Origin of the sequence: Paenibacillus sp. UNC496MF (assembly GCF_900113915.1) — a bacterium.
GTDB classification, from domain to species: domain Bacteria; phylum Bacillota; class Bacilli; order Paenibacillales; family Paenibacillaceae; genus Paenibacillus_Z; species Paenibacillus_Z artemisiicola.
In genome coordinates this window covers 285,284-342,954 of sequence record NZ_FORE01000008.1, presented here as the reverse complement: position 1 = coordinate 342,954, position 57,671 = coordinate 285,284, and the positions used below count along the sequence as shown (strand labels likewise).

Below are 57,671 nucleotides of genomic sequence, written 5' to 3'. Positions count from 1 at the left end.
GTCCCGCAGCCGCGAGCCGTCGGCCGACAAGCCGTCGTTGCGAAGCGTCCCTTCGTGCCAGAAACCGAGCCGCTGCGGAATGGCCTGGCTCTTCTCGTTCAGCGCGTCGCAGCGGATCTCGACCCGCCGCGCCAGCAGCTCCGTGAACGCGAACACCGTGATGCCCTGCACCGCCTCGGTCATGTAGCCTTTGCCGCCGTGCCGGGTGTCGATCCAATACCCGATTTCGAATTTTCGCACGTTCCAGTCCGGGTTGTGAAGGCCCGAGGAGCCGATGAACTGCCCCGTCGATTTCTCGAACAGCAAGAGCCGCATGTCCTCGCGCCGGATGAATTGGGCGTACGCCTCGCGCAGATTGGCCTCGGTCCGTTCCTCGTCCGGTTCCTCCTGGGCAAACGGAAGCCAGGCGCGCAGCTCCTTCATGGACGCTTTCATCGCCTCGACAACCGCGCGTCCGTCGCCCGGGCGCGGCACCCGCAGCAGCAGCCGCTCCGTCTCGAACTGCGACGGAATATCGAGCAGCAGTGGATTCATCGCGCATTCTCCTTTCCGCCCGCAGGCGCTCGATCACGGGATTTTCATCCCTTCATACTAGCACATTCCAGCGCCTCGAGCACGAGGTCGCCGAACCGGCGGATATCCGCCAGGTAATCGTAGCCGGGCGGATTCGGCTTGAAGCCGTTCAGCATGCGGACCGCCGCGGCGCCGTGCAACGGAAGGACGAGCACCGCGCACCCGTAGACGCCGAGCGACTGGAACGCGCCGGCCGGCAGCGAAGGTCCGAGCTCGGTATTGTTGTAGCTCCAGCCCGTTCCGGGCGGAAACTCCCGGCCGGCTTCGCCCCCGCGCCGCAGGCCGTGCGTATGCGTGAGCAGATGCCGCAGCGTGATGCCTGCAAGCGGCACCTCGCCGGCGTCCTCGAGATAATCCGCGGCCGCGTCGTCGAGGCTCGCGATCCGCCCTTCTTCGATGGCGAGGCTGACGGCGAAGCCGAGATACGTTTTGCGGACGGACGCGAGATGAAATTGCGAGACCGCGTCGATCGGCCGGCTTCCCGGCTCCGCGCCGTGCCGGCCGCCGTACGCCTCGTGGACGACGTCGTCTCCCCGGACGACGCACAGGGCGGAACCGGTCGAGAGCCGCTCGCGCGCTTCCGCCATGTAGGCGTCCAAGCGTCGGAACGCGCCGGCCGGCGATCGTTGGGCGTCATGCCGCATCGTCTTGCTCCTTTCGCGCGGATGGCGCAACCCATTCGACGCTAGCTGCGTCGGTATAGGCAAGCAACGCATTACGAGCCTTTAATGAAGAGGTGATTCGGCATGAATACGGTACGCATCCCGCTCCGCCTCGCGGCGGCGGCCTTCGGCATCCTTCTGCTCGGCCAGCCGTCCGGCACCGTCAGCCGCGAACGGCAGCCGGCAAGCGGCGTCCCCTGCGCCGTGCAGGCAAAGCTGCTCGCGATGACGGAAGCGGCCGCCCGTTGTGCCGAAGAGGCCGACGACGTCCGCCAGGCCGCTTGGAAGCGGCTCTCCGATTCCGCGCGGCGAACGGTGGACGGCGATTGGAGAACGGCGCCGGTCGCGCTCGTGGATTGGAACGACGTGCCCCGCTGGCAGACGGCCGCGGCGATGACGGCGCAAAGTGAGTCCCGACCGGCGTACCGCGTGACGCTGCGCACGACTCAAGACGGGCTGCTCGGTCCGATCGTGCTGTATTTCGATCAAGCGACGCTGGCGTATCTCGGCGCCGACGTGCGAGAGTAAAAGCCCCGGGCAGGCGGCGGCTTAGGCGACCCGTCATCATTGCGCAACGGTCGGCCTGGGTTGGCAAGCGCGACCGCCGTTCGTTCGCGGCGAATCACGGCTGAATAGGCGGATTCCTTTGCTCGCAACCCGAACACGTGCCGCACGCTGCGCTGTCCGCCGCCGGCTACTCCGCGCCTTTGCGGTACTCGTAGTTCTCCTTGCACAGCTGGAGCAGCGCGTGCTTCAGCCCCCGCTTCGGCTGCGTAATCTGCAGCGGCGGTGCCTGCCCTTCTCCCGGACGCCGCAGCGCGCGGCGCACCGCGGCGGGATCGGCCACGCGGTTGACGATCAGCTCGTCCGGCTTGGTCTCCGCCCGGTACCGCTGGACGAGAAACCGGTCGCAGGCCGTTTCCGCGTAGCCGCGTTCCAGCTCGTGCAGCTGGAAATCCCGCAGCATGCCCTGCTGCACCTTCGCGATCATGACGCCTTCGCTGCCGAAATAGAGCACTTCCTGATTGACGTTCGTTTCCCGGTCGACGATCTGCCGCTCCGGCGTCTTCTCCAGATTGCGGATGTGCTCCAGCATGTTCTGCGCCTTCTCGAACTTGAGCTGCTCCGCGTACTCCGCCATCTGAGCGTACATGCGGGCGAGCAAGGCGTCCTTGCTCCCGCCGAACAGCAGCTCGGTCACCTGCTTCACGTCCTTCGCGTACTCCGCCTCGGAGATATGCCCTTCGCAAATCCCGCTGCAGCGCCCGATATGGTACAGCAGGCAGGCGCGCTTCGGCAGCGTCGCGCACGAACGCAGCTTATAGTGGTCGGTCAAAAACTCCAGCAGCTCGTTGCGAAACCTCGCGCTGGCGAACGGACCGAACCGCTTCGGCTCGGCTTGCGCGGGCTGGCGTTCCGCTTCGGCGGGCTTGTCCCGTTTGCCGGCCGGCGTGCCGGATGCTGCGCCGGTGCCCCGTTTGCCGGACGCGCGGGTACGGCCCGCGGGCTTGCCCGGGGACGCTTGCTCCGCCTTCTCGTTCGGCGGCGCTCCGGCGCCTCCCGCGGCGTTCCCGGCCGGCGGCGCGGCGTCCGCGCCCGCGGCGGCCGTTCCGGCGCCGTCACCGGCTGCTTGCCCCGGCTCCCGTCGGTCGCGAAAATGCACCGCCAGCCGCGGGATCCGCTCCCCGGTCAGCTCCAAATAAGCATAGCCGCTGTTGTCCCGCTTCAAGGCGCGGTTGTACGGCGGCTTATGGATTTTGATCAAATTGTTTTCCAGCAGCAGGCTTTCCGTCTCGTTGTTGACGAGAATGATCTCGATGCTCGCGATTTGCGCCGCGAGCTCCCGCAGCCGCTTGCTCGCGTGACGGGTCGTGAAGTACGACCGCAGCCGGCTTCTCAGCTTCTTGGACTTGCCGACGTACAGCAGGCGGCCCGATGCGTCGCGCATCAGGTAGCAGCCCGGCTTCTCCGGGTAGTCGCCGGCCTTGAACGCGAACGGCGCCGAAGGCTCCATCTGTCCGTGCCCCTTTCCCCTTGCCGCCGGTCCACGCCGCGCGGCTCCAAACGTGTGTTCTCTGCTTCCATTGTACCTTCGCGGGGAATATTTGAAAAGCGCGGCTGCGAGTTTCATAGGAAAAAATTGGTTTTAGCTGTGGTATACTGGTACAAAAATGAAAGGAGTCGATCGAAATGACCGTAAAACTCGATATGATCGGCATCGTGGTCGAGGATATGGGAAAGGCGCTGGGTTTTTACCGCGCGCTGGGTTTCGAAATCCCCGAAACGGCGGACCGCGAGCCGCACGTGGAAATCGCGCAGAAAGGCGTGCGGATTGCCTTCGACACGGTCGAGGTCGCGCGGGGCGTCTACGGCAGCTGGGAGCGGCCGTCGGGCCACCGGATCGAGCTGGCGTTCCGCTGCGCGGACGCTTCGTCGGTGGACGCGCTCTACCGCGGCATCGTCGAGCGGGGCTATGAAGGCCGCCGCGAGCCGTGGGACGCCTTCTGGGGCCAGCGCTACGCGATCGTCGCCGACTCCGACGGCAATTTGATCAGCCTGTTCGCCTGAGGATCGCCGGGCGCGCTGGCTGGCGGCTCGTCGAGGAAGCAGCTATGGCGGGGGAGGGGCTGGATTGTCCGATGGCGCGGATGGACAGGCCAGCTTCTACGTAGATTGCTTAATCACCTTCTTAGGTGCGAACCGCGCAGATTTATGGCGATGTAGGGTACCCGGTCACCCTCTTAGGTACGAAACGGCCAGATTCGAGGCTAGGTAGGTTGCTAGATTGCCTACTTTGCCGCGGACCGCGCGGATTTATGGCGATGCCCGAACTTAAGCCGCCAGCCGAAAAAGCCGGGCATCGCAATCCGCGACGCCCGGCTCTTCCCTTTCCCCCGCGCCCTCAGCGCTGCGCGCCGCGCTGGCCGGCCGTCCGCTTCCGGGACGGCTGCGGCGCCGTCCGCGGAAACAGGCCCAGCCGCTTCAAGTACGTCTCAAAGCGCGCCGCGTACCTCGCGAACGTGTCCTTCGTCTCCAGCGCGATCGCCTCGCCGTGCTTCACCGTGCCCATCGCCTCGTGGCGCCGATAGGCGCAGAGCGGCTCCGGCACCAGCAGGAACGGCACGCCCGCGAGCAGGACGCGGAACCAATAGTCGAGGTCGTGCGTGTAGCGGCGCGACTCGTCGAAGGGACCGATGCGGCCGAACAGCTCTTTGGTCATGACGACCGTGCAGCCGTTCACGGGGTTGGAGGTCCGGAACGCCCGGTAAAACTGCCCCTGCTCGAGGCCAGGCGGAATGACGTCGAACTCGGTCATTTTGCCGCGGCCGTCGAGGACGTCGAACCCGGTGTGGCTGATCTGAAAGCCCGTGCGCTCCATCGCCTCGACCTGCCGTTTGATTTTGTCCGGGTAAAACCGGTCGTCGGAGCTGAGCCACGCCACGTACTTGCCGCTTGCGAGGCGGAAGCCGGCGTTCAGCGCGCTCGCCGTGCCGCCGTTCGCCTTGCCGACGTAATGCACGCGGCCCTCGTACCGCCGTAGCTGCTCCTGATGCTTCGTCGAGCCGTCGTCGACGACGATGATCTCGGTCTCGCCGTACGTCTGCGCGAGCGCGCTCTCGATCGCCTCCGCCAAATACGGATCGTTATAAAACGGAATGACGATCGTTACGAGCGGCTTGCCGGCATTCGATCCCATCTTCGTTCCCTCCTTCAAACTGTCTCCCGTACGCGAACGAGCGCGCGGCCGGCGGCTTTAGCTCCGCGACCGCGCGTCCTCCAGCGCGTCCCGCAGCGACGTCCGCAGCGCGTGCCGCGGCGCCCAGCCGAGCGCCGCGACCGCCGCCGGATCCGCCGGCGCGGGCGACGCGGCGTCCGAATCGCCGAATTCCCAGGGGAGCGGCGCCCGCGCCAGCTCCCCGAAGACGCCCGCGATTTCGCCGAGCGTCCGCATGGCGCCGGACGCCACGGCATACGCGCGGCCGCTCTCGCCGGCGCGAAGCAGCGTCTCGTACGCGGCGACGGCGTCGCGCACGTCGAGCAGGTCGCGGCGCTCGGTCCGCGAAGAGAAGCGGAACGGCGCCGGCGCCGGCCCGCCGTCCGCCGCCGCGCGCTCCGCGGCCGCCGCGTAGCGCGCGAGCAGGCCGCACAGGCCGCCCGAGCGTCCGGGGCCGATCAGGTTCGACGGCTCCGCCACGAGCACCTCCAAGCCGAACAGCGACGCCCAGCTCCGCGCGACGAGCACCTGCATCGTCTTGCTCAAGGCATACGGATGCTGCGGCTTTTCCCCGTCTCCCTCGACGCCGGGAACGGCCGTCGGGAAGCGCAGCAAGGAGCCCGCCACCAGGACGCGGCACGGCTTGCCGCGCCGCCGCACGCCTTCGAGCAGATGCACCGTGCCCATCACGTTGCTCTGCAGCACCGCGGCGGGATCGCTCCAAGAAGCGCCGACCGCGTTGGCCCCCGCCAGATGGAGCACGTAATCCGGCTCCGCGTCCGCCACGAGCGCCTCCGTCTCGGCGCGCGAGGCAAGGTCGCTGGCGAGCACGGCTTCGGCGGCGCCGAGCCAAGCCCGCTCCGGCGCCCCCGCTTCCGGCAGCCGGCGCACCGCGGCGACGACGCGCCAGCCGAGCGCGGCGAAATGGCGGCACGCATGCTCCCCGCAAAACCCGCCCGCGCCCGTCACGAGCAGGCGCGGCCCGCTCATGCGCGTTTCATCCACTGCGACAGCTCGTCGAGCATCGGGATGTACCCCGTCGTCCGGTATTTCCAATCCTTTCGCGTCGCGACGAGCGTCCGGTCGATCCGGATCGCGTCGTCGGAGACGATCCGGACGTCCTCCTTCTCGAACGCCGCCTGGAACAGCAGCAGCAGCGTCAGCTTATTGACCGACTCGCTCGCCGTCAAGTGCACGAGGCCTCCTATCTCGGGATGTTCCAACGCGTACGCGACCGCCTTCGCCAGCTCCAGCGTCGTCACGCCGTTCCAGAATACGTTCGCGTACCCTTTCACCGTCCCGCTCTGCGCCAGGAACCATTTCAGCAGACCGATGCCCTGCGTCCGGATCTCCGGCCCGATGATCGACGTGCGGATCGTCAGATGCCGGCCGTACGTCATCTCGCCGAGCGCCTTCGAGCGCGCGTACACCGACGTGCCGTCCGGGTGGTCGCTCTCCGTGTACGCCCCCCGCTCGCCGCTGAACACGCAGTCCGAGCTGATATGCACGACGCGCGCGCCGATGTCGTCCGCCGCGTAGCGCAGCCAGTGCGGCAGCAGGCCGTTCACGAGGTAGGCCCGGACCGGATGCGCCTCCGCATCCTGGTTCAGCACGCCCGCCGCGTTGACGATGACGTCCGGACGGACCGCCCGGACGAGGGCGGCCGTCGCTTCCGCGTCGGACGCGTCGAGCGCGAGGCCGCCTTGGCCGTCCGCCTGCCGCGTCGTATAGACGACCTCGTGCTCCGGGTGCGTTTCCCGGAAATAGCGGATCATCAAGTGACCCGCCATTCCGTTCCCTCCGATGATCAGCAGCTTCATGACAGGAACCCGCCTCTGACGAGCATGGCGCGGATTTCGTCCTTCGACATCAGCGATTCGCTGGAGCAGTAGCTGTCGAAGTCCACTTTCGCGTGCGCGCCGTAATGCTGGCGCAGCCCCGGAATGTCGATCGTCGGCAGGATGACGAGGTATTCGTCGTCGTAAGCGACGGTCGTCGTGCTCTCGTGCTCCGTCAGCAGGATTTCGTGGATTTTTTCGCCCGGGCGGGTGCCGGTCTCGATCATCTCCGCATCGATGCCCATGTCCTCCATCAGCACCGCGGCCAGGTCGACGATGCGGCAGGTCGGCATCGTCATGACGAAGATTTCCCCGCCGACGCTTTCTTGCGACGCCTTGAACAGCAGCGTGATGGCGTCCTGCAGCGTCAGGAAGAAGCGCGTCATCCGCATGTCGGTGATGCGCACCTGCCGCTTCGCGCGGATCTGGTTCGTGAACAGATGGACGACGCTGCCGTTCGTGCCGAGAACGTTGCCGCCGCGCACGCAGACGAAGGTCGTATCGGAATTCAGCAGGTTGGCGTACACGATGAGCTTCTCGCCGATCGCTTTCGTCATGCCGTAGAAATTGGACGGGTTCGCCGCCTTATCCGTCGAGATGTAGATGACGCGCTTGACGTTGTTCGCGATGGCGGCCTCGATGACGTTTTGGGTGCCGATCACGTTCGTCTTGAGCGCTTCGTACGGCTGATCCTCGCACACCGGCACATGCTTCAGCGCCGCCAGATGGAACACGTAATCCACCCGCTCGCACGCCCGCATGAGCGCTTCCTTGTCGCGGATGTCCCCGATGCAGAAGCTGAGGCGCGGATCTTCGAACGAACGGCTCATGGCCACCTGGCTGGATTCGTTGCGGGAGAACACGACGATTTGTTTGGGCTGCTGAGGCAGCAGCTGGCGAATCAATTCGTACCCCCAGGACCCCGTTCCCCCGGTGACCAGAATGCGCTGATTAGTAAACATGCCATTTCCCTCCAAGCAGAAATTTAACCACTTTATCCGATACGCCGCCGGCCAAGTATCCCTCCGGACAGTCCCACTTCGCGGGCAGCGCCGTCATGACCGCCGCCGCTTCCTCGATCCGCTGCGGCTGCAGGCCGCAGACGACGTTGCTGCCGCAGTCGACCGTCTCCGGCCGTTCCGTCGTCGTCCGGATCGTCACCGTCGGCACGCCGAAGAGGCAGCATTCCTCCTGGACCGTGCCGCTGTCCGTGATGGCGAGCAGCGCGTGCCGCTCCAGCCGGACGAAATCGAAAAATCCCATCGGCTCGTAAAACTCCACCCGTTCCTCCATCTCGACTTGCACCGTGCCGGCGTCGATCCGGGACCGCGTCCGCGGATGGACGCTGCAGATCACGCGCTTGCCGAAGCGCCGCGCCACGCGGTTCAACCCTTCCAGGATGCCGGCCAGCCGCTCCGGCGCGTCCACGTTCTCCGCGCGGTGCGCGGTGACGAGCACGTACTCGCCGGGGGCGAGGCCCATCCGTTCCAGCACGTCGCTCGCGTCGATCCGCGGCTTGTAATGTTCGATGACCTCGTGAATGGGGTTGCCCGTCTGCACGATCCGGTTGCTCGGGAAGCCTTCCCGCAGCAGATTGCCCTTGCTGTACGGCGTATACGGCATGTTGATCGACGAGATCGCGTCGATGACGCGGCGGTTCTTCTCCTCGGGCACCGCGAGATCGTAGCAGCGGTTGCCGGCTTCCATGTGCACGACCGGAATGCCCATCCGTTCGGCCACGATCGCGCACAGCGCGCTGTTCGTATCGCCGAGCAGCAGCACCACGTCCGGCTCGTGCGCCGTCAGTACCCGCTCCGTCTCCGCGAACATGACGGACAGCTGGCCGCCGAGCGTCTGCTTCGCGTCCGTGAGCAGCACATCCGGCTGCCGCAGCCCCAGCTCGCGGAAGAACACGTCCGAGAGGGAAGGCGAGAAGTTCTGCCCCGTATGGACGAGCACGTGCTTTTCGGCGAGCGCATCCAGCTTTTGAATGATGAGGCTGAGGCGGATGATCTCCGGCCGCGTGCCCAAAATCGTTACGACGCGCAAAATGTTTCCTCCTTCGGTGTAATGTGCGTGCCGCTTTCCGCCTACGAGGCGCGGCGCCGCTTCTTCCGGCCGCCGGCCGGCTTGCCGCGGCGCGCCTTCCCCGCCCGGCGGCCGCGACGGAGCTTGCTCCCGCGGCGTCCGCGCTGCCCGCGGCGGGTCCGCCGATGCTTGCGCGACCGCCGCGCCGTCCGCGGCGCATCGCCGATCGGCTCGCCGACCGGCAGGCCGGCGAGGAAGGCGTCCGGCACGAGCCGCACGTCCTCGGGCCGGTAGCCGACGGCGGCGAACGCCGCCATCGTCCGGAACGGCCGCAGCAGGCCGGCGCGCTCGAGCAGGTAGATCGCCGGCCCGCTGCCCTTCACGGTGCGCGGGAGCCGCGGCGCCTGCGGCTTCAGGACGTCGAGGAACCGGCGCAGCCGCTCCCGGTACGCGGCGATGCCGTATACCGCCTGCGCCTCGCGCGCGTTCTGCGCGCCGACCGCCTGCAGCAGCGCTTCGTCGGCGAGCAGCGACGACACGCGGCCCGCCAGGCCGTCGTAATCGCCCGTCGGCGCGACGTAAGCGGCGTTGCCCGTCGCCTGGCCGATCTCGGCAAGGCCGCCGGACCCGTAGACGACGACCGGCTTGCCGCACGCCATTCCCTCGAGCGCGGTCATCCCGAAGCCCTCGGCCATCAGGCTCGGCACGACGAGGAGATCCATGGCGGGATACACCGTCGCCACCTGCTCCTCGAACCGGATCCACCGGAACCGCTCCAGCACGCCGGCATCCCGCGCGATGCCGAGGCATCGCTCGAAGTACGGCGCGTCGACGGGGTTGCCGACGATCAGGTACCGGGCGTGCGGATGGACGGCGGCGGTCCGGACGGCCATCTGCATGAAATGCTCGAGCCCCTTGCCCTCGAAGATGGACGAGGAGATGTAGCCGATCACGCGCTCGTGCTCCGCGAAGCCGAATTGCCGCCGGCGGTTGGCCCGATGCCGGGTCCAGCTTTCCGGCTGCAGCTCCGCCTGGTGCCAGGAGGGCGGAATGAGCGTCGTCTTCGGCAGCAGCCCCGGCGTGCGCAGCGGCGCGAGCGTCGTCTCGGAGATGCCGAGCACGAAGTCGGCGTGCGCCTCGATCAGCGCGGCCGAAGCCGCCGTATGCGGCGTCTCGCAGATCGCTTCCATCGCCGACCAGACGACCGGGATGCCGAGCGCCTTGCCGGCGATGGCCGGCAGCGGATGGACGCAGGTGTTGACGAGGACGACCTGCGGCTGCTCCCGGAGCAGCAGCCGGATCAGCTCGCCCCAGGCCGGCTCCCGCAGCTTCGCGGCGAGCTCCTCGTGCAGGTGCGGGAGCGCCAGGTAGAGCGGGACGACGAGCGGAATGTCCTGCACGATGACCGGCACGCCGAGCTTGCGGGCATGGCCGGCGATGACGCCTTCGGTCGGCACGACGAGCGTGCAGGCGTAAGCCGGCAGGAGCTCGCGGATCATGAACAACAACAGCTTCTCGGCACCCGTCACGTACTGCGGACTGCAAATGTGCGAGAACAACAGCATCTTCGGCTTCGTTTGCTTCAAACGGCCGCCTCGCCCGATGGCGCTGGCCACGGGCAGGCGTTCACCTCCGTCCCGGATCGCTCTACTCTTCGAACCTAGTTTTTATATAGTATTTGGAAGGCGATTGAAGCGGCACGACACTTGAACCGCCAGCAAACGTACAAAATGGCGCCCCGCCGTCCGGGCGTCGGTCCCGGACGGCCGTTTATCCCGGAAACAGCAGCCCGAGCAGCTGCTCGATCCGCTTGCCGTACGTGTGGTCCCGCATCGTGCGGAGCATGCCGCGCATGGCGATCAGCTGCCGCTCCTCCTCGTGGTTCAGGTAATAGTCGATCTTCTCTATCATTTCCTGCGGCGATTCGTAGGTGACGATGTCGTAGCCCGGCGTGTAGAAGGAGACGAGGTCGCTGCGGACGTCCGTCAGCTGCAGCGTGCCGCAGCCGGCGATTTCGAACGTGCGCGGGTTCGGCGAGACCGCCCCGATGCCGCCGGTGTTGTTGTTGAACGTCTCGTCGAAGGGGGAGCGGTGCATGTTGATGACGATCTTGGCGCCGTTGTAATTGCCCGCCGTCTCCAGCGGTCCCATCCAACGGCCGAGCTCGATCTTGGGGGCGATGAGGCGAAATTCCTTGAGCCGCTCCCACCAGATGCCGGAAATATGCGTATCCCGGGACGCGAGATACCGGGTGACCTGGTCGAAGATCGCGACCCGCCCCCAATAAGCCGAACCGATGAAGCAGACCTCGTGGCGCTGGGCGCGCTCCGGGTTGCGCGGCCGGAAGGACGCGGGGTCCATCCCGAGCGGCAAATAATGCACGTTCGGGCAGCCGAGCTGCCGGTAATAGTCGACGCAGACCAGCTCCAGCGTGAAGACGACGTCGTAGTGCGGGGCCAGCCGGGACGTAATGTCCGTGTAGTACGGGTCGTCCGTGAACCAGATCGCCGTGCGGATGCCGGCTTCCCGCATGCGGTCCACCTGCGCGACGTCGAATTCCAAGCCGTCGAGCACGATGACGACGTCCGGCCGGATGCGCAGGGCCAGCTCGGCGACGGGCTGCTTCGTGTCCGTAATCGTCAGCTGCGTCACTTGGCCCCGGAACGCGTCGGCGATCGCCACGTCGAGGGGCGAATACGGGAAGCCCTTCCCCGTCGCGACGAACAGGACGTGCGCCTGCTTCAGCAGCGGCGGCGGCTGGACGATGCCCTGCAGCGCGGCCTCGCAGCGCCCGAACCAATGCCCGTGCTCCCAGCCCGACCGGAAGCCGGCGACGGCGCCCGGGTGCTTGGCGCGCCCCGCCCGCGCGCCTCTGCGGCGTCTTCGTTTGACGGCGGTCATTCCGCTTCGCTTGCCTTTCCGCGCGGCGATCCGCGGCGCGCCCGCTACCATCCCAGCACCTCCGCGATCTGCTGCAGCCGGCGGACGTACGTATGGTCGGCGAGCGTGCGCCGCAGACCCCGGAGCGCGATGGCGCGCCGTTCGTCCTCGTGCGTCAAGTAATGGTCCAGCTTCGCAATCAGTTCCTCCGCGCTTCCGAACGTCTCGAGCTCGGCGCCGGGGCTGTAATACTGCGGCAGGTCTTCCCGCGTATCGGTCAGCTGCAGCGTGCCGCACGCGGAGATCTCGTACGTGCGGGGATTGATGGAACGGCCCGGCAAGTCGAGGACGTTCTTGTTGTCCTTGCCCGCCTCGGTTGTCCGATGCAGGTTGATGACGATGCGCGCGCCGTTGTAGTACTTGATCGATTCTTCGACCGGCAGCCAGCCGGGCCGGATGAACCGTTTGAGCTCCTTGTAGCTGCGCAGCCGGTCCCATAGGCCGCCGGCGATGAATACTTTGCGCGTCTTGAGGTACGGCGCGATGGCGTCGAACATCTCCACCCGGTTCCAGAACGCCTGGCCGATGAAGCAAATATCGCTGCGGTACTTCGCCTCCGCCTTCATCGGCTTGAACCGGGCCTGGTCGACGGCGAGCGGCATGTAATGCACGTTCGCGCAGCCCCGTTCCCGGTATATCGGGATCGTGCTCAGCTCGTGCGTCAGCACGGCGTCGTAGCGCGGGGCGATGTACATCGTGTCCGCCGTGACGTACGGGTCGTCGGCAAACCAAATAGCCGTCCGTATGCCGAGCGAACGGACGGCATCCACCTGCTCCAAATGATCCGGCGGGAATACGTGCAGCCCGTTCAGCACGAGCATCCAATCCGGCCGGACGAGCGACGCGTGCTCCGCCATTCTCGCGGCTTCCGCCACGTACACCTCGCGCACGGTCCGGCGCAGCGCCTCGATCACGCCTTGGTCGATCGCCTCGAAGCCCTGCGGCACGTACAGCACGGCGCAGTCCCGTTTCGGCGGCGCGGCCGGCTGCAGATGCCGGACCAAATACTCGCAGGCGCCGTCCCGCAAACCGTCCGCGTAGCCCGATGCGTTGCCCGCCCGGGACGCCCGGGCGGTTCCATGTTCCTTCGTTTGCACAGTCCCCACCCCTGGATGTTCATTCTTCTGTGCAATATATGCGAATGACGGGCAAGGCTCATGGTCACTTGTCCGCGCGCGCGTCAAAATTGGCTGATGACCCCCAAGGCGAACGTACTTCGGCGCTCGCGGCGCCTTCGTTCGGAAACCGCAAAAAAGGAAGTATAAATCTGGCAGCGCCGTCACATATTAAAAGAGGCCCAAGGCACGAACGAAGGAGGTCTTGATCATTCATTTCTCGAAAAAGCAAGCGGAACCGATCCCCGAGGAGGATACGTCCATCTGGACCTGCACCAACGACAATTGCTCCTGCTGGATGCGGAGCGATTTTTCGTTCGGGGAACATCCCAGCTGCCCGATCTGCCATTCCAGCATGACGAGCGAAATCAAAAGCCTGCCGGTCTTGACGAACGGAACGAAACGCGGCTTCCAATAAGACAGGCTGTGGGTTGTTCGAAGGTTTTTTGGTGAACATGCATTGCCTGCGGGCGGGTTTTCACCGAAGGACGTTGAAAATCCTTGGAAGAGAATAAAAAACCAGCGAGCCCCGTCTTGGCTAGGACGGGGGCTTCCTGGTTTTTTTGTTGACAGGACCTCCAATGGCAAGCCTCCGGCTCGATCCATGCAGGACACACGCTCTGCCCGCTCGCCCCTTTTTCCATGCCGACGGCTCTTGGCGACCCGACGAGGGCCGGACAACGAAAATGGCCTATTGACATAAGTTACCATTGGTTATATTATAACCGTAGGTTAGTAACCGATGGTTATAATAATGGAACGGGGGACTTCATTCATGAGCTTTATCGTGTTCGTGCTGCTGTTTACGGTTGTTTGCGGGCTGCTGGACGCCCGGGTCGGGGGAACGGCGAGAGGTCGTTCGCGCACGGGAGGGATGCGCTGATGTTCGCTGGACATTTCGGGCTTGCGGCTGCCGTGAAAGCCGCGGATAAACGGACGCCGATGTGGGCGCTCATGCTGGGCACTCAGCTGCTGGACGTCGCGTTCGTGCCGCTGCTGCTGAGCGGGCGGGAAACGATCGATACCGTCGTCGAAGGCGGCGGTTACGGCGGCAGTCTCATTCATGCCGACTATACCCATTCGCTTGCCGGCGCCTTGCTCATCGCGGCGCTAGCGGCCTGGCTCTGCGGCCGATTCCTCGGCCGGCGCTCCGGCATCGTCGTCGGGCTCGTCGTGTTCAGCCATTGGCTGCTCGACCTCCTCGTCCATCGCCCCGACCTGCCGATATTGCCGGGCAACCTCGGCGGCTTGCCGCTGCTCGGCCTCGGGCTTTGGACGCATCCCGCGGCGAGCGCCGCGCTCGAAGGCGCGTTGATCGCCGGCGGTTTCCTGCTCTACTTCCGCTCCGCGCTCGCCCGTTCCAAGTCGGCCGGAACCGGATCGGGAAGGGCGCGGCCCTACTGGTCGTCGGCCGTTCTGGGCCTGCTGCTGCTCGGCTCGCTGTTGTCCGATATGCTCGGCTAAGGCGGAACCCGCTGACGGGGTTTGGGAGTCTCTTAAGAGAGTGGCTTGCGGGAGCCGGTTTGGGGAACCGCCTGACCCGCTATGCGCCTCTCTGCAGCTCCGTCCCGCCGACTTGACTTCGCGGACGGATTGAACCATAATGTACCGAACTTGGTTAGCGAACGAGGTGCGTCATGATTCGATACGTATTCGCGCTCCTGTGGGGCTTGTTTCTGTTCGTCTGCACGTGCACGTACAGCTTCCAGCGCATGATCAAACACCGGACCGTCAGCTTTCATCTGAACAAGCATCCGGACTGGCATCAGCTGTTCCAGCTGCCGCTCGCCGACATTCACAGCTTCCAAATGAAATGGTACCTGTTCCAGAAGCTCGGCCATTTTACCGGCTTCGGCATACTCGCGGCGATCCTGACCGGCTTCGGCCGCAGCCGGTTCGGCCTTGTCCTGGCCTTCGGCTACGCCGTCCTGACCGAGGTGCTGCAGCTGTTCTTCGGCCGCGACGGCCGGCTCTTCGACGTGCTGATCGACGGCGCGGGCATCGTGCTGGCCTGGGCGCTGCTCGCCCAGCCGAACCGTCCGGCTGCCAAGCCCGGCGGCCGAAGAAGCCTGCAGAAGTAAACCGCCGCGGCGTCTGCCGCGTGCGCCGTGACGGCGGTTTGCCGCGCGCCGCTTGTCGCGTCTCGCGCGTGCGAGCGGCTTGTCCTCCCCCGCATCGCAAAAGCGCCCGCGGGCACGTTCCGTGCCGCGGGCGCTTTTCGATTTCAACCGTTCTGCTGCTCGTAGGCAATCTGGTGGCCGTCCTCGAAGCCCTTGGCGAACCCGAGGTTGTACCCCTGATTGTAAGCGGCGTCGAAGGCCGCGTTATAACGCCGGGTCGCCTGACGGCGCCTGCGCGCCGCCGGCGTGCCCTTACCTTTGCCTTTGCCTGCGGCCGAGCCCGCGCGGGACTTGGTCCGGTTGCCTTTCTGCCGCGGCGCCGCGCTGCTCGCGCGTTTCTTCCCCGCCGCTGTGCGCCGTTTCGTTCTGACGGCTGGTGCGACCACTTCGGTTTCCTCCTTTGCGCTTCGGCGGTTCCCCGGCTCCTCCCGGCAGCGCCGCGCCGCGGGTCAGCCAGGGCTTCGCCGCGCTCCTGCCGGACGCCGGCCGCGCCGGACGGCGCTCCATGGCGCGCACCATCTCCGAGAGCGTCCGCTGCATCGCGGCGAGCGACTTCAAATTGCGCCGGATGGACATGGCCATCGCCGGGTCGTGCCGGGCCATGTCGCCGACGCTTTCCAAGATGCGGGCGACGGCCGTCTGGCTGCGGGACAGCGCGCCGATCAGCGCGATGCGCGCCTCGCGCTCCAGGCGGTCCCGGTCCACTATTCTTTGTCCCCCATATCGAAGGAGCCGCCGCCGAGCATGCCTTCGAACCCGCCTTCCGCGTCGACCTCGTGGCGCAGCGCGGCCTTCAGCACGTTCGTCATGCCCATGTTCAGCTTCGTCAGGCCGTCGATCACTTCGACCAGCTGCTCGTGGATCTGAAGCGCGGCCTTCAAATGCTCCTGCTGGTCGCCGAACGCGTCCGGCGTGACGTGGTTGATCATCCAGGAGCGCACTTTCTCGGCTTCCAGCGCCTTCGCCTCCAAGATCATCGCCACGTTCAACTGCGCCTTGGCGGAGGCGTCCAGCATTTTGGCGTATGCCGATTCCCGACTCATGAACGTTCGCTCCCCTTCCCCCGCCTTATTCTTCGTCCTCGACCGCAAACTCCTTCATGACCGCGCTCAAGGTCGCCGCAAGCGACTCCTGCAGCTCGGCGATGCTGTTCAAATAAGCGACGACGCTGCCCGTCACCGCTCTGGAATTTTCCATTAATTCGTCGAAGCCCCCGAATCCGGGATGCTGGTCGGGAAGCGCGTGCACGAGCTGCGCCATTCTGACGGCGACATGCCGTTTGCCTTCCAGGATGCGCGAGATTTGTTCGTGGGAATGGGACATATGCTCGATCATTTCCGTTAACGTATGCTGCATGACTCCGTCCTCCTTGCCTCTTCGCATGCCGCGCCGCTCGGCGCGCTGCCGCTTCGGTCACTACCAGCATATGCGCGGCCTCCGCCGCGCGGTACAGCGGGACGCGCAGGGAACGCGAACGGGGGCGCGCAGGCGGCCCCTGCGGCCTTGCCCGCTTGCCCCGCGCGCTTACAGCCGCTCGGCAACCCGGGCCGGCACGATGACGGGCAGCCCTTCGCCGAGCAAGGCCCGCTGCTCTGGAGAGAGCGCCTCGCCGCGGCGCAGCTGCAGACCCCAGGCTTCCGCCGCCCGCGCGGTCGGCAGCCGGCGCCGCAAGCCGTTCTCGGCCAGATAGAGCGCGCCGCCGTCTTCCCAGACCGGCGGCAGCGCGAGCCAGGCCGCGTCCGCCGCGTCCGCGGCGATCGGCTCGCCGAGCGGCCAGCGGCGCACGTCGATCTGCGAGAGGCGGACGACGGGCATGCCCGTCTCGCCGGCGATCGGCCGGCGCAGCCCGCCTTCGATCCAGTAGCGGGTCGCCGTCGCGCCGCGCACCGCGACGCCCTGCGGATAGAACGCCGTCTCGCCCTGGGCCGGCCGGTCCGCTTCCGGCAGCCGGGACGCTTGGATCAGCTCGTGGGGATTGGCCCATTTCGCCGTATAGACGTCCCGGTTATGGTCGTTCACTTCCTGAAACTTCTCGCCGAGGGCCTTCATGCTGACGCTGCCGAAATGATGGATGAACGTGTCCCGCGCCGCCAGCAGCCGGTAGCCCTGCAGCCGCACCCGGATATTGTAATCGTCGTCCTCGAAATTCCCGATCTCGAACCCTTCGTCCAAATACCCCGTCCGCTCGAACAGCTCGCGCCGGAACAGCAGGCAGAAGCCCGTCAGCCTGTCGGTCGGCTGCCACTTCGCGGGATCGGCGACGTTGTATCGGCGCGCGAACGCGGCGATGCCGCGCTCGTCCGTATAGGGCACCTCGATGCGCTGGTCGCCGCTGATGTAATTGGTGACGGGGCCGACCATGCCGACGGCGGGGTCGCTGTTCAGGCAGGCGAGCAGATTATCCAGCCACCGCTCCGTGACGATCGTGTCGTTGTTGAGCAGCAGCAGGTTCGATCCCCGCGCCATCATCAGGCCGACGTTGACCGCGCCGGCGAAGCCACGGTTGCGCTCCAGCACCCGGCAGCGCACGGCGCCGCCGGCTCCGGCGGACTGCAGGTAGGCGCCCGTGCCGTCCGAGGACGCGTTGTCGACGACGATGATCTCGTACGGAACGGACGTGTGCACTTTGATGCTCGCGAGGCATTTCTTTAAGTAATCCAGCTGGTTATAGCTCGGAATGATGATGCTCGTGCCGTCGAACACCGTCCCGAAGGTTTCGATTCCGGCCCGGACGCCTTCGGAATAGCCCGCGTTCGCGCCGGCGTCGAATCGGCTCCCCGGCCGGGCCGTCCGCCGTCCGGTCCGCTTGCGGGGCAGGCCCTTGCGGACGCGGCGCTGGCGCGCTTGCGCTTGTTTTTTCATGGCGTACCTCTCTTTCGTCGTTGCCGCGTTACAGCGCGTATTTGCCCTTGGCGATGCCGTCCGCCATGTGCCCGAAGTCCAGCGCGGCGCGGCCCAGCTCCCCGGCGATCCGGGTGCACAGCATGACCGCCGCGATGCCCGCGGAGACGAGCGCGAGGTCGAAGTCGAATCCGCGGATCTCCTGCAGCACGCGCTCGACGTCGCCGACCCCGTTCACGGGGCTGACCGCGCCGGTGACCGCATAACCCCGCTGATTCAGCGCATGGCCGAGCGCCGGGGCCAAATTGCCGACGACGAGCAGCCGTTTGCCCGCCAGCAGCCGTCCCAGCAGCCCCGTCTGATGCAGGCTGTAATTGACGGCCGAATGCGTCATGCGCAGGCTCTCCGGCGGGATCTGATGGGCGCGCAGCACCGGATGGAGCAGCGGCTGAAAATGCTTCCGGCGCGATAGCGGCACGCCGACGATATGGGCTTGCCGAATCGCGGCGGCCAGTTCGTCCCGGGCTCGCAGATCCGGCGGATGCACCCCGGCGTACGGCAGAAAACCGCCTTCCCGCCGGATGGTCTCCACGTCGTGCACGGCGTCCTGCGCGAGCGTCAGCAGCTCGCCGTCGCCCAGCCGCACGACCGCGCACGGACGGCGCTCGCGGATCGCGGCTTCCATCTCTTCGTAGACTTCGCTCACGTCGAGCAGCGGGAGGCAGCGGTGCGCGATTTGCTCCGCTCCGAGCGCGATGACGTCGCGCAGGCTGATCTCGGGCAGCAGCCGCTGGATCGGCGTCGCCTGCTCCAGCAGCAGCTCGCCGCCTTCGTACAGCCCCACGTCGTAGCCTGCCATGTAGGCGCTCTCATTGTACGGTTCGCGCGCCGGTCCCCCGTTCGCCAGCAGCTCCGCTTCTCCCGGCCGGACCGGGCGTCCGGACGAACGCCCGGTCCGGCCGCGTCCGCGCCCGCGGCGCTTCCCGGACGCGCCCCTGCGCGTTCTTGTCCGCTTCTTGCCGGCCGACCGGCGAGCCTTGGACCCGCCCGCGCCGGTAGCGGAGGCGGCTTTCGCGCTTCTCCCCGCGGCGGCGGAGCGCTTCGCCGCCGGCTTGGCGGCGTCCGCGGCCCCGGCCGCCTGCGGCGCTTCCGGCGCGCCGGCCTCCGGCGTCCCGGGGGCGGCGGCGGTTACGACGCGCCTTGCGTCTCCCGCGCGCTTCATGGCGCATCCCCCATGAGCTTTTGCGACGCCTCGAGCAGCGAGCCGAACGTTCCCGCGTCCGTCCACCAGCCGCTCAGGTGCCGGTAGTCCAGCTTTCCTTTGGCCGCGTAGGCGTTGTTCACGTCCGTGATTTCCAGCTCGCCGCGCTGCGAAGGCATCTGCTGCTTGATGAGGTCGAAGACGGTTCCGTCGTACATGTAAATGCCCGTCACGCAGCTGTCCGTCCGCGGCGCCGCCGGCTTCTCGTCGATGTGCGCGATGCGGCCCGCCTCGTCGAAGACGGGAACGCCGTAGCGTTCGGGATCCGGCACCCGCTTCAGCAGGACCATCGCCCCGTCCGCCTGCGCCCGGAACGCGTCGAGATGCGGCTTCAGCGGCTCCTCGAACAGATTGTCGCCCAGCAGCACGACGAATTTGCCGTCCTCGCCGACGAACGGCCGCGCCAGCTCCAGCGCCTGCGCGATGCCGCCCGCTTCTTCTTGGACCCGGTAGGTGAGCGACACGCCGTACTCCCTGCCGCCGCCGAGGAACGAAGCGAAATCCCCAAGGGCGTCCGGGCCGGTCACGAGCAAAATGTCCGTAATGCCCGCGGCCCGCAGACTGTTCAGGCCGTAGCAAATCATCGGCATCCTGCCCACCGGCAGCATATGCTTGTTCAGCAGCTTCGTCAGCGGCCGAAGCCGCGTCCCCGTCCCGCCGGCCAAGATTACAGCTTTCAAATGAACGACCTCCTAACGGTTACATGAAATTCGCAGGATCGACCTGCCATTTTGCGATGAATTGGGACCGGTTGCGCTCGACGAGCCGCTGCAGCTCCAGGGCGTCGTTCCGCTTGAAGCTCGCGCTGCCCTGATGGTGGACGAACACGTCCCGGCACATCAGCAGGCCGAAGCCGTGCATCCGGGCGCGGAAGCAGTAATCGTCGTCCTCGTAATGGCCGGGCGAGAACCGCTCGTCGAGCTCCCCGATCCGGTCGTAGAGCGCGCGGCGGAACAGCATGCAGAAGCCGACCAGACGGAGAATCGGCTCCCGCGCGTTCGCTTCGCGGACCCGCGCTTCCGCGGCGGCGCGGTGAAAATCCGCCGGCGACTCGAACGGGTATCCGACCTGCTGCCGGCCGCTCGCGTAATTCGTCACGGGCCCGACGATGCCGACGTCCTCGCGGCTGTTCAGCGCCTGCAGCAGCCCGTGCAGCCAGCCGAACGAAACGGTCACGTCGTTGTTCAGCAGCAGGAAATAATCGCCGCCCGCGGCGCGCATGCCGAGATTGCACGCGACCGGAAAGCCGGCGTTCCGCGCCAGCGACACGCAGGTCAGCCCTTCGCCGGCGCACCAGCGCGCCGTACCGTCCGCGGAGCCGTTGTCGACGACGACGATCTCGTACGGCGTCTGCGCGGGCTCCGTGTACAGCCGAATGGACGCGACCGCCGTCTTGACCAGCTCCAGCGCGTTGTAGGTCGGAATGATGATGCTCGTCATGCCGGACGCGGCGTTCATCCCGTTCATGGCAATCTCCCTCCCGCCGCGGACCGGCGCCGCGCAAGATCGGGCAGCGACAGGCGCGCGCCCTTCGCGCGCATGGCGGCCCGCAGCGCCTCGATGTGATCGCCCGCCGCCAGCTTCGCTTTCGCCGCGGCGCCGGCCGGATCCGCGCCGGCGCCCGGTTTCGGCGCGGCGACCGGGCGGCAGCGGATGCGCAGCCCCAGCTCGATCGCCGCGCGCTGCGCCATCGGCGGCACCGCGAGCTGCGGCAGGCCGACGCGCTCCAGGCCGGCCCGCGACCAGACATGCGGCAGCACGGCGACGGAATTGGCGTTCAGCTCGGGATGGCCGAGCGACCAGTTCACGAACGCCCGGATGCGCGCCGCGTCGTCCCAGCCGCGGAACGGGCCGAGCTGACCGCTCACGTCGGCCAGCACCAGGTCGCAGCCGGCATGGGCTTCCGCCAGCAGGACCGCCAGCTGCTCCGCCGGCACCGCCGCTTCCCCGTCGGCGAACAGCACCAGCTCCGCCCGCGTCATCCGCGCGCCGACCGTCCGGCCCACGTCCGCGCCGAGCCGTTCCCGCGTATGGACGATCGTCACGTCCGGCAAGTCCCGCAGCCGCGCGAACGCGTCCGGTCCGGCGTTTTCGAGCACCACGACCACGTCCTGGAACGGCAGGCGCAGCAGCTGCTCCACCGCTTCGGCCGACGCGCGGCTCCCGGCCAGCACGACGGCCGAAGCGGTCCTCGCCAGCGCCACCGGCACCCAGCCGCGTCTCGGCAAGCGCAGTCCGTCGGCGAAGCCGTCCGCGTAGGCCCGGCCTTGCGCCGGTCCCCGCGCGCGCCGGCCGCCCCGCTGGCAGTACCGCGTCCAATGCTCGTTCATCCGCAGCTTGGCGTCCGGGCCGGCCGGCGCGCCGCCGCTCCTATGAAGCGCCGAGGCATCGGCGAAGCCCGCCAAGTACGCGGGCCTGAGCGCCCCCGCGTATCCGCTCCGGCCCGTCCGGCGCGGGAGCGCGGCGGCTTTCGGCGCGGCCTTCGCGCCGCCCTTGCGGCCGCGGCCGCTTCCTCGCCCGCCGGCACGTCCTCTTCTCGTCGCTTGCATGTCGTCACCTCGCAAATTCGCGTTTTCGCTCCGCGTCGCCGTACCCGCCGCGGTCGTCGGACTGGCCGGCAAGCCAGTCGATCGCTTCCAAGTGGTCGCCGACGATGAGCCGCTCCAGCGGATTCGTGCGTTCTCTCTTCTTGCGCAAGAGATTCAGCTTGCCGACGTTGATATGTTTGACCGCCTTCACCGCGAAGCCGAGCCGGACCGCCTTGACGTGCGCGAGCGGCGGCACGGCCAGGGCGTCGGCGCCGATGCCGTCGAGCGCCCGGCGGCTGATGGCGTGCGGCACGGCCGTCATGGACGTGCCCTGCAGGTCGGGGCGTCCCAGCAGCGCGTTGAGCGCATGCTTGGCGAGCACGACGCTGTGCACGACCGGTTTGCTCGTCGGTCCCGAGTAATCGTTCAGCGCCACGTCCGCTTCGCCCGTCAGAACGGCTTGCACGAAGGGCTTCAGCTGCGCCGCCGGGATGACCATGTCCCCGTCGATGAACAGCAGCGCCCTGCCCTTGGCCGCCATCGCCCCGACGCCGCGGCCGACGTCATGGCCGAGCGGCTCCGGGTAGACGAGGACGCGTGCGCCCTTGCCGCGCGCGACCGCGGCCGACCCGTCCGTCGAGCCGTTCACGACGACGATCACCTCCGTCTGCGGATGGACGCGCCGCGCCTGATCGATGACCCGGCCGATCGTGCGCCGTTCGTTCATGACCGGCACGATGACCGATACGGCCGGCTCGTTCCCGAGCGGCTGCACGGCCAGCGGCTGCGCTTCCGGCAGACTTGCGGCCGGCGGCTGCGCTTGCGCTTGAGGCGCCGCCGGCCACGGCGCCGCCGGCCACGGCGTCGTCAGGGGCGCCGCCGCCGGCTCCGGCCGCTTCGCCCTGCCGGTCCGCTTCGCCGCGGCCGGCCGTTTCGCCGCCCGGCTGCCGGCGCGGAGCGGCTTCGCTTCGGCGGACGCGCGCCGCTTCGCCGCGGCACGGGGCTGAGGCTTCGCGATTCCGGAAGCCGCCGCGGTACGGGCCTTGGCGCGCTTCGGAGCCAGCGCGGAGGCGTGAACCCGCCGCTCCCGCTTCTTCCCGCCGCGAGGCCGGACGGCGGCTTTCGCGGCGGCCGGCCTCGCGGCGGGGACCGGTTCCTGCGGCGAAGCCTGCGTTACGGTCGCCTCGGACGTTTGCCGGTTCGCGGCGCCTGTCGGTGTCGAGACGAGAATCCCCCTTTTCGGAAATAGCGGAGCGCCTCCCTTCGACGGCGCTGATTTCGTGCCGAATGGCTGCAGCATCCCTCTCACCTGCCCTAAATCTTCTTGTTACCAGTCAGTGTATGGACGAATGAGAGTAAGAGGAACGGCTGTTGTACGTCAAGGCGCTCGCCTTGCCTGACGCTGCCACACGTCTCCGCAGGCGGAATCTAGCGGCCGGCATGCGCTCGCCGAAAGGAGCGATACGAACGAAATGATAGAATACGCGAACAAATTAAAAAAGCACCCTGCCGCGGCAGGGTGCTTTTGTTCAGGGAAACGACCGGGTCGGTCGTCCATGGCGATCGTTAACCGATGGCGATCCAGTTCGCCAGCCCGATCGGTTCGGGGCTGATGCGCGTGCGCACGATGGTCAGCTGCACCGCCGCGGCCGTTTTCTGCTTGACGACCGCGTAGCAGGACGGCTGGTCGGTCGTCGCCACGAACACGTAGGCGCTGTTCGGAAACGGCTGCTCGAAGCTGATCGTGATGTCGAGCTGCTCGCCCTGGCCTTGGAAATTGTACGGCGCCAGCCCGAATTGCTGCAGCGCCGGGGCTGCGCGCTTCACGGTCGCGACCGGCGAGAAGCCGAGCTTCTCCGCGCCGACGCTGGCGTCCGCCAAGGTGCCGCCGTTGACGTCCTCGGTCTTCCGGGAGGCGAGCAACCCGGGCGCCAGATGCGCTTCCGTGATGCTGCCCGGCGCGAGCTTGCTGCCCGTCACTGCTCCGTCCGCCAGCTTTTCGGCGTCTACCGCGCCGTCCGCCAACTTGCTCGCGTCCACCGCGCCGTCCGCCAGCTTGCTTGCATCCACCGCGCCGTCCGCCAACTTGCTCGCGTCCACCGCGCCGTCCGCCAGCTTACTAGCGTCCACCGCGCCGTCCGCCAGCTTACTAGCGTCCACCGCGCCGTCCGCCAACTTACTCGCGTCCACCGCGCCGTTCGCCAACTTACTCGCGTCCACCGCGCCGTCCGCCAACTTGCTCGCGTCCACCGCGCCGTCCGCCAGCTTGCTTGCGTCCACCGCGCCGTCCGCCAGCTTGCTTGCGTCTACCGCGCCATCTGCCAGCTTGCTTGCGTCCACCGCGCCGTCCGCCAGCTTGCTTGCGTCTACCGCGCCATCTGCCAGCTTGCTTGCGTCCACCGCGCCGTCCGCCAGATCGATTTCCGTTTCCTTCAGCACGCCCGGCGCGAGTTTATCGGCGGTAATCGAGCCGTCCGCGATCGCGGCGCCGCCAACCGCGCCGACCGCAAGCTTATCGGCCGTGACCGAACCGAGCGCGAGCTTATCGGCCGTCACCGCGCCCGGCGCGAGCTTATCGGCCGTGACCGCCCCGTTGCAAATCACGCCGGTTTCGACGGCTCCGGGAATCAAATGCGTCGTCGTTACGGATCGCGCGGCGATCTTGCTCATCGTCACCGCGCCGGCTTGGAGCTGACCTTCGGCGATGGCGCCGTTCGCGATTTTCGCGCCCGTCACCGCGCCGTCACCCAGCGATGCCGTGCCGATCGTGCCGTCGACCAGCGCGCGTCCGGTGATCGCGCCCGGCGCGAGATGCTCTTCGCCGATCGATTTCAGCGCGATTTTGCTCGCCGTCACCGAACCGTCCTGGAGATGCCGCTCCGCCACCGCGTGGTTCGCCAGCTTCGTGGCGTCCACCGCGCCGTCGATCAGGACTTCGGATCCGACCGAATCCAGCGCCAGCTTCGTGCCGTCCACCGCGCCGAACGCAATCGCCTCCGTGTTCACCGCGCCTTTCGCCAGCTTCGCGCTCATGACCGAGCCGTCGGCCAACGCTTTGGCGCCGACCGCGCCGTCCGCCAATTTGGCGCCGCCGACCGCGCCGTCGAGCAGCGCGTCCGGGCCTACCGCGCCTTTCGCCAGCTTCGCGCTCATGACCGAGCCGTCGGCCAGCGACTTCGCGCCGACCGCGCCGTCCGCCAGCTTCGCGGCCGTTATCGCGCCGTCGATCAGCGCGTCCGGGCCTACCGCGCCTTTCGCCAGCTTCGCGCCATTCACCGCGCCTTCGGCCAACGCCTTCGCGCCCACCGCGCCGTCCGCCAGCTTCGCGGCCGTTATCGCGCCGTCGATCAGCGCGTCCGGGCCTACCGCGCCTTTCGCCAGCTTCGCGCCATTCACCGCGCCTTCGGCCAACGCCTTCGCGCCCACCGCGCCGTCCGCCAGCTTCGCGGCCGTTACCGCGCCGTCGATCAGCGCGTCCGCGCTCACCGCGCCTTTCGCCAGCTTCGCGCCGGTGACCGCGCCCTCGGCCAACGCTTTGGCGCCGATCGCGCCTTCCGCCAGCTTCGCGCCGCTCACCGCGCCGTCATGCAGCGTATCCGTGCCTACCGCGGCCTTCGCCAGCTTCGCGCCGGTGACCGCGCCGTCGGCCAACGCCTTCGCGCTCACCGCGCCTGCCGCCAGCTTCGCGCCGCTCACCGCGCCGTCGTTCAGCGCGTCCGTGCCTACCGCGGCCTTCGCCAGCTTCGCGCCGACCACCGAGCCGTCGATTAATGCCTTGGCGCCGACCGCGCCGTCCGCCAGCTTCGCGGCGCTCACCGCGCCGTCGGCGAGTGCCTTCGTGCCCACCGCGCCGTTCGCCAGCTTCGTGCCCGCTACCGAACCGTCCGCCAGCGCATCGGTATCCACCGCGGCCTTCGCCAGCTTCGTGCCAATGACCGAACCGTCCGCCAAAGCGTGCTTGCCGACCGCCCCGCCCGCCAGCTTCGTGGCGCTGACCGAACCGTCCGCCAGCTTCGCGCCGGCGACCGAGCCGTCGGCCAAGACGTCGGTACCCACCGCGCCCTTCGTCAGCTTCGAGGCCCCGACCGCTCCGTCCGCGATCGCGTCGCTGCCTACCGCGCCCGTCAGGAGATGAGCGCTCGCGATCGAACGCGCCGCGATTTTACCCATCGTGATCGAACCGGCCTGGAGGTGATGCTCGCCGACCGCTCCGCCCGCGATGGCGCTCGCGCCGACCGAACCGCCCGTCAGATGGGCGCCGCCGACCGCGCCGTCGGCCAGCAGCTCGCCGCCGATGGTGCCGCGCTTGATTTTGTTGCCGTGGATGATGCCGTCCGGCGCTTTCTCGAACGTATAGAACTCCGCCGCCAGATGCGCTTGCGTGATCGAACCTTTGCGGATGTGATACCCTTGGACGGATTCGGGCTTCAGATGTTTGCCCGCGATCGTCTCCAGCTGGATATGCTCCCCGCTGACGGAGAGCTGGGCCAGCTTCCCGCCCGTTACCGATTCGTCCCCGAGCTGCTCCGTGCCGACCGATTCCGGCGCCAAATGCAGCTGCAGGACGCTGTCGATTTTCAGGTGCGAGCTGCCGACGGAACCGTCCGCCAAATGGTTGGCGTCGATCGCCGCCGCCGCGACGTGCTGACCCTGAACCGATGAAGGCTCGATGGCGCGCGAGCCGACGGATTCATTTTGCAGATGATGGCTGGCGATGCTGCCCTCGGCGATTTTGTCTTCCGAGACGGCATCCTTGCTCAGATGCACGTCTTTGACGCTGCCCGGCGACAGATGCGCGCCGAAGATCGACTGCTCCGCCAAGTGCCGGCTGCCGACCGACTCGTTTGCCAAATGCGCGCCGTTCACGTGGCCTTGGGCGATCTTGTCGCCGGTGACGGCACCCTGCGCGATGGCGTCGCCGCCGACCGCTCCTGCGGCCAGGTGGCGTTCGAGCACGACGCCTTCCGTCAGATGGCGCCCATCCACCGTGCGCTCGCCCAAGTGGCGCGCGCCGACCGAGCCGTCCGCCAGCTGCGCGCCCGTCACGGCGCCGCCCGCCAGCTTCGCCGTCGTAACGCTGCCGTCCGCGAGCTTCTCGCCCGTCACGGCCCAGTCCGTCAGCTTATCCGTCGACACGCTCTCCGGGGACAGCTTGAGCGCGTTGACCACATGATCCGCCAGATGGTGCGAGTAGACCGACCCCGCGGCCAGATGCCGCTCCGTCACCGCGCCGTTCGCCAGCTTCGCCGCTTTGACCGCGCCGTCCTGGATCGCGCTCGTCTCGACCGCGCCCTTCCGGATATGGAAGGCGTCGATCAGCCCCGGCTGCAGATGCTCCGACGAGATGGATTCCGGCGTAATCGACTCCTCCGTCACCGCTCCGGTCGACAGATGGAACGCGCGGACGGCTTCCGGCGCGATCTTGTCGAACGTAATCGACTCGTCGGCCACATGCTTCGTCTGCACCGCCTGCTCCGCCAGCTTCGAGCCGGAGACGCTGCCTTCCGCCAGCTTCGGCTCCGTGACCGCTCCGTCCTGCAGCTGCGGCGTGCCGACCGCCGCTTTGGCGATATGCGCTTCGCGGACGGCGTTTTTGGCGATTTTGCCTTCGGTGACGGCGCCTTCGCCGAGATGCTTCTCCAGCACGCCGCCGTCGATCAGCTGCTTGGAGCCGACCGAATTTTCGCTCAAATGCCGTTCTTCGATGCTGTCGTAGACCAATTTGTCGCCGTTGATGCTCATACGGCTCAGATGCTTGCCTTGGACCGCGTCGTCGGACAGCTTCATCGAGGTGATGCTTTTATCGGCGATCTTCGAGGACGTGACCGCTTGATCGACGAGCTTGATGGTCGAGATCGACAAGTCGGACAGTTTGGCGGTCGAGACCGCCTGATCCTGCAGATGCTCGGTCCCGATTTCGCCGGCGGCGACATGCCGCGACCGCACCGCGCCTTCCTGCAGCTCCCGGGAGCCGACGGCTTCCGGCGCGATGGCTTCGGACGTCACCGCTTCGGCTTGCAGCTCCTTAGCGCCGACCGCGCCTTTGACGAGATGACTTGACGCGATTTCGCCCGGCGCGATGTGCTTTCCCGTCAGGACGCCCGGCGCGACGTGGTCCGCGAGCAGCAGACCCGGCTGAAGATGGCCGGATTCCACGGCCCCCAGGCTGATTTTCTCGCCCGTCACCGCGCCGTCGCGCAGCTTGGAACGGGTCACCGATCCTTCCGCGAGCTTGGAGGTGCTGATCGCTTCGTTCGCGATGCTTTCCGTGCGGACGGCCGCGCTTCGCAGCTTCGCCGTCGTGACGGATTGATCGTCGAGGAGGTCCGTCGTGATGACCAGCTCTTTCAGATGCTTCGCTTCGATCGAGCCTTCCGCGAGCTTATCGGCGCTGATCGTCCGGTCCGCCAGCTTCTCCGACGTGATGCTGCTGTCGCGCAGCTTGTCGCCGGTGACGGAGCGGTCGCGGATCTTCGCGCCGGAAATGGCGTTCTTGGCCAAATGCTCGCCCGTGATGGATTCCGAGGCGATCTTGGAGGCGGTCACGGCATTCTCCGCGATATGAATGCTTTCGACGGCGAAGTCCGCGATCGACTGCGGCTTTACCGCGCCCAGCTTGATGCTCCTCGTATCGACGGCGCCGACGGCCAGCTTCTCCGACGTCACCGCGTCATCCGCGATATCGTCCGTGTGCACGAAAGGAAGCGGCGAGTGCGGCATGCGGCGCTCTTCGACGAACGCTTCCGGCGAAATGACGGCTTCCGGCTCGTCGGCTTCCTCCTCCGGCTGTTCCTGCGGCTCCGCTTCCGGCGTCAGCGCGGCTTCTTCTTGCGGATCGGCAACCGGCTCTTCCGGCGTTCCCGGCGCCTCTGCCTCGACTTCAAGGACCACCTCTGCCGGTCCGATGGGTTCCGCGACGGCGACGGCGTCGATGCGCTCGGCCTCCGGCGCGTCGGGCTGTTCTTGCGGAAGGGTTGCCAACTCCGCCGGTTCGGCCGGAACCGGTTCGGCGGGTTGCTTCACTTGCGGTTCCAGCACCGGGGGAGCCGCGTTCACCTGAACGCTGCGCTTGGTGCCGGTGTTGTCCGCTGGCTTGCTCTTCTTCAGTTCCTCGAGCCATTTCAACTCCGAGGCGTTCGGATTATCCACGTAAAATAACGGCTTGCGCCCTTTCGGACTCTTACCCTTGCTGCTCTTCGCCATAGCCCTCTCCTTCTTCCACCTGAATAGTCATAGGTAGCATATGCATTCACCCATGGGCAGGTCACATGGCCGAGACGCATTTTCTGCGCAAAAAACCGCTCCCGGCGGAAAGCACGAGGAAAACAACGGGCATTTTCAGCGTTCTTCCCGCAGCGAAGCGGTGGTTAAAGCGAGCGGTAATAGCCGGCCATCTTCACGGTGCACGGCGGGTTTGCCGCCCTTCGCGATCGCAAGCGTACCGGTTGAAGCGCAGGCATGGTCGCCGGCGCGATGCGCGATGAAGCGTCCATGAATGGAAATTAATGCCGATCATGAAGCCGTTAGTGAAGATTCCGTTAATTCCGCCGGTGGACCCCGACGGTTTGCTGCGCGCTGCCGGCGATCTCGACCGTGACCGTCGCGGTTTTGACGGTGCCGTTGCTGTAGACGGCCTTAAAGGCAAAGGTGAGCGGACCGTCCGGAAGCCGTTCGAATTCGGACTTCCACATGTCCCCGCTCCACGAGGTCCGCGCGGCATCCCGGGGCGACAGGCTTACGGTCGTATCGCCCATCGTCGCCTTGACTTCGACCGCGTCCGTCGCCGTCAACGTATCCGTCGTGGCGGCGCTGAGCAGAAACCGCTCGCCCGCCCAGAACACCCGGTACGGACGCGGATGCTCCGCGTCCCCGCCCGCCTTCAGATTGCTGGCGATGCGCCGCTCGTTCCACTCGTCCGTGTGCTTCACTTGCCCCGTGACCGCCAGCGGTAGGACGACGATGTTCTTCGTCACCGTGACCGGCGGCGCCTTGCCGTCGGAGACCGTCATTCGCACGACGTACGTGCCGGGCTTCGTCCCGTTCAGTCGCGGGCCGGCGGATGCGTACGGCGGGCTTAGCGTATACGGATACGCGGTTTCCGCGCCGCCGGGATCCTTTACCGCGTACTGCACGCTGAGCGGATCGCGATCGGGGTCGCCGACCGTCTGCGAGATGGTCACGGCATCGCCTTCATAAACCGGCTTCGGCGACCAATCGAAGTCCGCGGACGGCGGACGGTTCGTCTCGATGTAGAAATAACGCGGCGCGCTGTAGTCGCTCCAATCGTAGCCGTCGAAGACGCGGACGATGACGTATAGATTGACATGCTCCGGCAGATCGGCGCCCGGTACCCAGTCCTCCGCGCCGGAGATTTTCACGCCGGAATCGTACTGCGGCACGCCGCCGTATTGATAAATCTTCACCTGGAACTGCGCCTGGCCGTCGCCGTCCGCATCCCGGTAGTCCCACTGAAAATCCGGCCGAAGCACGGTCAGCTTCGTCGGATTGCTCTGGTCGGCGCTTTCCGGGACCGCGATCGCGGCGCTCGGTTTCTGGTTCACGACGTTCACCTGCAGGCTGTACTCCGCCGAAGCGCCTTCGGAATCCGTCACGACCTGCCGCACCCGGAAGCTTCCCAAGCTGCTGAAGCTCTTCGTCCAGCTCGTCCGCGAGTCGTTCGCGAACGTCTCCGCGCCGCCGGCAGCGTTCGAGAGATAATAGGCATGCGGCAGCTTCGTGCGGTCGCCGTCCTCGGCGTCATAGGCGGCGGAATCGAACGTGACCGGCACGCCGCGAAAGGTGTTGACGCGATCGGACGTAAAGCCCGGGACCGGCGGCGCGTTCGGCGGCGCCAAGTCCGTCACCGGCAGCAGGACGACGCGCCAATCCGACCAGGCGCCGTATTCGTCGGCGACCGCCATGCCGACCTCGTACGTCCCGAGCTCCTGCGGCGCGGTCAGCTTCGTTTCCTTGTACGCGCCGCCTGGCGTCACGTAGTAGAACCGTTTCTGCAAGATCCCTTTGGTCGCCTCGTAGTCGATTCCGGTCGCTTCGGTCGAGTAATCCGTGCTGCTGAAGTATCGGTCCGGATCGTAGCTGTAGTCGGTCCACAGCACCTTGTGCTGCGCGTCGCTGGCCAGCGTGAATTTGGCGATCGGCCGGCGGTGAACCGTAATCTTGTTCGTGAATTCATTCGATGCTTTCCGGTACTCGTCGAACGTGTCATCGGGCGAGAGGTAATCCGGATTCGGGTCGTCCTTCGCCTTCAAGGCAACGACGTAATCCCCGACCTTATCGAAGGTTAGCTGCGCGTTGTGGAACGTCTTGCCATTCAGCGCCGAGACGCCTTGGTTGTGAAGGAAGCGCACGGTGTGCTTCACGGACCAGTCGTAGACGCCCCCCGCCGGCGGGTCGTTCTCCGGATCGCCGAACACGATATTGTTGTACTGAATTTCCGCTTTAGCCGAGCCTTCGTCCCAAATGGCGTACTGATCGGACCAGACGTCGTTTTGCAAGAGCGGCTTGTAAGCAATCCCGCTGAACGTCACGAACGACTTGTTCGAGAAATAACCGAAGCGCCCGGAGGCGTACGTGTCGTCGTCCGCTTCAAAAAGCGGCGCATTGTCTAAAAAGACCGCGAAACGGCTTGCGCTCATCTGCAGCTTCACCGCGTACGTCTTCTGGCTGAGCAGCGGGTACGATTGCGACTTCAGTACGGTTCGCGCCCCCGCCGCGTACTTCACCAGCTCGATCTTGTTCGCGTCCGTCTCGAGCGCATAGCCGTTTTGCCGATCCTTCATCCGGAAGGAGAAGCCGAGCCACTCGTTGTCGTAGTCCGTGTCGTCGATCTTGAAGTTGAATTTCACTTCATCATCCGAGAGCGAGATCGGCGAGAAAAACTGGCCGCCCGTAAACGGCTTGACGATAAGCGGATTCGTCGTCGGCGGGCCGACCGACACCGTCATGCTCATGGTATTGGAATAGGTGCCGGAATCCGAGCTCGTCGTCGGTCGGCCCTGCGAGAGCGTCACGTACACGCCGTCCATGTAATAGGCGCCATAGATCGGCGACGGGGAATAATTGCAGCCGGTCAAAACGCTGCCGGCCGTATTGCCGGCCGAATCGAATACCTTGCTTCGCCCATAAATGGCGTACATGGTCCCGCCTCCCGCATCGCATGTCGCCCCGTTGCTCCGATCCAAGCTGGTCCGATAGCCGTCCGCCGTCTGGCTGAGCCTGCTCTTCGGCGTAAGGTTCCCGGCGAAGTCCGTTGAATAGTGCGTGTACGCCCCGAAATCGCTGCCGCCGTAATGGTACATGCTCAGATCGTCGCCATTAAGCGAGTCCGCTTTGCGCTTGACCGCGCCGGTTCCGGTATTCAGCACATACACGCGTTCATACATCATCGGAAGAACGTCCCCCGGCCGAGTGTGGTCGTAATACACTTTTGCGTAGAGCTCGTTCTTCGCGGGGTTATAGTAAAACCCGCTTTTTATTTCCGGATACGAGTAAGCCGTTAAGAACGAGTTTTGCGGCGTGGTGCCGATTTGCTGCCCTTGAACCGCCAAGTCGTTCCGAAGGGCATCGCCGATGTACTGCCGCCAGGCTAACGTATAATCCGCGTTATACTTCGCGACGTTCAAATCATAGTAGCCTGAATTATAACTTTGATTGTAATAGGCCTCGTAACGATAAATATTTCCGGCTGCATCCGTCATCGATGCAATCGGCGTATAAGACGGACTGGTCATCGTCTTAATCGCCGGATTGACCGGTGCCGGCGGCGTCCATGCCGGCAGTTCCATGAGCGCCATATCGCGCGTCAGCTTGTAATGCCGCTCGGTCGCGGTCGAAGTGTTGTTGCATAAAACGACGCTGCTGCCTTGAACGCCGCAAAAGTCCATGTTGCCGATGCTCGTATTCTGTTCGCCTTGATCGATCGTGGGATTCGCGAACGTACTGGACAGTTCTTGGCCTGTCCGCGCATCGAATACGCCGATGTCCGTAACGGTTTGCCCATTGCCATAGGACCAGTTCCGTTTCATGTAGAGGTACTGGTCCGCCAGTTCGAAATCCGGCACGCTCGTCACGATGACGGGGATGTTCGTCTTCAGGGTCCCGGCGCTCAAAAAACTGACGGTTCGGCGGTTAAAGCTGGAATTGGTCAAGACGTACGCATTCGGATCCCCATTGGTATACGCCTGCGAGACCGAGCCCCACTGCCCGAAAACGTCTTTGACCGGCGAGAGTTTATGGGGGTCGAGCGCGATAATTTCGTCGTCGTAATAATACGTCACATGGCCGTTATTGTAGCTGCTGGTCCTATAGTGATAGTCATAGATCAACAGTTTCTTTGTGGAACGGATTTTCGGCGGATCATTGTACCACGTCAGTAAGCCGTTTCCCTCTTTATTTAAGAGATTGGCAACGACGGCGGACTGCAGCGTGGATCTCCACGGGTTTAACTCGTTGGACCCGTATCCATTGTTTGTCAACGGATACGCTTGAAACGATGACAGTGTCTGACTGTAGCGCGTGACATTGTAGGTATACGCCTCGTCAAACTGCTGGCCGAAGTTTCGCCCTTCCCCGCCGATCATGCTGCCCGCGCTTGTCCGCCACAGGTTGCCGGCGTTATAGACGAGGGTGTTTGTCCCCGGCACGTACACCGGCCACTTCACCATCTCCTCCGGCCGGATCCGCGTGTACGGATCGAGATTGGGGTTCGGGTTATTCCCTTCCATCGCGAACGACACTTCCGGCGCGTTGTTCACGACATCGAGCGTCAGCGAAGTTGGCGGATCCGAAGCCGTGTCGTCCCACTGCCCGTATTCCTCCGTCACTTTCACGTAAAACAGATACTTGCCGACCTTCGTCGGGGTAAACGTCAGCTTGGCAAGCGTGCCGCCGACCGTCTTCCACGCCTCGTCCGCAAAGCCGTTGTTGTTCGCGTCATATTTGTATTGGTAAGCCGCGGTCACGATGGCGTCGGCATCCGGACTGGTCGACTTGTTCAGCAGGTCGAGCTGCGTGCCGCGGACGGACAGCGGAGGGACGACGAGCTGGGCGACGGGCGGCAAGTCCGGCTTCACGATAATCGTGCAGGTCGCCGGAGCCAGCGATTTCAAGCCGGTATCGTCGTAGACGGACAGCGAAACCTGTACGGCAATATCCGTCGTGCCCGGATTCGGGTAGCTGGTCTGCTTGTTCGCCCATTCGTCGCGGCTGTGGTCGATCCGGAGGTACGAGACCGGACTGTAGCTCCGGCTGCCGTTAATCGTCCCCGCGGCAATCGGGTGGTTCGCGATGACCGAAGGCGGGCAATCGATGACCGGCACCGGGTTCTTCGGCACGACTTCGATGTACGCGCAGGCGCTGGCCGTCGCTCCCCATTCGTCCCGCATCTGCGCGCACACATACTGGTAGCCGAGCGTGTCCATCTTCAGGTTATGCTGGCCGTCGACGAACGCGATGCTCTTGGACGGAATCGACTGGACGAAGGGCGAGCCGGCCGCGAAGTCGAAGCCCGTGAAATAAATCGTATCGCCGTCCGGATCGTTCGGCGTCGGCACGACCGGATCGTTGATGTAGATCAGATCGAGCGTCGTGCCTTCTACCGCTTGATGCAGCGGCTTCGTGGGCTGGCCGGGATCGACGAAGCCGACCTCGAACGTCGGCGGGTTATTGACGACCGGGCCCGTCACGGTAAGCGGCTTGGGACCGATCCAATCCGACGCGCCGCAGCTCGTGACGATCTGCATATAAACGTCATGGACGCCGACGCCGATGACCCACGGGTAATTGCCGAACGAGAAGGTCGAATCCGTCGTTTGGCCGCTCACCGGACTGCCGGTCCAGGTGCCGTTTCGTTCGATTTTGAAGCGGTGGGATAGATAGATACAGCCCTTCAGTTGAAAGTTTTTGGGATGCAGCGTAAACGAAGCTTTATAGGGGAGGGTAGGCGGCAAGACGTCGAAGTCGCCGGTGAACGAGAGGGGTTTCTCGTAGAAAAAGGTTACATAGGCTTTGCTGGTCGTTGCATTGAGACTGACGGACTGGCCGGTCTTCGGCGTCTCGGTGGCGGAGTAGGCCACGTACGATAAATTGCTGCCGATGAACGTGCCGTAGGAAGCGTCGTAGCTGTAAGATGAGCTGTGCGGCAGCGAGGCGACGGGAATCGTCTGCTGCTTCGCGAGCGCATACGTCCCGCCCGGTCCTTCCCGCACCATATGGCGAATGTTGATCTCGCCGGCCGCGAGCGGCGCGTCGTACACGTAGTATAAGTAAAGCGTTTTGAACGAACCGTCGAAGGCGCCGATGCCGTATTCGCCGCTCGCAGGATTGCCGAACGCCGAGGGCGGCGAGCCGGTTGTCGATTTGACGTAGCCGGCGTACGTATACCCGCTGGCGCTCGGATGGGAAGGCGAGTAAGGTTCGCCTTTCGTGAGCGGTTCGGTCTTCTCGGCGAAAATCGTGCCGTCCAAGCTGTTCCCGTCCCGGGTGACGTGCCGGACGATAGCCTGTCCGTCGGCCTTCTTCGCGTAATAGAGGTTGAGGTAGTACGTGTCATAAGTCGCGTCGTACGTCACCGTCGGCGGGCTGCCCGTCGCGATGCTGCCGCCCGAGGGCGGCCCGACGGTGCTCTTCTTGTAGCCGACGTAATCGTAGCCCGGACTCGCGGCCGGAATCAGCGTCTTCGGGCTCCCGGTCAAATCCGCGGACTGATCCGGGAACGCGCTGTCGATGTTCGTGCCGTCCGTGGCGTAGTGGTGGACTTCCATGTAACCGTTGAGCTCGAACGTGAATAGCACCGGGAAAAAGTATCGGTAGCCCTTGACGTTGGGGGAACAGTTGCCGCAGGCACCTTCCAAATCTCGAATGTTATAGGGATTTATGGTCGTTAGATCTCCAGTTACTGTAACGTCTAAAGAGACCGAACTTGTCCCGATACCAGTAACACTAGACTTGGAGGGTAACGATGAATTATTACCAATCCAATCTTTATAAATAATCCAGTCTTGTCCTCTTGAATCAGTAAATATCCCACTATCTCGAGTTCCTGGAGTAAATGGTAATACATTTACATCCTTAACAGTTCGCCCAACAAATGAAAATGAATAAGGATTAGTAATTGTTACCCCTATCGCACCTAAGGGATTCGGACTCCAGTTCCCACCAGAGGAATCTGACCATATATCTTCATAAACAAACCCAACTGCATAGCGCATGTTTGAATTCTTATATATGCCATCCGGGTAGGAGATGCGATCTCTAACAGGAGTAATACTTGGATTGCCAGCATCCGCTAAAACATGTTGAAATAACTCAGATGGAAACAATGAAATTACTAAAATAATAATTCCAATAAGTGCAATGCACTTTTTCAACTTCCTAACCTCCATGGATTTTTAATAAGAACTGCACTAGATTTCTTATCACCCAAAGGAATTGTATGACCAGCATCTATGTACTCGATTTTTCGAAAACTGCTATATTTTCCTCCCAGATTCCTGGTGTCATTATAATAAATATGAATTCCTTTTTTGGGGATTTGACGCAGATAATACAATGGATTGCTATAAACAGGAACAGAACCCTTTGACAATAAGTAATATCTTGGGTTAATAGACGATATTGTATTTTCAGTCGATTGCATATAAACATTATTATTCTGATCATATGCAAGATCAAATCTATAATAAATAATTGGGCCACTTTTATAAGGAAAATCCTTTAGTTCTACAACTGTGGCATTTGTATATGTCCCGTAACCTCCATCCATAATTCCAGTAGGACCGCCTTTATAATAGTCCATATAAGGTTTGAAAGCTGTGGGCTTAACGATATCGTTCAACTCAGGAACCTCCTTACTCCCAACCCACACAAACTTCAAAATGCCATCCCACTCAACGGCAACATTCAACCCTTCGCTAATCACTCTAAGAGGCACAAGGGTCCTGCCGTTTTCAACGGTTGCCGCTTGCAGCAGCGTCGTTGGTTTGCCATTAATCACGGCCGTTTTCGAACCGATCGTCAGCTCGATCTTATTCTTTCCCTTGGTGACCGTGATGTTATTGCCGTTCAAGACGATGGTACTATCCATTTTCTCCGCAATGACCCGCAGCGGTACCAATACGGTGCCGTCTACGAGTTTTGGCTTGACGTCGGAAGCCAGTTTTCTGGCATCGAACAACACTTCGATCGGCATGTCGACCGATACGATGCGCGGATTTTCCGCCGAAACCGCTCCCCCTCCGATCAAGCTCCCAACCATAGCCGCCGCGGCCGCCAAGACCGCCATTCTCCTCTTCTTCACTGCGATACCCTCCTATAAATTCCGCCAGATGGCATTTCTCCAAATAACCTGGCTTCAGCATTTTCGTCTTTTCGGCGAAACCCTTCGGGCGGAGCGACCTACGTCCATTCGCCCAAAGTCCTGCCGATTAACATATTCTACCACCTTTCGCTAGATTCCGACGAGCCCTCTCCCCTTAAAAATCCCCTAAGCTTTCGCGGCTCCCCAGCGCGCGAAAACGTCAAAAAGCACCTGCCTGCAAGCTGAATAAACCAGCCTGCAAACAGGTGCTTCCTGCTGCATTTGAGGCACGAACGTCCTCGAATCTCTTCCTATTCTAGCCAGATCGCCGACAAATTTCAACCTTATTTTTACAGCCTCTAGGTCCTTGGGCGCCGCCTACGACTCCGTCAGCAGCTGCAGCCACCGGTTCGCGGAATGCTGCCAGGTGAAGTAGCGCTCCACCCGCTCGCGGCTGAGCAATCCCATATGCCGGCGCAGCGGGTCGTTGCGCAGCAGCTCCAGCAGCCGCAGGCGCATCTCCGCGGCGACGTTCTCGGGATCGACCAGGAACCCGGTCGTCCCGTCGACGATGATCTCTTTCATGCCGCCCGCCCGCGTAGCCACGACCGGCAGCCCGCAGGACATCGCCTCCACGTTCACGAGCCCGAACGCCTCGCGCTTGCCGGACGGGACGACCGCCACGTCGGCCCCGAGAAACCAGCTGGGCACCTCGGAGTATGGCACGTACGGCACGAAAGCGACGTGGTTCTGCAGCTTCCGGCCTTGACGATGCAGCCCGCGCACGTACGCCGTCGTCCGATTGGAGCCGTAGAACGCCCCGCCGACGATGACCAGCAGCACCGACGGGTGCTCCTGGATCAGCTGCGGCATCAGCTTCAGCAGATGATGCACGCCCTTGATCGGCTGCAGCCGGCCCATGAACAGCACGACGCTGCGGCCGGTCCATTTGCGCTTCGCGCGCAGCTCCGCCCGCCGGCTCGCGCCCTCGGCCGAATACTGCGACGGGAACCGTTCGACGTCGACGCCGGGGTAGACGACCCGGAGCTTATCCGCGAATTGGGGAACGCGCTTCGCCGCATCCTCCCGCAGAAACTCGCTGTTCACGATAATGCGTTCGGCGGCGTGAAAGCATCGCGTCAACGTGCGCGCGGGAATCGCCCGCTCCTGAATGAACGTGTTGGAATGCAGGTTCAGCCAGATCCGCTTGTTCGGCTGCGCCTGCTTGAGCCGGAGCACGTAGCGGGGACGGTTCTCCACCTGAAGCAGATCGGGACGAAGCCGGCCGACCGCGCGCCGGACGGAGGCGATGTACCGCTGTTTGCTGGCCGCCGGGAAGCGGACGACGGTCGCTCCGCCCAACCGCCCCCGCTTGCCGAGGGAACGTCCGATGCGGCCGTAAATATGCGCTTCGATGCGGGGAACGAGCAGCGGGACGATTTTCTCGACGACGCGCTCGACCGAGCTGCTGCCCGGGGATGGCAGAGGAAACGTACCCGGCGTCACGAAGGCGACTCTGGGTTTCTCCATGGCGCGACTGACCGCCTCTCCTGTAATGTGCTGTTACAGCATACGCAAGGGAGGCAAGCCGGCAACCGCCATCTGCCTGTCTTCGCCGGTTTCCGCCAGCCTAACTATCCGTCCCCGTCCAAGCCCGCGCCGCCAGCAAACTCAGCGCGTAGACCCCCAAATACCCGCCGCCGGCCATGAAGAGCGGGCTCAGCAGCACCTCGTGCACCTGCGTCATGAACACCGTATCGTCAAGCAGCGTCCGCAAGACGGCATGCGCCGCCTCCGCGAAGAACGCCAAGTACGCGAGCACCGCCGCCACGTCAAGCAGCCGCCGCGCCCCGCGGGATTTCAGCCGAAGCCACGCAAGCAGCGCGCCTCCGGCAGCCGTACCCAATAGCACCCCTAACGTCATGATCCATCACCTCATCTCCAGCTTTCGCAGACGCCGCCGCCCTTAAACCCGCGGGCATGGATTCTATTGATAATTACCCCGCGATATGTCACACTAGTCGCAGACCGACCAGAAACTGCCCTTTATCCGAGAGAGGACGTGAACTACCGGCATGAGCAAATGGCTGCTCCGATCCATGACCGAGCTTAGCTCGCGCAAATGGATATCGCGCATAACCGGCCGCTTCGCACAATCGCCCGCCAGCCGGCCCTTTATACCGAGATTCGCCCGCATGTACGGCATCGCCGTGCAGGAGGCGGAGAAGCAGCTGCACGAATATAGCACGCTCAACGAATTTTTCACGAGGCGCCTGAAGCCCGGCTCCCGGCCGGTCGACGACGGGCCGGACGCGATCGTCAGTCCCGTCGACGCGCTGATCACCGGCTGCGGCCCCATTCGTCAAGGGACGATCCTGAACGTCAAAGGACAGGACTACACGATCGAGGAGCTTCTCAACCGTTCGCCGCGCACCGAGAATTACAAGAACGGCTACTTCATCGTGCTCTACTTAAGCCCGACCGATTACCATCGCATACATACGCCCGTCACGGGCACCGTCGTCGAACGCGAGCACGTGCCCGGCAAAGTCTATCCCGTCAACGAGTTCGGCCTGCGCCACATGCGGCGGGTCCTGAGCCGCAACGAACGGCTCATTACCTACATGCGCCACGCCGGCGCCGAAACGGCCATCGTCAAGGTCGGGGCCCTGAACGTCAGCAGCATCAAATACGTCCAGCCCCTGCGCGATAAAATGCAGAAGGGCGACGATCTCGCCTATTTCGAATTCGGCTCCACCGTCGTGCTGCTCACGGAGGACGACAGCTTCGTCCCGCGGAGCGATCTCGTCGTCGGCCTGAAGGTCCGCATGGGCGAGAAGCTCGGCACGCTGGTCCAAGGCTGAACGGGGCGCACCAGCCTTCGCCCGGGACGCGTCATCCGAATAGCTCCTCTATCTCCGTTAGAACGATGAACGCAAAGAAGCGGCAAGCCCCGGGGCTTGCCGCTTCTTCGCTTCATTCGCCGCCGAGCTCCCTGCACGCCGCCTCGATCGCCGCTCCGCCCGCCGCGATGGCCGACTCCTTCAAATGCGCGAAGCCGAACAGCGCCGTGCAGGGTCGCTCGCCGTCCCCTTCCCACAGCCTGTCGCCGAACGACCAGTCGACGCCTTTCTCCGCGCAGATAGCCCGCAGCCGCGCATAATCCGCCGGATTGCCCCGCCACTGCGCGTACATGTGGAGTCCCGCGTCCGCCGGCACGAACCGGAACCACGGCGCGAGCCGCGCTTCCACCGCTTCCCGGAACGCCAGCAGCCGGCGCCCGACCGTCCGTTTCATCCGCCGCACATGCTTCGCGTACGCCCCGCTGCCGATAAAATGCGAAAGCGCGCGCTGCTCGACGAGCGCGGACGGATGCGGCTCCAGCAGCGCCTTCGCGAGCCGAAACGGCTCTGCCAGGGCATCCGGCAGCACGACGTAGCCGATGCGCAGATCGACGAACATCGTCTTCGAGAACGTGCCGATGTACACGACCCGCTCCTCCCGGTCGAGCGCCTTCAGCGGCTCGACCGGCCGGCCGCCCCAGCGCAGCTCGCTGTCGTAATCGTCCTCGACGATCATCGCGCCGCGCCGCGACGCCCAGGCGAGCAGCGCCGCACGGCGCTTCGCGGAGAGCACCGCCCCGGTCGGAAACTGCCGGGTCGGCGTGACGAGCAGCAGCCCCGCGTCCCAGTCCTCCGGCACGATGCCGTCGTCGTCGACGCCGGCCGCGAGCAGCGTGCCGCCCTGCGCCGTCACGGCGCGGCGGAAGCCGGCGTAGCCCGGATTCTCCACCACGACCGGCAGGCCAGGCCGCACGAGCAGCATCGACAGCAGCGCGATCGCCTGCATGGAGCCGTTGGTGATGCACACGTTCTCGGCGCCGCAGCGAATGCCGCGTTCCCGCCGCAGCTCGTGCGCGATCGCCTCGCGCAGCGGCAGATAGCCTTCGGCCGGGGCCGCGATGCGCGGGAACGCCGCCGTCATCTCGCGAATCTCGGCATGCAGGGCGGACTTCCACGCCTCCGCCGGGAACAGCTCCGCGTCCGTCTCCCGCAGCCGGAAGCTGATCGGCCCCTCGCCAAGCGGCGGCAAGGGATGCCGCTCCACGAAGCCGAACCGGTCCCGCGAGGCGACGAGCCGCTCGCCCCAGGCCGACAGCGCGATCGCCGCGTCCGCGCCCTTTTGCCGCGGAGCCTTGGGCGCGGATGCAAGCGGCTCCACGAAGGTGCCGCTGCCCGTCTCCGTCCGCGCGAATCCTTCCGCGACCAGCATCTCGTAGGCCGCGTTCGCCGAACCGCGCGACAAGCCGTACAGCTCCGCGAGCTTGCGGCTCGAAGGCAGCCGCGTCCCGCCGGGCAGCGTGCCGTTCACGATGCTCTCCCGCAGCGCCTGGAACAGCGCCTCCGTCTTGCGCCCCAGCTCCTCGTAATGCCGGTCGTAAGGAATGCGAAAATCCTGGTTCATGCCGTCCTGTCCGCCTCCATTCCGCCCACGCCTTCTTAATCGGTCCAATAAAACTAATCATAATTGGATCTTTTTGATTGTCAATGCGCGCGGTATGCTAGGAGCTATCTTACGGAAAACGGAGGCCTGCCCCATGCGCAGAACGGAATTCGAAATCAAAGACGACGAGCGGGAGGAAATCGAACGCTTCCTCGCGGAAATGAGCTTCGGCTTTCTCGGCACGGCGGGGACGGACGGCGCGCCGTCCATGACGCCGCTGAACTTCGTGTACGACGGCGGCAAGCTGTACTTCCACGGCAGCCGGATCGGAGAGAAAATGGCGCGGCTGCAGGCGGACCCCCGCGTGACGTTCATGGTCGCGAAGGAATACGCGATCATCCCGTCCTACTTCACCGACCCGCTGATGGCGTGCCCGGCGACGGCGTATTTCAAATCGGTGCGGATCGACGGACGAGCCGCCGTCGTGCAGGACCCCGGGGAGAAAGCGGCCGCGCTGGAAGCGTTCATGCGGAAGCTTCAGCCCGAAGGCGGCTACAAGACGATCGACGCGTCTGATCCCGATTACGTCCCCCGCCTGAAGGGCGTGGCGGTCGTGCGCATCGACCCCGATCGGGTCACCGGCAAGTTCAAGTTCGGGCAGAACCTGAAGGAGCCCGTCCGCGAAGCCGTGACGGATCGGCTGACGGCGCGCGGATTGCCCCTCGACGCGGAGACGGTCGCCCTGATGGAACGGTATTGCCCGCATGCGAAAGGCACGCTCGGCGGTTGAACCGCTTGCCTTACCGAATGCGGCCGCGACGGACGCGGCGCAGCCCCGCCCCGCGCCACGCAGCAAAAAAGCCCGCCGGCCAATCGGGTAGGCGAACCGCCTACCGGATTTCCGACGGGCTTTTGCCCGTGTACTGCTTGAACTGCCGGCTGAAGAAGAAAATATCCCGGTACCCGAGCGCGTCCGCGACCTCCGTCACGTTCATCCCGGCGTGCATGAGCAGATGCTGCGCCCGTTCGATCCGCGTCTTGATCATGTACGACTGCACCGAGGAGCCGATCATTTCCTTGAACTTGATGGAGAAGTACCGCGGCGACAGCTGCGCCCGCGCGGCCAAATCCTCGACGCGGTGCGCGACCCCGGGATTTTGGCGAATGAAGTTGGCGATCTCGTGGATCGCTTCCGTCAGCTGGTTGCTCGCCTTGCGCTCTACCGGCCCTTCCCGGTCCTCGCGGAGCAGATGGATGATCAGCTGCTTCAGGATCAGCTGCGCCTCTTCCTCGGCGGCGTACGTCTTCACGAGGAACAACCGGACGTAGCGGGAGAGCAGGTATTCGAAGTCCACGGTTTCCTGAAGCACCCGGTACGGCTGCGGGATCAGGTCCACCGGCTCTTTGACGTCGAAATGAATGTACGTCAGCACCAAGGGCCGCTGGGGATTGTGCGTCGCGCTCGTGAAGTCGCCCGGCCGGAACAGGAAGCAGCTTCCCTTGCCCACGGGCACCGGCACGCCGTTCAGCATTACTTCCCCGCTGCCGCTCCAGACGTAGAACAGGTCGTAATTGGCGAGCGGCTTCTCGCGCTTCTGCCACTTCCACCCCGGCTCGCAGACGATTTTGGCGAAGGCGGGCTTTAATTGCAACGCAGTCGGCGACACGTGAAGCATCCGCAGACGTCCTCCCCTCGAAAACAATGTCGAAGACATCATACAATACCGCCGAATCCTTTGCCAACTCGTCCCGAAAGCCGGTCTTGTCATTTTCAAATAATGTTCCGAATTTCCGCGGCGAGCGTGGCCTATCCGTCGCGAAGAGTGGTATAATAGCGACTAAACGGTTTCCGCCTGGAAATCCATTACGAGACCTCCCGGAAGGATGAATGAAGTCCATGAACCCACTTGCCCAGCAATTGAACGCGACGATTGAGCGCGAGAACGGTCACGTTTTCTCCATGTTGTCCGCACTCGGCAAAGCGATTTATTTTCCGAAAGAAGGCATCTTGAGCCAATCCGCGGAAGCAAAAGCGAAGGCGAAGAAATTCAACGCAACGATCGGCATCGCGATCGAGAACGGTCAGCCGATGCATCTGAAGGTCATTCAAGACACCTTGTCCGCGTACAATCCGAAGGATCTGTACGAATACGCGCCTCCGGCCGGGAAGCCCGAGCTGCGCGCGGCATGGCGGACGAAAATGCTGAAGGAAAACCCGTCGCTCGCGAACAAGACGTACGGCAATCCCATCGCGACCAACGCCTTGACCCACGGCCTCAGCATCGTTGCGGACCTGTTCGCGGACGCAGGGGACCCCGTCATCATTCCGAACAAGAACTGGGAAAATTACGAGCTGACCTTCGGCGTGCGCCGCGGGGCGGACATCGTGGAATATCCGCTGTACAACGGCGAAAACCGTTTCAATAGCGACGGCCTTCGCGAAGCGCTGCTGGCGCAGAAGAGCAAGGGCAAGGCGATCGTCGTGCTGAACTTCCCGAACAATCCGACGGGCTACACGCCGGGCGCGGAAGAGGGCAAGGCGATCATGGCGGCGCTGCGGGACGCGGCGGAAGCCGGCATCAACGTCGTGGTCGTCACCGACGATGCGTACTTCGGCCTCTTCTTCGAGGGCTCGATGCACGAATCGTTGTTCGGCCAGCTGGCGGGCCTGCACCCGCGCATCCTGCCGATCAAGGTCGACGGCGCGACGAAGGAAGAGTACGTCTGGGGCTTCCGCGTCGGCTTCATCACGTACGCGACGGAATCCGAAGCGATTCTGAGCGCGCTGGAGCAGAAGACGCTCGGCATCATCCGCGCGACGATTTCGAGCGGGCCGCACCCGTCGCAGACGTTCGTGCTGAAGGCGCTGCAGTCGCCGGAATTCGAGACGCAGAAGGAAGAGAAGTACGCGATCATGAAGGGCCGCGCCAATAAAGTAAAAGCGCTGCTCGACGGCGGCCGCTACGGCGACGTCTGGACGTACTACCCGTTCAACTCCGGCTACTTCATGTGCCTGAAGCTGAAGGACACGGACGCGGAAGCGGTGCGCACGCGCTTGCTCGACGCGTACGGCATCGGCACGATCGCGCTCGGCGAAACCGACCTGCGCGTGGCGTTCTCGTGCATCGAGGAAGAGCACCTCGAAGAGCTGTTCGATACGATTTGTAAGGCCGTGCAAGAGGTAGCGGTGGCGAGCCAATAAAGCTCCGGTTTGTTGCGATGAGTGCTCCCGTGGTGCTTCGCGCGGGCCTAGCATTCGCAAAACCTGCGTATGCACAGTTCTGCGGGCCGACCCTTCGAAGCTCATAGCTCCGGTTTTGGGCCGGGCGCTCCCGTGGTGCTTCGCGCCAAAGTCGCTCCCGACCTCAAAACCTGCGCATGCGCAGATCTGCAGACGAGCGCGGCTCCGGTTTTGCGGATTTAGAGGCTCGCCATGTTGCGGGCTCGCCAATCGGCAAAGAACAACTTCGAACCAACGCAAAGAAGCAGTCGCAAACTTTCCGCGACTGCTTCTTTTTTGTTGCCGGAACTCCTACTCCGTCGCTTCCTTCAGCCGTACTTCGGCGGCTGAAGTCCCTTCCTGCGCGGCTTCGGCTTTCGGCTTCGGCCCGAATTTTAGCGGCGCCGGGCCGAGGACGAGCCAAGCGCCGCGGACATAGCGGTGGGCCGGCAGCAGGACGAGAAGCGACGCGCCCAGCGCGAAGACGAATCCTCCGGCCGTCCAGAGATGATAGACCAGCGGCGTGGCGCTCGCCGGGGGATGCCGGTGATACAGCAGCAGGAAGAACGGATGAACGAGATAGACGCCGAACGACAACGCGCCCAGATCCGCGAGGACGGCGGACGGTTTCCGCGCCATTCGTCCTTTAACGAGCCGGAAGCAAGCTCCGAGCAGCACGAGCGTCGTCAGCAGCGTGAACAGGTTGTAGCCGATCTCGAACCAGTAGCCCTCCGGCACCGTTCCGCCGGACCGGTACGCGACATGCATCCGAAGAAAGCAGGCGGTCACGGCGAGCCACAGCGCCGCGATGAGCCCGAACCGCCGCTTTCCGCCGCGGCCGCGGCTTTGATCGCCGACGCCGAGCCATGACTTGAGCGCGTCCGGCCGCATGCCCCCGTAGGCGCCGAGCAGGAAGGCCGCGAAATACGTGAGCGACCAGCTGCCTTTCGCCTCGAGGTGCCAGACGTTCAGGTGCAGCAGATAGAACGCCCATTGCGCGCCGAAGCCGAGCGGAATAGCGCACGCGGCCGGAAGGCGCAGCTTCCGGAACAGCGGCAGCAGGAGCGGAAACAGCACGTACAGCTGAATCGTAATGATCACATAATACAAGTGCGGGTAGGCGCCGCCGTTCAGCAAATGCTTTCCGAACCGTCCCAAGATGTCGGCAGGCTCCCAAGACCGGTGCTTCAGCGCCGATACGGCCAGCTCGTAGCCGAGCGAGACCAAGATGTACGGCACGACGAGCTGTTTCAGCCGCTTCCCGTAAAATGCCCCGAGCCCGGACCGCGTCATCGGCCGGTCGACATAATTGTAAAAGAGCACGAATCCCGTCAAAAAGATAAACGCCGGCACGCAAAACAGCGAAAACGCGTTAAGCGCGACGTACGCGTCCCGGACCCAGGAATTTTGCACCGCGACCACCGCCGAAGACGTGGCATGCACCGTCAGTACGCCGAGGATCGCGAGGCCGCGCAGCATTTCCAGCTCCGGCAGCCGCTCTTTGCGGACCGCCTCCGAAGCGGGAATCGTTCTTGTTGTCGTTCGCAGGTCAGCCACCTCCGTTTCGCAGCGCGATTTTCCGGACTACCTATTTATACTGTTTCAAGAATGATTTGAAACTATGAGCGGCAGGCGGATTATGGGAATCCCGCCGAAAAATCGCTTCATCCGCTTCATCGGCTTGCCTCCCGCGCGTGAAGCATGGCTGAGCGCAGGCTGCAAAGGCGCTGAATGGCGGCATGCATGCCGCCGAACGCAAACAAGCAGCTCCGGCAGGCCGTTCGGCCTTCGAAGCTGCTTGCTTGCTGGTTGTAGTCGATCATCCGCTTAAATCGGCGCGTTCGCTTTCGCGTACCGATTCTCCGGAATCGGAAGGCCGAGATTGCCGCGGAGGGTGCCGCTTTCGTACGCCGTCCGGAACAGCCCGCGCCGCTGCAGGATCGGCACGACGAGATCGACGAAGTCCGACAGCCCGTTCGGCACCGCCTCGGCTAGCATGAAGCCGTCGGCGGCGCCGCGCACGAACCATTCCTCGAGGAGGTCCGCGACGCGCTCCGGCGTGCCGATGAACGTGCTGCGCGGCGTCGCCGCCTGAAGCGCGACCTGGCGCAGCGTCAGGCCGCGTTCCTTGGCGTCCTTCTTGATCTTGTCCGTGCCGCTCTGGAAGCTGTTGCGGCCAAGCTCGCCGAGTTCCGGGAACGGCTCGTCGAGCGGATATTGCGAGAAGTCGTGGTGCTCGAAAAACCGGCCGAGGTAATTGAGCGCGGTGTCGATCGTGACCAGGCCCGCGACCTCCTGATACTTGCGCTCCGCTTCCTCCTCGGTCGCGCCGACGATCGGCCCGATGCCCGGGAAGACGAGTACCTCGTCCGCCGAGCGGCCGAACGCGACCGCCCGCGACTTCACGTCCTGATAGAACGCGATCGCGTCCTCGATGGTCTCATGCCCCGTGAAGATCGCGTCGGCTTCCTTGGCCGCGTAGTTCTTGCCGACCTCGGAAGCGCCCGCCTGGAAAATAACCGGCTGGCCTTGCTTGGAACGCGCGATGTTGAGCGGGCCCTTCACCGAGAAGAACTCGCCCTCGTGGTTCAGCGGGTGCACCTTCGAAGGATCGAAGAATACGCCGGACGCCTTATCCCGCACGAACGCGTCGTCCTCCCAGGAATCCCACAGCCCCCGCGTCACCTGCAAATATTCCGTCGCGATCCGGTAGCGGAGATCATGCTCGGGATGCTCCTTCTTGCCGTAGTTCAGCGCCGAGCCCTCGAGCGGCGACGTCACGACGTTCCACCCGGCGCGGCCTCCGCTCAGCATATCCAGCGAAGCGAACTGGCGGGCGACCGTGAACGGCTCGCTGTACGACGTCGAGAGCGTGGCGACGAGTCCGATGTTCGAGCTCGCCGACGCGAGCGCGCTCAGCAGCGTTAGCGGCTCGAAGCGGTTTTGGAAATGCGGGATCGATTTCTCGTTAATGTACAAGCCGTCCGCGATAAAGATCAGATCCAGCTTGCCTTCTTCGGCTTTCCGCACCCATCTCTTGTACAGCTCGATATTGACGCTGGCGTCCGGCAGCGTGTCGGGGTGCCGCCACATGGCGGGATTGCCTCCGACGCCGTGCAGCAGGGCGCCGAGCTTCAATTGCTTGCGGGAGTTGTTCATCGTATTCTCCTCCTTCATGTTCGCGGACGGACCGCGGCGCGGTCACACGACGACGTAAGCCAGCGCGATGCGATCGATTTGCCCGATATGGTTCAGCACGTGCTTGACGAAGCCCCAGACGACGTCGCGCAGCGAGACGGTTTCGCCCTTGGCGTTCAGGCCCGTCTTCGCCCAGTCCTCCGGCGCAAGCCGCTTCAGCAGGTGCAGGTTATACGTCAGATACGCGTCGTAAAACGCGAGAATCTCCGAGGCTGCGCTTTCGTTCGCGCGCGTGGACGCGACCCACGCGTTCTGATTGAAGGCCGGGAGCTTCGCCTCCGACGCCGCTAAAATCTCGCGGATGCGGAAGCCGACGACGATCGCGTGGTCCGTCAGATGCGACAGCACCTCCGTCACGCTCCATACGCCCGTCGCGGCTTTCCACGTGAGCTGGTCTTCGGTCAAATTCGCGATCTTCGCCATCAGCTGCTTGTGCAGCTCCGAATAGTCGAACAACAGCGTTTCGATGGGGTTGGCGGTCATAGTGGAGCCCTCCTCAAGTTTTTCGGTAGAACTAGAGTCGGTCATTTCGACTCGTTAAGAAAAACGCTTCGAAAGCATAAACTTCGTTTTTCGGCGAAGCTAGAGCTGCGCATGTCGACTCGTTGAAAAACGCTTCGAAAGCATAATCCCTACTCACTCTTCGCCGCGCGCCCCAAGCTCCAGCAGCGCCCCTTCCGCCAAGCCGGCGAAGAACCGCGCGCTCGGCAGCAACGCCCGTTCGTCGAGGTCGAACGCGGGATGATGCCATTCCCGAGTCCCCGACGTGCCCATGAAGACGAAGAGCCCCGGCACCTCCCGCTGGTAGAACGCGAAGTCCTCGCCCGCGGGCGACGGCGTCGGCACGACCGCCTCCAAGCCGGCGTCCGCGGCGGCCCGCAGCGCGAGCGGCACGAGCGACGCGTCGTTGTCCACCGGCGGCGGCCCCTGCACCCAGCGGATCTCCGCCGTCGTGCCGCAAGCCGCCGCTACGCCTTCGACCACTTCGCGGAACCGCCGCAGCACATGCTCGCGGACGCCTTCGTCGAACGTGCGGATCGTGCCGTCGAGCACCGCTTTGTCCGGGATGACGTTCCAGGCGGTGCCGGCGTGCAGCTTCGTGACGCTGACGACCGCGCTCTGCTGCGAACCGACGCCGCGGCTCACGATCGTCTGCAGCGCCGTGATGAGGTGCGCGGACGCGACGATCGGATCGATGCCCGCTTCCGGCACCGCCGCGTGCGAGCCGCGCCCCGCGACCTCCACGACGAACCCGTCCGCGGCCGCCATGAGCGGACCTTCCTTGATGCCGACCGTGCCGACCGGCAGGTCCGGCTTGTTGTGCATGCCGAACACCGCGCTCACGCCCGCGAGCGCGCCGGCGGCGATCAGCTGCCGCGCGCCCTTGGCCTTCTCCTCGGCCGGCTGGAACAGCAGCCGGACCGTGCCGCGCAGCTCGGACTCGCGCGCCTTCAGCAGCAGCGCCGCGCCCACGACCGCCGCGGCATGAAAATCATGGCCGCACGCGTGCATCCGCCCCGGCGTCACCGAAGCGAACGGCAGGCCGGTCTCCTCCTGTACCGGCAGCGCGTCGATATCCGCGCGGACCGCCACGACCGGCCCCGGCCGCAGCCCGCCCACTTCCGCGATCACGCCGGTCCGCAAGCCGTAATCCAATACCCGGACGCCCGCGTCCTCCAGCCAGCGCCGGATGGAGGCCGTCGTCTCGTACTCCTCCAGCGACAGCTCCGGATTCCGGTGCAGCTCGCGCCGAATCGCGACCAGCCAGGCCTCCAGTTCGGCCGGGTTATATTCGATCAATGGTTTCGCCATGTCCCGTTCCTCCTTACGATCGGCATCGGCCGCCCGATCGCTTCCGCTTCCGCAGCCGCTCCGCACGCGTCCCGAGCGTCGGCCGGCCTCCTTCCCGTCTGCGGTCTGCGCCGGTTCGCCGGTTATACCGCTTCAGACGCGGGCGCGGACGGCACCTCCGCGAACGCTTCCTTCAACAGCTCGAACGAGCGCAGCCGCTTCCCGAAATCGGGCACGTTCGTCGTGACGATGAACTCCTCCACGCCGAATTTCCGCTGCAGCTCGAGCAGCTTGGCGCGCACCGTTGCCTTGGCGCCCTTCGTAATCTCGGGCGCCTTCACCTCGATCCGGTACTTCTCGTTCGACTGCTTGCCATACTCCTCCGCCTGTTCGATCGTGCCGACGGTCAGCGTCTTGCCGCTGGCCAGATGAATCTTGACCAGCTGATGATCGCCGGCCAGCCGTTCCGCTTCCTCGTCGGTGTCCGCGACGACGGCGGCCAGGGCGAAGATCGCCTGCGGCTCCCGCCCGCTCTCCCGGTTGAACTGTCCGCGGTAAGCCGCGAACGCGGCGAGCGCGACCTCCTCGTCGCCGTTGATGAACTGCGAGAACACGTACGGCAAGCCGAGCGAAGCGGCAATCTCGGCGCTGCCGACGCTCGTGCCGAGCACGTACAGCTCCGGTGCCGTCTCCGGCGACGGGGATGCCTTCAGCCCCGCGAGCGGATGGTCCGCTTCCAGCCGGTCGTGGATGAACTTTTCGAGCTCGACGATTTTGTCCGTCAGCGAAGGGGGGTCCTGAATGCCGCGCTGCAGCGCCTGCGTCGACCGCGGCAGCCCGCCCGGGGCGCGCCCGATGCCGAGATCGACGCGGCCCGGCGCCAGCGACGACAGCACGTTGAAGTTTTCCGCGACTTTGTACGGACTGTAATGCTGCAGCATGATGCCGCCCGATCCGATCGCGATCCGCTCCGTCTTGGCCAGCAGATGCGAGATCAGCACCTCCGGGGACGACCCGCCGACATGCTCGGAATCGTGATGCTCCGACACCCACAGCCGCCGGTAGCCGAGCGCCTCCGCCCGCTGCGCCAGCGCCACCGAATGCCGGAACGCCTCCGTCGCCGTCTCCCCCGGATAAATCGGCGTTTGATCCAAGATGCTCAACATAATGCCCATTGCTTTCCCCTCCTGATGACGTTAGATGGAATAGGCCGGCTCCGGCATGATCCGTTTCAAAAACTGCTTCGTCCGCTCCTCGCGCGGATGGTTGAACATCTCCTTGGGCGACCCTTCCTCGACGATGACGCCGCCGTCCATGAACACGACGTGGTTCGCCACGTCCCGGGCGAAGCCCATCTCGTGCGTAACGACGATCATCGTGATGCCCTCCTTCGCGATCCGGCGGATGACCGCCAGCACCTCGCCGACCAGCTCGGGATCGAGCGCCGACGTCGGCTCGTCGAACAGGATGACCTCCGGGTTCAGCGCGAGCGCCCGGGCGATGCCGACGCGCTGCTGCTGGCCGCCGGAGAGCTGGCTCGGATACGCGTCCAGCTTCTCGCCGAGGCCGACTTTCTCCAGCACCTCGACGCTGCGCCGGCGCGCGGTCTCCTTCGGCATGCGCTGCACGACGACGAGCCCTTCCATGACGTTCTCGAGCACCGTCTTGTGCCGGAACAGGTTGTAATGCTGGAACACCATCGCCGTCTTGCCCCGCAGCGCGTGGATGTCCCTCTTGCCGGCGCGGGCGCAGTCGACTTCGAAATCGCCGATCGCGATCCGGCCGTCCCCGGGACGCTCCAGGTAGTTGATGCAGCGCAGCAGGGTCGTTTTGCCGGAGCCGCTCGGCCCCAGAATGACGACGACCTCGCCCTTCTCCACTTTCAGATCGATGCCCTGCAGCACCTGCTGCTTGCCGAACGATTTCGTAATGCCCGTCAGCTTGATCATGCGACGCCACCTCGATTGTACAGATTGATCCGCTTCTCCAGCAGCAGCGCGGCGCGTTCGATGAGCACCGTCAATCCCCAGAAAATCACGGCCGCCGCCAGATACGCCTCGAAAAACTTCCAGTTCGTCGACGCCACGATCTGCGCCTTCGCGAAGAGCTCCACGACCGAGACGGTAAACGCGAGCGTCGACGCGTGCAGCATGCCGATGACCGAATTCGCCAGGTTCGGGATGCTCGCGGCCAGCGCCTGAGGAAACACGATCCGGCGAATCGCCTGCGGCGTCGTCATGCCGACGGAATACGCCGCTTCGAGCTGGCCGCGATTGACGGTCAGCAAGCCGGAGCGCACCACCTCGGACATGTAGCCGCCCGCCGTGATGGAGAAGGCGAGGAACGCGAAATCGATCATCGGGATGGACGCCGACCGGAACCCGAGTCCGAGCTGCGCGCTGACGCCGTCGAGGAGGAGCGGCAGCCCGAAATAGAGGATCAGCAGATGCGTCAGCATCGGCGTGCCGCGGATGAACGTGACGTACGCGGCCGCGATCGGATGCAGGACCGGCACCTTGTAGATGCGGATGAACGCGACCGCCGTGCCGATGACGAAGCCGCACAGGACCGACACCGCCGTAATGAGCAAAGTCGTCGGAATGACGGGAAGCAGCTTCAGGAACGCCTCCCAGATGAACGAAGGATCGAGCTTCATTTACCGTGCCTCCTCTCCGAATCGGACATTGCGCCGCTCGCGGGCGAAAAACTGCCGCAGGCGGCCCGCCCGTTCCCGCCGCGGCGACGAATCGGCCGGTTTGCTCTCATGCCGCAGCAGGCGCCGCTCCAGGATCAGCAGCAGCCGTTCCAGCACGATGCTGATGACGAGATAGATCAGGGCGAGCGAGATGTAGCTTTCGACGAAATGGTTCGTCAGCGACGCCAGCGACTGCGACTTGCCCGTCATCTCCATCACGCCGAGCGAGAAGGCGAGCGACGTGTCCTTCAGCAGCGCCAGGACGACGTTCGAGAGCACCGGCACCGCGATCGCGAGCGCCTGCGGCATCACGATGCGGGTGAAGGCCTGGTAGCCCGACATGCCGACGGCATACGCGGCTTCCACCTGTCCCCGGTCGACGGAGGCGACCGCCGAGCGGATCGTCTCCGAGACGTAGGCGCCGGTGTGCAGGCCGTAGGTCAGGATCACGAACAGCAGCACGGGTGCCCGGCTAAGGTCGAGATGAACGAGCTTCAGCACTTCCGGCAGGCCGTAATAGAACAGGAACAGCTGGATCAGGATCGGCGTGCCGCGGAAGAACGAAGCGTAAAGCTGCGATATCCGCTGCAGCACCGGCACCTTGTACAGGCGGGGCAGCGCCGCGAGCAGGCCGACGATCAGCCCCGTCAGCAGCGATCCGGCCACGATCAGCAGCGTCGTCTGCAGCGTGCCCGCCAGCTTGGGGATAAAGGCGAAGATAAAGCCGATATCGAACTTCTCGCCCATCTTCCTTTCCCTCCTCCAACGTTAGTTTTGCGTGTAGTCGGCGCCGAGCCATTGCACGCTCAGCTTGCTCAGCGTGCCGTCCGCCTTGATTTCCTTAACCGCGCCGTCCACGGCGTCGGCCAGCTTCTGTTCGTCCGGATCGTCCTTGCGGAACACGAACTGCACGTCCGCTTCCTCCAGCGCGTCGCCGACCGATTGCAGCTTGCCCTGCGGATCGATCAGGGAAAGCGTGAAGTCCGCGCCCAGCGTCGCGTCCACGCGGCCCGTCGTCAGCTGGCTGACCGTGTCGTTGGCCGCCCCGTTCGTATAGACGATCTTGATCGCGTCGCCGTTCGATTTATTGTAGTTCTCGAGCAGCGTCGCTTCGGCGCTCGTCGCGGTCGTCAGCACTTTCTTGCCCTTCAGGTCGTCCAAATCGGCGTAGGTCGACTTGGCGTCCTTCGGCACGATAATTTTCGTCTTCCAATGCGCATAGGCTTCTTTATTGAACAGGTACTTCGCCGCCCGGTCCGGGTTCTGCTCCATCTCGTGCGCCACGAAGTCGATCTTTTTCGTCTCGAGGCTGAGCAGCAGATTGGAGAAATCCATCGTCTGGAACTCGAATTCGTAGCCGGGCAGCCGTTTGTCGATCTCTTTCACGAGCTCGACGTCGAAGCCGGTCAGCTTGCCGTTCGCGTCGAGGAAGCACACCTTCGGAAACTGCGTGCCCGTGCCGACGATGATTTTTTTGACGCCCGCCGCGTTATTTCCGCCGCCCGCCGCCGCGTTGTCCGTCTGCTTATTGCCGCCGGACGCGTTCGCGCCCGCCTCGTTCGCGTCGTTCTTCGAGCCGCAGCCCGCGACCGTGACCGCCATCGCCACCAGTGCCAATCCTGCCGTGCCGACCCATGTCTTTTTCATGTCCCTCTACCTCCGCGTGTTTGAAAGTTCCCTTGGCCATGCCGGCCATAAAGCCGTTCGCGGACCTCCACAGGTATGGTAGATCGCCGGCAGTCCTTAACTTTATAATTCCAATCGATTTAATCGGATTTGGGTTGAAACTAATTTATCATTCCGCTTCCCGCCGGTCAATCCGGTTTTCAATAGAGATTTTCTATACGTCGATGGAGAGATTCGATCGGTCGCTTGTGCCCTCGATTCATCCGGCCGGCGATTAGCCGAAGAGCGTCCGGCCGATTTCGAGCAGCGATTCCGCGAACAGCGAATGTTCCCCGCCCCGCGTGATGAGATTGGTCTGCAGCGTAATGCCGTTCATCTCCTCGAACTCGATCGGGAACAACCGCTGCCCGCGCACTTCCTCCTCCACGCACTGCCCGGGCAGGAAGCAGATGCCGGCGCGCTCGAGCACCAGCTTCTTCGCCGACTCGGAATTGTCGACCAAGTATTCGATGTTCGGCTGGCGGTCGAGGCTGTCGAACACCCGGTGCACCCGCATCCAGTCGAGCGACCCGCATTCGAAGAAGACGAGCGGCTGGCCGCTGATCTCTTCGATCGGCACGGCCGCCTTCCGCGTGAACGGATGCCCTTCGTAGACGTACAGCTTGATGGGATCCTCGAAAAATTTATACGAAATCAGGGTCGGATGCGCCACCTTGCGCACGAACGCGAGATCGACCTCCTTGCCCATCAGCTTGTTCACGAGATCGTCCGTGCCCGCCGTCGTCAGCTTGATGTGGATTTCCGGAAAACGCTGCTTGAGCCGGGGAAGCAGGCTCGGAATGAGGTAGTTCGACACGGAGACGGTCGCGCCGATCCGCAGCTCGTGCGGGATCGTCTTGCGCTGCTGCATGTGCAGCTTGCCCTTCTGAAACGTCTGCATGATCTGTTGGGCGTACGGGAGAAACTGCTTCCCCTTCTCGGTCAGCGCGATCTGCTTGCCCAGCCGGTCGAAGAGCTTGCAGTCCAGCTCCCGCTCCAGCGTCTGGATGCGGGCGGTGACGGACGGCTGGGACAGAAACAGCACTTCGGCCGCCCTATTGAAGCTCCCGTAATGGTTCACGTAGACGAAGGCCTCGATGTTCTCGATGTTCATTGCCGTATCCGCTCCTCATTGCTTATTATTCGCATGCGCGAACTTGGAATTAGTTAGTTGTATTCTAAGCCCATTGCTTCGCGGGCGTCAATTCCGGCTTGCGTTTCGGGGGAGCTTTAGGAAGAATGACGCCAGGTCGGCAATCGTTCCGGCGGCGAGATCGATCGGGATTTTCGATCGGTTCATTGAACTTTTATATACCCTATTTTGTTACTCGGAATTGAAGCGTATCGTAGGGGTTACACGACAAGGCGCCTTGCGGGGCCGAACGAACAGGGGGAATTCGCCATGGGAATCACGATTCGGGATGCGGCGGAAGCGGACCGCGACGCGGTCGTCCGGGTTAGCATCGGGGCGTATGCGCAATATTCGGAGACGCTGTCTCCGGAGAGGTGGGAGGCGTACCGCGATTCCATTCTCGCCTCCTTCGACAATCCGGGCGTCGCGGCCAGGATCGTCGCGGAAGAAGACGGCCGCATCGTCGGCTCCGCGCAGCTCTTCCTCGATTCGGCTTCCGCCTACGGCAATCCGGGGCTCGGCATTGCGAACCCGATCATCCGCCTGATCGCCGTGCCGCCCGAACACCGGGGCAAAGGGATCGCGACGGCGCTCATCCGCGAAGCCGCGGCCCGGGCCGCCCGGCAAGGCGCGGACTGGCTGAACCTGCATACGTCGGACATGATGGCGTCCGCGGTGCGGCTCTACGAGCGGCTCGGCTTCGAGCGCGCCTTCGACACCGACATTCATAACGGCGAGACGCTCGTTAAGGGCTACCGGCTGAACGTGAAACAACAAGCCGCCACGCTCTGAGACGTCGGCCGCGGCCGAAGATGCGCCGGGCAGCCCGATCGACGGGTTGGCCGGCTTTTTTCGCGCCGCGGCTTGCTTGCTCTCGCGTTGACGGCGACGTGTTGTCTGCCCATGGTTGGCGCTCCGCTGTCTGCGGCACATGGCGTCTCCCGACAGGCCTCGTTGATTTTCCGCTCTCGCCGACAAGTGTCTCGTGGTAGGATGGAGAGCGTGGACATCGAAGAACCGTCGGCGCCGCCGACGGTTGAAACGGGAGTGCTGAAGGTTGGAAACGTATGTGTTCGTACTGCTCGTCGGCCTCGCGGCGGGCGCGATCAGCGGCGTTATCGGGACGGGCTCGTCCATCATGCTGCTGCCGGTGCTCGTCATCGCCTTCGGGCCCAAGCAGGCCGTGCCGATCATGGCGGTCGCGGCGATCATGGCGAACGTCTCCCGCGTATGGGCGTGGCGGCGCGAGATCGATTGGAAAGCGTGCGGCGCTTACGCCGCGGCCGGCATTCCCGCCGCCGCGCTCGGCGCCCGGACGCTGTGGACGCTGCCGGCGCATGCCGTCGATATCGGGCTCGGCGCGTTCTTCCTCGCCATGATTCCGGCGAAGCGCTGGCTGGACAAGCGCCGGCTGCGCATCCGGCTCTGGCAGCTCGCGGCCGCCGGCGCCGTCATCGGCTTCCTCACCGGCATCGTCCTCTCGACGGGGCCGCTCAGCGTCCCGGCGTTCACGGCCTACGGCCTGGCGAAGGGCGCGTTCCTCGCGACGGAAGCCGCCGGCTCGCTCGCCCTCTACCTGAGCAAAGCGGCGACGTTCCGCGAACTCGGCGCCCTGCCGCCGAGCGTCGTCCTGCAAGGCCTCCTCGTCGGCAGCTCGCTCATGCTCGGCACGTTCGTATCGAAGCGCTTCGTGAGCCGCATGAGCGCCGTCTCCTACCGGCACGTGCTGGAGCTGCTGCTCCTAATCTCCGGCGCGGCCATGCTCTGGACGGCGCTGACATAGGCCGCGCCGCGTACGCGCCCAAAAGCCCCGAGCGCTAAGTCTCGGGGCTTTTGGGTCTGCGCGTCCCGCGCAGGTTTCGGGTCGGGAGCGACTTTGGCGCGCAGCGCCACGGGAGCTCCGGCGCAAACACCGGAGCCTTAGTCGTCGTCCGGATCGAACGTCAGCAGCTTCCGGATCCGCCGCGGGCGCAGCGCAAGCACGTAGACGAGCGCCACCGCCAGCGCGGCGAGCGCCGGCGCGAGGCCGTCCCGTCCCGGCAGCAGGATGCCGTGCGGCAGCCAGATGAGCACGGCGCAGATCAGCGACGCGACGCGGTCGACGCGCAGCACGGCGTCGTGCCGCGTCCGGTCCGGCAGCGGATAGACGAGCCGCCAGACGGAGTGCTTGTGCGACTGCGCCAGCGAGCCAAGCTGAATGCCGCTCAGCCAGACGAACAGCAGGCAGACCGCGGCCGAGCCCCAGCCCTGCCACAGCCCGGCGTACGCCGACAGCATCCCGGAAACCATGCCGAGGCCGGTCAGCCGCAGGATGATGCCGCCAAGCTCCGTCCGCACGAGCGTGTGCGCGTACAGATAGGTGAAGGCGCGGCTTTTGCCGTACGGGACGAACCGCGTCAGCCAGGACGCGTAGCGCCGCGACCGCACGGCGGCGGATTCCGTCGGCACGTCGGCGAACGCGCTGAAGAAGGCCATGTACCGGCGGCGGGTCGTCTGCTCCTCGGCGATCAGCGCGAGCCAGGGCACCGGATAACGCGACAGGCGCGAGTAGAGCAGCGCGAACAGCCCGCCGACGACGACGAGGTAAACC

48 protein-coding genes (2 of these 48 running past the window's edge) are annotated in these 57,671 nt (G+C 64.6%); 10 read left to right on the top strand and 38 right to left on the bottom strand.

What is annotated here, in order from left to right; genetic code table 11:
• Both BMZ79_RS15465 and BMZ79_RS15460 read right to left on the bottom strand, forming a co-directional pair.
• Positions 1–534, bottom strand: the 5' portion of a protein-coding gene (locus BMZ79_RS15465; protein WP_090641454.1) for a GNAT family N-acetyltransferase. Its footprint begins 27 nt before the window's first position; the window shows 534 of its 561 coding nt (coding positions 1–534); its start codon is at positions 532–534; its stop codon lies off the left edge, out of view.
• 44 nt (positions 535–578) lie between these two features.
• Positions 579–1,217, bottom strand: a complete 639-nt coding sequence (locus tag BMZ79_RS15460; RefSeq protein ID WP_090641452.1) for a serine hydrolase domain-containing protein — start codon at positions 1,215–1,217, stop codon at positions 579–581.
• A gap of 102 nt (positions 1,218–1,319) precedes the next feature.
• On the opposite strand from BMZ79_RS15460, the gene BMZ79_RS15455 reads away from it, so the two are divergent.
• The gene (locus tag BMZ79_RS15455; protein ID WP_090641451.1) at positions 1,320–1,763 is read left to right on the top strand and encodes a hypothetical protein; all 444 of its coding nucleotides are present in this window, start codon (positions 1,320–1,322) and stop codon (positions 1,761–1,763) included.
• A 166-nt stretch (positions 1,764–1,929) separates the two neighbouring features.
• Here the strand turns inward: BMZ79_RS15455 and BMZ79_RS35120 are convergent, their stop codons facing one another.
• A complete protein-coding gene (locus BMZ79_RS35120; RefSeq protein ID WP_256252765.1) occupies positions 1,930–3,249 on the bottom strand; it encodes a GIY-YIG nuclease family protein in 1,320 nt (439 codons plus the stop codon).
• Between the two features lie 176 nt (positions 3,250–3,425).
• Between BMZ79_RS35120 and BMZ79_RS15445 the strand changes: the two genes are divergently transcribed.
• Positions 3,426–3,803, top strand: a complete 378-nt coding sequence (locus BMZ79_RS15445; RefSeq protein WP_090641449.1) for a VOC family protein — start codon at positions 3,426–3,428, stop codon at positions 3,801–3,803.
• Between the two features lie 334 nt (positions 3,804–4,137).
• On the opposite strand, the gene BMZ79_RS15440 is transcribed toward BMZ79_RS15445, so the two are convergent.
• The 8 genes from BMZ79_RS15440 to BMZ79_RS15405 form a co-directional block, all read right to left on the bottom strand.
• The gene (locus BMZ79_RS15440; RefSeq protein ID WP_090641448.1) at positions 4,138–4,932 is read right to left on the bottom strand and encodes a glycosyltransferase; all 795 of its coding nucleotides are present in this window, start codon (positions 4,930–4,932) and stop codon (positions 4,138–4,140) included.
• A gap of 57 nt (positions 4,933–4,989) precedes the next feature.
• Positions 4,990–5,940 carry an NAD-dependent epimerase/dehydratase family protein gene (locus BMZ79_RS15435; RefSeq protein ID WP_090641598.1) on the bottom strand — a complete coding sequence of 317 codons (951 nt, stop codon included), beginning with the start codon at positions 5,938–5,940 and terminating at the stop codon, positions 4,990–4,992.
• Complete coding sequence (locus tag BMZ79_RS15430) at positions 5,937–6,770, bottom strand: dTDP-4-dehydrorhamnose reductase family protein (RefSeq protein WP_090641446.1); 834 nt, start codon at positions 6,768–6,770, stop codon at positions 5,937–5,939. Before BMZ79_RS15430 ends, BMZ79_RS15435 begins: the two co-directional genes overlap by 4 nt.
• Entirely contained in the window at positions 6,767–7,750 is a 984-nt protein-coding gene (locus BMZ79_RS15425; protein WP_090641445.1) for a polysaccharide biosynthesis protein, read from the bottom strand. The genes BMZ79_RS15430 and BMZ79_RS15425 overlap by 4 nt, the downstream gene beginning before the upstream one ends.
• The gene (wecB, locus tag BMZ79_RS15420; protein ID WP_090641443.1) at positions 7,740–8,837 is read right to left on the bottom strand and encodes a non-hydrolyzing UDP-N-acetylglucosamine 2-epimerase; all 1,098 of its coding nucleotides are present in this window, start codon (positions 8,835–8,837) and stop codon (positions 7,740–7,742) included. The genes BMZ79_RS15425 and wecB overlap by 11 nt, the downstream gene beginning before the upstream one ends.
• 41 nt (positions 8,838–8,878) lie before the next feature.
• Positions 8,879–10,402, bottom strand: a complete 1,524-nt coding sequence (locus BMZ79_RS15415; protein WP_143088967.1) for a glycosyltransferase family 4 protein — start codon at positions 10,400–10,402, stop codon at positions 8,879–8,881.
• Positions 10,403–10,586: 184 nt separating this feature from the next.
• Positions 10,587–11,768: a CgeB family protein gene (locus BMZ79_RS15410; RefSeq protein WP_256252763.1), complete on the bottom strand. Its 1,182-nt coding sequence runs from the start codon at positions 11,766–11,768 to the stop codon at positions 10,587–10,589.
• Positions 11,762–12,853 (bottom strand): CgeB family protein, encoded by a 1,092-nt coding sequence (locus BMZ79_RS15405; protein ID WP_177222154.1) that lies wholly within the window; start codon positions 12,851–12,853, stop codon positions 11,762–11,764. The genes BMZ79_RS15410 and BMZ79_RS15405 overlap by 7 nt, the downstream gene beginning before the upstream one ends.
• A gap of 223 nt (positions 12,854–13,076) precedes the next feature.
• Here BMZ79_RS15405 and BMZ79_RS15400 point away from each other — a divergent pair, with 223 nt between their 5' ends.
• The 3 genes from BMZ79_RS15400 to BMZ79_RS15390 all read left to right on the top strand — a co-directional run bounded on the left by BMZ79_RS15400 (position 13,077) and on the right by BMZ79_RS15390 (position 14,952).
• Entirely contained in the window at positions 13,077–13,289 is a 213-nt protein-coding gene (locus BMZ79_RS15400; protein WP_240546093.1) for a cold-shock protein, read from the top strand.
• 464 nt (positions 13,290–13,753) lie between these two features.
• Entirely contained in the window at positions 13,754–14,335 is a 582-nt protein-coding gene (locus BMZ79_RS15395; protein WP_090641440.1) for a metal-dependent hydrolase, read from the top strand.
• A gap of 173 nt (positions 14,336–14,508) precedes the next feature.
• Positions 14,509–14,952: a VanZ family protein gene (locus BMZ79_RS15390; protein WP_090641439.1), complete on the top strand. Its 444-nt coding sequence runs from the start codon at positions 14,509–14,511 to the stop codon at positions 14,950–14,952.
• Between the two features lie 291 nt (positions 14,953–15,243).
• Here BMZ79_RS15390 and BMZ79_RS34285 read toward each other — a convergent pair whose 3' ends face one another.
• The 14 genes from BMZ79_RS34285 to BMZ79_RS15320 all read right to left on the bottom strand — a co-directional run bounded on the left by BMZ79_RS34285 (position 15,244) and on the right by BMZ79_RS15320 (position 38,861).
• Positions 15,244–15,696 (bottom strand): hypothetical protein, encoded by a 453-nt coding sequence (locus BMZ79_RS34285; RefSeq protein WP_177222153.1) that lies wholly within the window; start codon positions 15,694–15,696, stop codon positions 15,244–15,246.
• A complete protein-coding gene (locus BMZ79_RS15380; RefSeq protein WP_090641436.1) occupies positions 15,696–16,034 on the bottom strand; it encodes an alpha-helical endospore appendage domain-containing protein in 339 nt (112 codons plus the stop codon). Before BMZ79_RS15380 ends, BMZ79_RS34285 begins: the two co-directional genes overlap by 1 nt.
• A 25-nt stretch (positions 16,035–16,059) precedes the next feature.
• Positions 16,060–16,347 carry a nucleoside-diphosphate sugar epimerase gene (locus BMZ79_RS15375; protein ID WP_090641434.1) on the bottom strand — a complete coding sequence of 96 codons (288 nt, stop codon included), beginning with the start codon at positions 16,345–16,347 and terminating at the stop codon, positions 16,060–16,062.
• A gap of 168 nt (positions 16,348–16,515) precedes the next feature.
• The gene (locus BMZ79_RS15370) at positions 16,516–17,853 is read right to left on the bottom strand and encodes a glycosyltransferase family 2 protein (RefSeq protein ID WP_090641432.1); all 1,338 of its coding nucleotides are present in this window, start codon (positions 17,851–17,853) and stop codon (positions 16,516–16,518) included.
• A 28-nt stretch (positions 17,854–17,881) separates the two neighbouring features.
• Positions 17,882–19,054, bottom strand: coding sequence for a GT-D fold domain-containing protein (locus BMZ79_RS15365; protein ID WP_256252762.1), 1,173 nt, complete (start codon positions 19,052–19,054; stop codon positions 17,882–17,884).
• Positions 19,051–19,773 carry a sugar phosphate nucleotidyltransferase gene (locus BMZ79_RS15360; RefSeq protein WP_090641431.1) on the bottom strand — a complete coding sequence of 241 codons (723 nt, stop codon included), beginning with the start codon at positions 19,771–19,773 and terminating at the stop codon, positions 19,051–19,053. Before BMZ79_RS15360 ends, BMZ79_RS15365 begins: the two co-directional genes overlap by 4 nt.
• Positions 19,774–19,792: 19 nt before the next feature.
• Positions 19,793–20,560: a glycosyltransferase family 2 protein gene (locus BMZ79_RS15355; RefSeq protein WP_256252761.1), complete on the bottom strand. Its 768-nt coding sequence runs from the start codon at positions 20,558–20,560 to the stop codon at positions 19,793–19,795.
• Positions 20,557–21,642 carry a glycosyltransferase family protein gene (locus tag BMZ79_RS15350; protein ID WP_090641429.1) on the bottom strand — a complete coding sequence of 362 codons (1,086 nt, stop codon included), beginning with the start codon at positions 21,640–21,642 and terminating at the stop codon, positions 20,557–20,559. The genes BMZ79_RS15355 and BMZ79_RS15350 overlap by 4 nt, the downstream gene beginning before the upstream one ends.
• A 4-nt stretch (positions 21,643–21,646) precedes the next feature.
• A complete protein-coding gene (locus tag BMZ79_RS15345; RefSeq protein ID WP_090641428.1) occupies positions 21,647–22,921 on the bottom strand; it encodes a glycosyltransferase family 2 protein in 1,275 nt (424 codons plus the stop codon).
• Positions 22,922–23,187: 266 nt separating this feature from the next.
• The gene (locus BMZ79_RS15340; protein WP_090641426.1) at positions 23,188–28,824 is read right to left on the bottom strand and encodes a WIAG-tail domain; all 5,637 of its coding nucleotides are present in this window, start codon (positions 28,822–28,824) and stop codon (positions 23,188–23,190) included.
• A 335-nt stretch (positions 28,825–29,159) separates the two neighbouring features.
• The gene (locus BMZ79_RS15335; protein WP_090641424.1) at positions 29,160–35,432 is read right to left on the bottom strand and encodes a hypothetical protein; all 6,273 of its coding nucleotides are present in this window, start codon (positions 35,430–35,432) and stop codon (positions 29,160–29,162) included.
• A gap of 572 nt (positions 35,433–36,004) precedes the next feature.
• A complete protein-coding gene (locus BMZ79_RS15330) occupies positions 36,005–36,937 on the bottom strand; it encodes a copper amine oxidase N-terminal domain-containing protein (protein WP_090641423.1) in 933 nt (310 codons plus the stop codon).
• Positions 36,938–37,315: 378 nt separating this feature from the next.
• On the bottom strand, positions 37,316–38,467 hold the full coding sequence (locus BMZ79_RS15325; RefSeq protein ID WP_090641421.1) for a glycosyltransferase family 4 protein: 1,152 nt from the start codon (positions 38,465–38,467) through the stop codon (positions 37,316–37,318).
• A gap of 100 nt (positions 38,468–38,567) precedes the next feature.
• Positions 38,568–38,861: a hypothetical protein gene (locus tag BMZ79_RS15320; protein WP_143088965.1), complete on the bottom strand. Its 294-nt coding sequence runs from the start codon at positions 38,859–38,861 to the stop codon at positions 38,568–38,570.
• A 151-nt stretch (positions 38,862–39,012) separates the two neighbouring features.
• Between BMZ79_RS15320 and asd the strand changes: the two genes are divergently transcribed.
• Entirely contained in the window at positions 39,013–39,801 is a 789-nt protein-coding gene (asd, locus tag BMZ79_RS15315; protein WP_090641418.1) for an archaetidylserine decarboxylase, read from the top strand.
• A gap of 112 nt (positions 39,802–39,913) precedes the next feature.
• Here the strand turns inward: asd and BMZ79_RS15310 are convergent, their stop codons facing one another.
• Positions 39,914–41,401: a MocR-like pyridoxine biosynthesis transcription factor PdxR gene (locus BMZ79_RS15310; RefSeq protein WP_090641417.1), complete on the bottom strand. Its 1,488-nt coding sequence runs from the start codon at positions 41,399–41,401 to the stop codon at positions 39,914–39,916.
• Between the two features lie 133 nt (positions 41,402–41,534).
• Here BMZ79_RS15310 and BMZ79_RS15305 point away from each other — a divergent pair, with 133 nt between their 5' ends.
• Complete coding sequence (locus BMZ79_RS15305; protein ID WP_090641415.1) at positions 41,535–42,170, top strand: pyridoxamine 5'-phosphate oxidase family protein; 636 nt, start codon at positions 41,535–41,537, stop codon at positions 42,168–42,170.
• Between the two features lie 100 nt (positions 42,171–42,270).
• On the opposite strand, the gene BMZ79_RS15300 is transcribed toward BMZ79_RS15305, so the two are convergent.
• A complete protein-coding gene (locus tag BMZ79_RS15300; protein ID WP_090641414.1) occupies positions 42,271–43,056 on the bottom strand; it encodes a helix-turn-helix domain-containing protein in 786 nt (261 codons plus the stop codon).
• Positions 43,057–43,277: 221 nt separating this feature from the next.
• Here BMZ79_RS15300 and BMZ79_RS15295 point away from each other — a divergent pair, with 221 nt between their 5' ends.
• Positions 43,278–44,582, top strand: a complete 1,305-nt coding sequence (locus BMZ79_RS15295) for an aminotransferase class I/II-fold pyridoxal phosphate-dependent enzyme (RefSeq protein WP_090641412.1) — start codon at positions 43,278–43,280, stop codon at positions 44,580–44,582.
• A gap of 330 nt (positions 44,583–44,912) precedes the next feature.
• Here the strand turns inward: BMZ79_RS15295 and BMZ79_RS15290 are convergent, their stop codons facing one another.
• The 10 genes from BMZ79_RS15290 to BMZ79_RS15245 all read right to left on the bottom strand — a co-directional run bounded on the left by BMZ79_RS15290 (position 44,913) and on the right by BMZ79_RS15245 (position 55,063).
• A complete protein-coding gene (locus tag BMZ79_RS15290) occupies positions 44,913–46,157 on the bottom strand; it encodes an acyltransferase (protein ID WP_090641411.1) in 1,245 nt (414 codons plus the stop codon).
• Positions 46,158–46,427: 270 nt separating this feature from the next.
• A complete protein-coding gene (locus BMZ79_RS15285) occupies positions 46,428–47,759 on the bottom strand; it encodes an LLM class flavin-dependent oxidoreductase (protein ID WP_090641410.1) in 1,332 nt (443 codons plus the stop codon).
• A 42-nt stretch (positions 47,760–47,801) separates the two neighbouring features.
• Positions 47,802–48,281 (bottom strand): DinB family protein, encoded by a 480-nt coding sequence (locus BMZ79_RS15280; RefSeq protein ID WP_090641409.1) that lies wholly within the window; start codon positions 48,279–48,281, stop codon positions 47,802–47,804.
• Positions 48,282–48,434: 153 nt separating this feature from the next.
• Positions 48,435–49,610 carry an amidohydrolase gene (locus BMZ79_RS15275; RefSeq protein WP_090641408.1) on the bottom strand — a complete coding sequence of 392 codons (1,176 nt, stop codon included), beginning with the start codon at positions 49,608–49,610 and terminating at the stop codon, positions 48,435–48,437.
• 122 nt (positions 49,611–49,732) lie between these two features.
• Positions 49,733–50,764 carry an LLM class flavin-dependent oxidoreductase gene (locus BMZ79_RS15270; protein WP_090641407.1) on the bottom strand — a complete coding sequence of 344 codons (1,032 nt, stop codon included), beginning with the start codon at positions 50,762–50,764 and terminating at the stop codon, positions 49,733–49,735.
• A gap of 21 nt (positions 50,765–50,785) precedes the next feature.
• Positions 50,786–51,538: an amino acid ABC transporter ATP-binding protein gene (locus tag BMZ79_RS15265; RefSeq protein WP_090641405.1), complete on the bottom strand. Its 753-nt coding sequence runs from the start codon at positions 51,536–51,538 to the stop codon at positions 50,786–50,788.
• The gene (locus BMZ79_RS15260; protein WP_090641404.1) at positions 51,535–52,245 is read right to left on the bottom strand and encodes an amino acid ABC transporter permease; all 711 of its coding nucleotides are present in this window, start codon (positions 52,243–52,245) and stop codon (positions 51,535–51,537) included. The genes BMZ79_RS15265 and BMZ79_RS15260 overlap by 4 nt, the downstream gene beginning before the upstream one ends.
• The gene (locus tag BMZ79_RS15255; RefSeq protein ID WP_090641403.1) at positions 52,246–53,031 is read right to left on the bottom strand and encodes an amino acid ABC transporter permease; all 786 of its coding nucleotides are present in this window, start codon (positions 53,029–53,031) and stop codon (positions 52,246–52,248) included. It lies immediately after the preceding gene.
• 21 nt (positions 53,032–53,052) lie between these two features.
• Positions 53,053–53,931, bottom strand: coding sequence for a transporter substrate-binding domain-containing protein (locus BMZ79_RS15250; RefSeq protein ID WP_090641401.1), 879 nt, complete (start codon positions 53,929–53,931; stop codon positions 53,053–53,055).
• A gap of 253 nt (positions 53,932–54,184) precedes the next feature.
• On the bottom strand, positions 54,185–55,063 hold the full coding sequence (locus BMZ79_RS15245) for a LysR family transcriptional regulator (RefSeq protein WP_090641400.1): 879 nt from the start codon (positions 55,061–55,063) through the stop codon (positions 54,185–54,187).
• A 288-nt stretch (positions 55,064–55,351) separates the two neighbouring features.
• Between BMZ79_RS15245 and BMZ79_RS15240 the strand changes: the two genes are divergently transcribed.
• The gene (locus tag BMZ79_RS15240) at positions 55,352–55,873 is read left to right on the top strand and encodes a GNAT family N-acetyltransferase (RefSeq protein WP_090641399.1); all 522 of its coding nucleotides are present in this window, start codon (positions 55,352–55,354) and stop codon (positions 55,871–55,873) included.
• Between the two features lie 265 nt (positions 55,874–56,138).
• Positions 56,139–56,864 (top strand): sulfite exporter TauE/SafE family protein, encoded by a 726-nt coding sequence (locus BMZ79_RS15235; RefSeq protein ID WP_090641397.1) that lies wholly within the window; start codon positions 56,139–56,141, stop codon positions 56,862–56,864.
• A 137-nt stretch (positions 56,865–57,001) separates the two neighbouring features.
• Here the strand turns inward: BMZ79_RS15235 and BMZ79_RS15230 are convergent, their stop codons facing one another.
• Positions 57,002–57,671 carry the 3' portion of an ABC transporter permease gene (locus BMZ79_RS15230; protein WP_090641396.1) on the bottom strand. The gene runs 575 nt beyond the window's last position, so the window shows 670 of its 1,245 coding nt (coding positions 576–1,245); its start codon lies off the right edge, out of view — the gene reads right to left on this strand; it ends in the stop codon at positions 57,002–57,004.

Coding starts and splice junctions, on each gene's coding strand:
- BMZ79_RS15460 (WP_090641452.1), bottom strand. CDS start 1,217: ATGCGGCATGACGCCCAACGATCGCCGGCCGGCGCGTTCCGACGCTTG.
- BMZ79_RS15455 (WP_090641451.1), top strand. CDS start 1,320: ATGAATACGGTACGCATCCCGCTCCGCCTCGCGGCGGCGGCCTTCGGC.
- BMZ79_RS35120 (WP_256252765.1), bottom strand. CDS start 3,249: ATGGAGCCTTCGGCGCCGTTCGCGTTCAAGGCCGGCGACTACCCGGAG.
- BMZ79_RS15445 (WP_090641449.1), top strand. CDS start 3,426: ATGACCGTAAAACTCGATATGATCGGCATCGTGGTCGAGGATATGGGA.
- BMZ79_RS15440 (WP_090641448.1), bottom strand. CDS start 4,932: ATGGGATCGAATGCCGGCAAGCCGCTCGTAACGATCGTCATTCCGTTT.
- BMZ79_RS15435 (WP_090641598.1), bottom strand. CDS start 5,940: ATGAGCGGGCCGCGCCTGCTCGTGACGGGCGCGGGCGGGTTTTGCGGG.
- BMZ79_RS15430 (WP_090641446.1), bottom strand. CDS start 6,770: ATGAAGCTGCTGATCATCGGAGGGAACGGAATGGCGGGTCACTTGATG.
- BMZ79_RS15425 (WP_090641445.1), bottom strand. CDS start 7,750: ATGTTTACTAATCAGCGCATTCTGGTCACCGGGGGAACGGGGTCCTGG.
- BMZ79_RS15410 (WP_256252763.1), bottom strand. CDS start 11,768: ATGGTAGCGGGCGCGCCGCGGATCGCCGCGCGGAAAGGCAAGCGAAGC.
- BMZ79_RS15395 (WP_090641440.1), top strand. CDS start 13,754: ATGTTCGCTGGACATTTCGGGCTTGCGGCTGCCGTGAAAGCCGCGGAT.
- BMZ79_RS15390 (WP_090641439.1), top strand. CDS start 14,509: ATGATTCGATACGTATTCGCGCTCCTGTGGGGCTTGTTTCTGTTCGTC.
- BMZ79_RS15380 (WP_090641436.1), bottom strand. CDS start 16,034: ATGAGTCGGGAATCGGCATACGCCAAAATGCTGGACGCCTCCGCCAAG.
- BMZ79_RS15375 (WP_090641434.1), bottom strand. CDS start 16,347: ATGCAGCATACGTTAACGGAAATGATCGAGCATATGTCCCATTCCCAC.
- BMZ79_RS15370 (WP_090641432.1), bottom strand. CDS start 17,853: ATGAAAAAACAAGCGCAAGCGCGCCAGCGCCGCGTCCGCAAGGGCCTG.
- BMZ79_RS15365 (WP_256252762.1), bottom strand. CDS start 19,054: ATGAAGCGCGCGGGAGACGCAAGGCGCGTCGTAACCGCCGCCGCCCCC.
- BMZ79_RS15355 (WP_256252761.1), bottom strand. CDS start 20,560: ATGAACGGGATGAACGCCGCGTCCGGCATGACGAGCATCATCATTCCG.
- BMZ79_RS15350 (WP_090641429.1), bottom strand. CDS start 21,642: ATGCAAGCGACGAGAAGAGGACGTGCCGGCGGGCGAGGAAGCGGCCGC.
- BMZ79_RS15345 (WP_090641428.1), bottom strand. CDS start 22,921: ATGCTGCAGCCATTCGGCACGAAATCAGCGCCGTCGAAGGGAGGCGCT.
- BMZ79_RS15340 (WP_090641426.1), bottom strand. CDS start 28,824: ATGGCGAAGAGCAGCAAGGGTAAGAGTCCGAAAGGGCGCAAGCCGTTA.
- BMZ79_RS15325 (WP_090641421.1), bottom strand. CDS start 38,467: ATGGAGAAACCCAGAGTCGCCTTCGTGACGCCGGGTACGTTTCCTCTG.
- BMZ79_RS15320 (WP_143088965.1), bottom strand. CDS start 38,861: ATGACGTTAGGGGTGCTATTGGGTACGGCTGCCGGAGGCGCGCTGCTT.
- asd (WP_090641418.1), top strand. CDS start 39,013: ATGAGCAAATGGCTGCTCCGATCCATGACCGAGCTTAGCTCGCGCAAA.
- BMZ79_RS15310 (WP_090641417.1), bottom strand. CDS start 41,401: ATGAACCAGGATTTTCGCATTCCTTACGACCGGCATTACGAGGAGCTG.
- BMZ79_RS15305 (WP_090641415.1), top strand. CDS start 41,535: ATGCGCAGAACGGAATTCGAAATCAAAGACGACGAGCGGGAGGAAATC.
- BMZ79_RS15300 (WP_090641414.1), bottom strand. CDS start 43,056: ATGCTTCACGTGTCGCCGACTGCGTTGCAATTAAAGCCCGCCTTCGCC.
- BMZ79_RS15295 (WP_090641412.1), top strand. CDS start 43,278: ATGAACCCACTTGCCCAGCAATTGAACGCGACGATTGAGCGCGAGAAC.
- BMZ79_RS15285 (WP_090641410.1), bottom strand. CDS start 47,759: ATGAACAACTCCCGCAAGCAATTGAAGCTCGGCGCCCTGCTGCACGGC.
- BMZ79_RS15280 (WP_090641409.1), bottom strand. CDS start 48,281: ATGACCGCCAACCCCATCGAAACGCTGTTGTTCGACTATTCGGAGCTG.
- BMZ79_RS15275 (WP_090641408.1), bottom strand. CDS start 49,610: ATGGCGAAACCATTGATCGAATATAACCCGGCCGAACTGGAGGCCTGG.
- BMZ79_RS15270 (WP_090641407.1), bottom strand. CDS start 50,764: ATGGGCATTATGTTGAGCATCTTGGATCAAACGCCGATTTATCCGGGG.
- BMZ79_RS15265 (WP_090641405.1), bottom strand. CDS start 51,538: ATGATCAAGCTGACGGGCATTACGAAATCGTTCGGCAAGCAGCAGGTG.
- BMZ79_RS15260 (WP_090641404.1), bottom strand. CDS start 52,245: ATGAAGCTCGATCCTTCGTTCATCTGGGAGGCGTTCCTGAAGCTGCTT.
- BMZ79_RS15255 (WP_090641403.1), bottom strand. CDS start 53,031: ATGGGCGAGAAGTTCGATATCGGCTTTATCTTCGCCTTTATCCCCAAG.
- BMZ79_RS15250 (WP_090641401.1), bottom strand. CDS start 53,931: ATGAAAAAGACATGGGTCGGCACGGCAGGATTGGCACTGGTGGCGATG.
- BMZ79_RS15245 (WP_090641400.1), bottom strand. CDS start 55,063: ATGAACATCGAGAACATCGAGGCCTTCGTCTACGTGAACCATTACGGG.
- BMZ79_RS15240 (WP_090641399.1), top strand. CDS start 55,352: ATGGGAATCACGATTCGGGATGCGGCGGAAGCGGACCGCGACGCGGTC.